This window comes from Pseudomonas sp. (assembly GCF_051660785.1).
GTDB lineage: Bacteria > Pseudomonadota > Gammaproteobacteria > Pseudomonadales > Pseudomonadaceae > Aquipseudomonas.
In genome coordinates this window covers 1-56,247 of sequence record NZ_JBOFQE010000046.1, presented here as the reverse complement: position 1 = coordinate 56,247, position 56,247 = coordinate 1, and the positions used below count along the sequence as shown (strand labels likewise).

55 protein-coding genes and 1 pseudogene (1 of these 56 only partly in view) are annotated in these 56,247 nt (G+C 60.5%); 28 read left to right on the top strand and 28 right to left on the bottom strand.

What is annotated here, in order from left to right; genetic code table 11:
* The 6 genes from paaK to paaF all read right to left on the bottom strand — a co-directional run.
* On the bottom strand, positions 1-503 hold the 5' end (the start) of the coding sequence (paaK, locus tag ACRC4F_RS11455; RefSeq protein WP_438659419.1) for a phenylacetate--CoA ligase PaaK. It extends 823 nt beyond the left edge of the window; only the first 503 of its 1,326 coding nucleotides appear in the window; its start codon is at positions 501-503; its stop codon lies off the left edge, out of view.
* A 99-nt stretch (positions 504-602) separates the two neighbouring features.
* A complete protein-coding gene (gene pcaF, locus ACRC4F_RS11450) occupies positions 603-1,814 on the bottom strand; it encodes a 3-oxoadipyl-CoA thiolase (RefSeq protein ID WP_438659418.1) in 1,212 nt (403 codons plus the stop codon).
* Positions 1,807-2,256: a hydroxyphenylacetyl-CoA thioesterase PaaI gene (gene paaI, locus ACRC4F_RS11445; RefSeq protein ID WP_438659417.1), complete on the bottom strand. Its 450-nt coding sequence runs from the start codon at positions 2,254-2,256 to the stop codon at positions 1,807-1,809. Before paaI ends, pcaF begins: the two co-directional genes overlap by 8 nt.
* On the bottom strand, positions 2,249-3,766 hold the full coding sequence (gene paaH / locus ACRC4F_RS11440) for a 3-hydroxyacyl-CoA dehydrogenase PaaH (protein ID WP_438659416.1): 1,518 nt from the start codon (positions 3,764-3,766) through the stop codon (positions 2,249-2,251). The genes paaI and paaH overlap by 8 nt, the downstream gene beginning before the upstream one ends.
* 3 nt (positions 3,767-3,769) lie before the next feature.
* Positions 3,770-4,561 (bottom strand): 2-(1,2-epoxy-1,2-dihydrophenyl)acetyl-CoA isomerase PaaG, encoded by a 792-nt coding sequence (gene paaG / locus ACRC4F_RS11435; RefSeq protein WP_438659442.1) that lies wholly within the window; start codon positions 4,559-4,561, stop codon positions 3,770-3,772.
* Between the two features lie 34 nt (positions 4,562-4,595).
* Positions 4,596-5,369, bottom strand: coding sequence for a 2,3-dehydroadipyl-CoA hydratase PaaF (gene paaF, locus ACRC4F_RS11430; RefSeq protein ID WP_438659415.1), 774 nt, complete (start codon positions 5,367-5,369; stop codon positions 4,596-4,598).
* A gap of 361 nt (positions 5,370-5,730) precedes the next feature.
* Between paaF and paaY the strand changes: the two genes are divergently transcribed.
* From paaY to feaR (ACRC4F_RS11415), 3 genes are all read left to right on the top strand, one after another.
* Complete coding sequence (paaY, locus tag ACRC4F_RS11425) at positions 5,731-6,327, top strand: phenylacetic acid degradation protein PaaY (protein ID WP_438659414.1); 597 nt, start codon at positions 5,731-5,733, stop codon at positions 6,325-6,327.
* 203 nt (positions 6,328-6,530) lie between these two features.
* A complete protein-coding gene (gene paaX / locus ACRC4F_RS11420; RefSeq protein WP_285436084.1) occupies positions 6,531-7,454 on the top strand; it encodes a phenylacetic acid degradation operon negative regulatory protein PaaX in 924 nt (307 codons plus the stop codon).
* A gap of 85 nt (positions 7,455-7,539) precedes the next feature.
* Positions 7,540-8,454, top strand: a complete 915-nt coding sequence (feaR, locus tag ACRC4F_RS11415; RefSeq protein WP_438659413.1) for a transcriptional regulator FeaR — start codon at positions 7,540-7,542, stop codon at positions 8,452-8,454.
* 231 nt (positions 8,455-8,685) lie between these two features.
* On the opposite strand, the gene tynA is transcribed toward feaR (ACRC4F_RS11415), so the two are convergent.
* Together tynA and ACRC4F_RS11405 are read right to left on the bottom strand one after the other, a co-directional pair.
* On the bottom strand, positions 8,686-10,962 hold the full coding sequence (gene tynA / locus ACRC4F_RS11410) for a primary-amine oxidase (RefSeq protein WP_438659412.1): 2,277 nt from the start codon (positions 10,960-10,962) through the stop codon (positions 8,686-8,688).
* Between the two features lie 129 nt (positions 10,963-11,091).
* Positions 11,092-11,652 carry a hypothetical protein gene (locus ACRC4F_RS11405; protein ID WP_438659411.1) on the bottom strand — a complete coding sequence of 187 codons (561 nt, stop codon included), beginning with the start codon at positions 11,650-11,652 and terminating at the stop codon, positions 11,092-11,094.
* Positions 11,653-11,731: 79 nt separating this feature from the next.
* Between ACRC4F_RS11405 and ACRC4F_RS11400 the strand changes: the two genes are divergently transcribed.
* Complete coding sequence (locus ACRC4F_RS11400) at positions 11,732-12,043, top strand: hypothetical protein (protein WP_438659410.1); 312 nt, start codon at positions 11,732-11,734, stop codon at positions 12,041-12,043.
* A 16-nt stretch (positions 12,044-12,059) separates the two neighbouring features.
* Here the strand turns inward: ACRC4F_RS11400 and ACRC4F_RS11395 are convergent, their stop codons facing one another.
* The 6 genes from ACRC4F_RS11395 to ACRC4F_RS11370 form a co-directional block, all read right to left on the bottom strand.
* Positions 12,060-12,581, bottom strand: a complete 522-nt coding sequence (locus ACRC4F_RS11395; protein WP_438659409.1) for a cytochrome C — start codon at positions 12,579-12,581, stop codon at positions 12,060-12,062.
* A 226-nt stretch (positions 12,582-12,807) separates the two neighbouring features.
* Positions 12,808-13,329 carry a methylamine dehydrogenase light chain gene (locus ACRC4F_RS11390; protein ID WP_109633321.1) on the bottom strand — a complete coding sequence of 174 codons (522 nt, stop codon included), beginning with the start codon at positions 13,327-13,329 and terminating at the stop codon, positions 12,808-12,810.
* 19 nt (positions 13,330-13,348) lie between these two features.
* The gene (gene mauD, locus ACRC4F_RS11385) at positions 13,349-13,969 is read right to left on the bottom strand and encodes a methylamine dehydrogenase accessory protein MauD (protein ID WP_438659408.1); all 621 of its coding nucleotides are present in this window, start codon (positions 13,967-13,969) and stop codon (positions 13,349-13,351) included.
* Between the two features lie 3 nt (positions 13,970-13,972).
* A complete protein-coding gene (locus tag ACRC4F_RS11380; RefSeq protein WP_438659407.1) occupies positions 13,973-14,512 on the bottom strand; it encodes a MauE/DoxX family redox-associated membrane protein in 540 nt (179 codons plus the stop codon).
* 13 nt (positions 14,513-14,525) lie between these two features.
* A complete protein-coding gene (locus tag ACRC4F_RS11375; protein WP_438659406.1) occupies positions 14,526-15,674 on the bottom strand; it encodes an amine dehydrogenase large subunit in 1,149 nt (382 codons plus the stop codon).
* 345 nt (positions 15,675-16,019) lie between these two features.
* Positions 16,020-17,501, bottom strand: coding sequence for an ATP-binding protein (locus tag ACRC4F_RS11370; protein ID WP_438659405.1), 1,482 nt, complete (start codon positions 17,499-17,501; stop codon positions 16,020-16,022).
* 362 nt (positions 17,502-17,863) lie between these two features.
* On the opposite strand from ACRC4F_RS11370, the gene ACRC4F_RS11365 reads away from it, so the two are divergent.
* From ACRC4F_RS11365 to feaR (ACRC4F_RS11325), 9 genes are all read left to right on the top strand, one after another.
* Positions 17,864-19,027: an acyl-CoA dehydrogenase family protein gene (locus ACRC4F_RS11365; protein ID WP_438659404.1), complete on the top strand. Its 1,164-nt coding sequence runs from the start codon at positions 17,864-17,866 to the stop codon at positions 19,025-19,027.
* 26 nt (positions 19,028-19,053) lie between these two features.
* Positions 19,054-19,425, top strand: coding sequence for a hypothetical protein (locus tag ACRC4F_RS11360; protein ID WP_262167117.1), 372 nt, complete (start codon positions 19,054-19,056; stop codon positions 19,423-19,425).
* A gap of 3 nt (positions 19,426-19,428) precedes the next feature.
* A complete protein-coding gene (locus ACRC4F_RS11355) occupies positions 19,429-19,899 on the top strand; it encodes a nuclear transport factor 2 family protein (protein ID WP_438659403.1) in 471 nt (156 codons plus the stop codon).
* Positions 19,896-21,020, top strand: coding sequence for an amidase (locus tag ACRC4F_RS11350; RefSeq protein WP_438659402.1), 1,125 nt, complete (start codon positions 19,896-19,898; stop codon positions 21,018-21,020). The genes ACRC4F_RS11355 and ACRC4F_RS11350 overlap by 4 nt, the downstream gene beginning before the upstream one ends.
* A 23-nt stretch (positions 21,021-21,043) precedes the next feature.
* Positions 21,044-22,327, top strand: coding sequence for an aromatic ring-hydroxylating oxygenase subunit alpha (locus tag ACRC4F_RS11345; protein ID WP_438659401.1), 1,284 nt, complete (start codon positions 21,044-21,046; stop codon positions 22,325-22,327).
* Positions 22,324-22,824: an aromatic-ring-hydroxylating dioxygenase subunit beta gene (locus ACRC4F_RS11340; RefSeq protein WP_438659400.1), complete on the top strand. Its 501-nt coding sequence runs from the start codon at positions 22,324-22,326 to the stop codon at positions 22,822-22,824. Before ACRC4F_RS11345 ends, ACRC4F_RS11340 begins: the two co-directional genes overlap by 4 nt.
* Before the next feature lie 11 nt (positions 22,825-22,835).
* Positions 22,836-23,576, top strand: a complete 741-nt coding sequence (locus ACRC4F_RS11335; protein ID WP_438659399.1) for an SDR family NAD(P)-dependent oxidoreductase — start codon at positions 22,836-22,838, stop codon at positions 23,574-23,576.
* 234 nt (positions 23,577-23,810) lie between these two features.
* Positions 23,811-24,761: a PDR/VanB family oxidoreductase gene (locus tag ACRC4F_RS11330; protein ID WP_438659398.1), complete on the top strand. Its 951-nt coding sequence runs from the start codon at positions 23,811-23,813 to the stop codon at positions 24,759-24,761.
* 152 nt (positions 24,762-24,913) lie between these two features.
* Entirely contained in the window at positions 24,914-25,831 is a 918-nt protein-coding gene (feaR, locus tag ACRC4F_RS11325) for a transcriptional regulator FeaR (RefSeq protein WP_438659397.1), read from the top strand.
* A gap of 182 nt (positions 25,832-26,013) precedes the next feature.
* Here feaR (ACRC4F_RS11325) and ACRC4F_RS11320 read toward each other — a convergent pair whose 3' ends face one another.
* Positions 26,014-26,643 (bottom strand): response regulator transcription factor, encoded by a 630-nt coding sequence (locus tag ACRC4F_RS11320; RefSeq protein WP_438659396.1) that lies wholly within the window; start codon positions 26,641-26,643, stop codon positions 26,014-26,016.
* A 260-nt stretch (positions 26,644-26,903) separates the two neighbouring features.
* Between ACRC4F_RS11320 and hpaC the strand changes: the two genes are divergently transcribed.
* Together hpaC and ACRC4F_RS11310 are read left to right on the top strand one after the other, a co-directional pair.
* Positions 26,904-27,416, top strand: coding sequence for a 4-hydroxyphenylacetate 3-monooxygenase, reductase component (hpaC, locus tag ACRC4F_RS11315; RefSeq protein ID WP_438659395.1), 513 nt, complete (start codon positions 26,904-26,906; stop codon positions 27,414-27,416).
* Between the two features lie 469 nt (positions 27,417-27,885).
* Positions 27,886-28,248 carry a DUF6124 family protein gene (locus ACRC4F_RS11310; RefSeq protein WP_438659394.1) on the top strand — a complete coding sequence of 121 codons (363 nt, stop codon included), beginning with the start codon at positions 27,886-27,888 and terminating at the stop codon, positions 28,246-28,248.
* 192 nt (positions 28,249-28,440) lie between these two features.
* Here ACRC4F_RS11310 and ACRC4F_RS11305 read toward each other — a convergent pair whose 3' ends face one another.
* Entirely contained in the window at positions 28,441-29,364 is a 924-nt protein-coding gene (locus ACRC4F_RS11305; protein ID WP_438659441.1) for a hypothetical protein, read from the bottom strand.
* Between the two features lie 454 nt (positions 29,365-29,818).
* Here ACRC4F_RS11305 and srmL point away from each other — a divergent pair, with 454 nt between their 5' ends.
* Positions 29,819-30,967: a PheS-related mystery ligase SrmL gene (gene srmL, locus ACRC4F_RS11300; RefSeq protein ID WP_438659393.1), complete on the top strand. Its 1,149-nt coding sequence runs from the start codon at positions 29,819-29,821 to the stop codon at positions 30,965-30,967.
* Between the two features lie 133 nt (positions 30,968-31,100).
* On the opposite strand, the gene ACRC4F_RS11295 is transcribed toward srmL, so the two are convergent.
* The 3 genes and pseudogenes from ACRC4F_RS11295 to ACRC4F_RS11285 form a co-directional block, all read right to left on the bottom strand.
* Positions 31,101-32,354 carry a methyl-accepting chemotaxis protein gene (locus ACRC4F_RS11295; protein ID WP_438659440.1) on the bottom strand — a complete coding sequence of 418 codons (1,254 nt, stop codon included), beginning with the start codon at positions 32,352-32,354 and terminating at the stop codon, positions 31,101-31,103.
* Positions 32,355-32,498: 144 nt separating this feature from the next.
* Positions 32,499-33,008 (bottom strand): annotated as a pseudogene (locus ACRC4F_RS11290) (cache domain-containing protein); the annotation flags it as partial.
* 442 nt (positions 33,009-33,450) lie between these two features.
* Positions 33,451-34,773, bottom strand: coding sequence for a hypothetical protein (locus ACRC4F_RS11285; protein WP_438659392.1), 1,323 nt, complete (start codon positions 34,771-34,773; stop codon positions 33,451-33,453).
* Positions 34,774-35,005: 232 nt separating this feature from the next.
* On the opposite strand from ACRC4F_RS11285, the gene ACRC4F_RS11280 reads away from it, so the two are divergent.
* From ACRC4F_RS11280 to ACRC4F_RS11260, 5 genes are all read left to right on the top strand, one after another.
* The gene (locus ACRC4F_RS11280) at positions 35,006-35,395 is read left to right on the top strand and encodes a c-type cytochrome (protein ID WP_438659391.1); all 390 of its coding nucleotides are present in this window, start codon (positions 35,006-35,008) and stop codon (positions 35,393-35,395) included.
* A gap of 49 nt (positions 35,396-35,444) precedes the next feature.
* A complete protein-coding gene (locus ACRC4F_RS11275; RefSeq protein WP_438659390.1) occupies positions 35,445-36,935 on the top strand; it encodes an aldehyde dehydrogenase family protein in 1,491 nt (496 codons plus the stop codon).
* Between the two features lie 137 nt (positions 36,936-37,072).
* On the top strand, positions 37,073-37,573 hold the full coding sequence (locus ACRC4F_RS11270; RefSeq protein ID WP_438659389.1) for a sigma-70 family RNA polymerase sigma factor: 501 nt from the start codon (positions 37,073-37,075) through the stop codon (positions 37,571-37,573).
* Positions 37,574-37,613: 40 nt separating this feature from the next.
* Complete coding sequence (locus ACRC4F_RS11265; protein ID WP_438659388.1) at positions 37,614-38,588, top strand: FecR family protein; 975 nt, start codon at positions 37,614-37,616, stop codon at positions 38,586-38,588.
* A gap of 119 nt (positions 38,589-38,707) precedes the next feature.
* Positions 38,708-41,131: a TonB-dependent siderophore receptor gene (locus tag ACRC4F_RS11260; protein WP_438659387.1), complete on the top strand. Its 2,424-nt coding sequence runs from the start codon at positions 38,708-38,710 to the stop codon at positions 41,129-41,131.
* Positions 41,132-41,514: 383 nt separating this feature from the next.
* On the opposite strand, the gene ACRC4F_RS11255 is transcribed toward ACRC4F_RS11260, so the two are convergent.
* The gene (locus ACRC4F_RS11255) at positions 41,515-42,666 is read right to left on the bottom strand and encodes an MFS transporter (protein WP_438659386.1); all 1,152 of its coding nucleotides are present in this window, start codon (positions 42,664-42,666) and stop codon (positions 41,515-41,517) included.
* 275 nt (positions 42,667-42,941) lie between these two features.
* Between ACRC4F_RS11255 and ACRC4F_RS11250 the strand changes: the two genes are divergently transcribed.
* Positions 42,942-44,093, top strand: a complete 1,152-nt coding sequence (locus tag ACRC4F_RS11250; protein ID WP_438659385.1) for an aromatic ring-hydroxylating oxygenase subunit alpha — start codon at positions 42,942-42,944, stop codon at positions 44,091-44,093.
* Here ACRC4F_RS11250 and ACRC4F_RS11245 read toward each other — a convergent pair.
* The 3 genes from ACRC4F_RS11245 to ACRC4F_RS11235 form a co-directional block, all read right to left on the bottom strand.
* Entirely contained in the window at positions 44,080-44,736 is a 657-nt protein-coding gene (locus ACRC4F_RS11245) for a carboxymuconolactone decarboxylase family protein (protein ID WP_438659384.1), read from the bottom strand. The two genes, ACRC4F_RS11250 and ACRC4F_RS11245, sit on opposite strands and share 14 nt — an antisense overlap.
* A gap of 172 nt (positions 44,737-44,908) precedes the next feature.
* On the bottom strand, positions 44,909-45,403 hold the full coding sequence (locus ACRC4F_RS11240; RefSeq protein WP_438659383.1) for a hypothetical protein: 495 nt from the start codon (positions 45,401-45,403) through the stop codon (positions 44,909-44,911).
* A gap of 112 nt (positions 45,404-45,515) precedes the next feature.
* Complete coding sequence (locus tag ACRC4F_RS11235) at positions 45,516-45,794, bottom strand: hypothetical protein (RefSeq protein ID WP_438659382.1); 279 nt, start codon at positions 45,792-45,794, stop codon at positions 45,516-45,518.
* 91 nt (positions 45,795-45,885) lie between these two features.
* Here ACRC4F_RS11235 and ACRC4F_RS11230 point away from each other — a divergent pair, with 91 nt between their 5' ends.
* Positions 45,886-46,665, top strand: coding sequence for an AraC family transcriptional regulator (locus tag ACRC4F_RS11230; RefSeq protein WP_438659439.1), 780 nt, complete (start codon positions 45,886-45,888; stop codon positions 46,663-46,665).
* A 45-nt stretch (positions 46,666-46,710) separates the two neighbouring features.
* Positions 46,711-47,703: a diaminopimelate epimerase gene (locus ACRC4F_RS11225; protein ID WP_438659381.1), complete on the top strand. Its 993-nt coding sequence runs from the start codon at positions 46,711-46,713 to the stop codon at positions 47,701-47,703.
* Between the two features lie 102 nt (positions 47,704-47,805).
* Here ACRC4F_RS11225 and codA read toward each other — a convergent pair whose 3' ends face one another.
* From codA to ACRC4F_RS11200, 5 genes are all read right to left on the bottom strand, one after another.
* Positions 47,806-49,050: a cytosine deaminase gene (gene codA / locus ACRC4F_RS11220; protein WP_438659380.1), complete on the bottom strand. Its 1,245-nt coding sequence runs from the start codon at positions 49,048-49,050 to the stop codon at positions 47,806-47,808.
* A 13-nt stretch (positions 49,051-49,063) separates the two neighbouring features.
* Positions 49,064-50,335 carry a cytosine permease gene (gene codB / locus ACRC4F_RS11215; protein ID WP_438659379.1) on the bottom strand — a complete coding sequence of 424 codons (1,272 nt, stop codon included), beginning with the start codon at positions 50,333-50,335 and terminating at the stop codon, positions 49,064-49,066.
* 296 nt (positions 50,336-50,631) lie between these two features.
* Positions 50,632-51,465 carry an alpha/beta fold hydrolase gene (locus tag ACRC4F_RS11210; RefSeq protein WP_438659378.1) on the bottom strand — a complete coding sequence of 278 codons (834 nt, stop codon included), beginning with the start codon at positions 51,463-51,465 and terminating at the stop codon, positions 50,632-50,634.
* Positions 51,466-51,720: 255 nt separating this feature from the next.
* Entirely contained in the window at positions 51,721-52,077 is a 357-nt protein-coding gene (queD, locus tag ACRC4F_RS11205; protein WP_008152165.1) for a 6-carboxytetrahydropterin synthase QueD, read from the bottom strand.
* Positions 52,078-52,162: 85 nt separating this feature from the next.
* A complete protein-coding gene (locus ACRC4F_RS11200) occupies positions 52,163-53,242 on the bottom strand; it encodes a patatin-like phospholipase family protein (RefSeq protein ID WP_438659377.1) in 1,080 nt (359 codons plus the stop codon).
* 307 nt (positions 53,243-53,549) lie between these two features.
* On the opposite strand from ACRC4F_RS11200, the gene ACRC4F_RS11195 reads away from it, so the two are divergent.
* Genes ACRC4F_RS11195 through ACRC4F_RS11180 form a run of 4 tightly spaced genes read left to right on the top strand, consistent with a single transcriptional unit; the run spans position 53,550 to position 56,148 of the window.
* A complete protein-coding gene (locus ACRC4F_RS11195) occupies positions 53,550-53,858 on the top strand; it encodes a PepSY domain-containing protein (RefSeq protein WP_438659376.1) in 309 nt (102 codons plus the stop codon).
* Entirely contained in the window at positions 53,858-54,166 is a 309-nt protein-coding gene (locus ACRC4F_RS11190; protein WP_438659375.1) for a PepSY domain-containing protein, read from the top strand. The genes ACRC4F_RS11195 and ACRC4F_RS11190 overlap by 1 nt, the downstream gene beginning before the upstream one ends.
* 3 nt (positions 54,167-54,169) lie before the next feature.
* On the top strand, positions 54,170-54,838 hold the full coding sequence (locus tag ACRC4F_RS11185; protein ID WP_438659374.1) for a response regulator transcription factor: 669 nt from the start codon (positions 54,170-54,172) through the stop codon (positions 54,836-54,838).
* Positions 54,835-56,148 carry a sensor histidine kinase gene (locus tag ACRC4F_RS11180; RefSeq protein ID WP_438659373.1) on the top strand — a complete coding sequence of 438 codons (1,314 nt, stop codon included), beginning with the start codon at positions 54,835-54,837 and terminating at the stop codon, positions 56,146-56,148. Before ACRC4F_RS11185 ends, ACRC4F_RS11180 begins: the two co-directional genes overlap by 4 nt.
* Positions 56,149-56,247: the final 99 nt, after the last annotated feature.

Below are 56,247 nucleotides of genomic sequence, written 5' to 3'. Positions count from 1 at the left end.
ATCGGAATCACCGTGCACCCCAGGCGTTCGGCACCGTAGTGCGCGCCAAGGCCTCCGGTAAACAGGCCGTAGCCATAGGAAATATGCACTTTGTCGCCACGCCGGCCACCCGCCGCGCGGATCGAGCGTGCGACGACGTTGGCCCAGGTGTCGATGTCGTTCTGCGTGTAACCGACGACCGTCGGTTTGCCGGTGGTGCCGCTGGACGCGTGCAGGCGCACGATGTCGTGCATCGGTACGGCGAACATGCCATACGGATAGTTATCGCGCAGGTCGGTTTTGGTGGTGAACGGAAACTTCGCCAGGTCTTCCAGGGACTTGATGTCGTCCGGGTGCACGCCCAACGCATCGAAGCGTTGGCGGTACAGCGGCACATTGTTGTAGGCGTGATTAAGGCTCCAGCGCAGACGTTCCAGCTGATGCTGGCGCAGTTCGTCAATGCTGGCGGTTTCCAGCGGGTCCAGCACGGGATCAAGCACGGATTTGGCAATTGGCATGTTCATGACTTCACTCGAATTATTTTTGTGTTTCGGCCCTTCTACACAAGGGCTTTGAGTGCATGCCCCAAGGATACCTCTCGGCTCCTCGGGAATCGCGGTTCTTTAGTCGGACAGTCGCTCGATGATCAGCGCGATGCCCTGGCCGACGCCGATGCACATGGTGCACAAGGCGTAGCGACCCTGACGTTCTTCCAGTTCATGCAGGGCGGTGGTCACCAGCCGCGCGCCGCTCATGCCCAGCGGATGGCCGAGGGCAATCGCGCCACCGTTGGGGTTGACCCGCGCATCGGTGTCGCTCAGGCCCAGCTCGCGCAACACCGCCAGACCTTGCGCGGCAAAGGCTTCGTTGAGTTCGATCACGTCCATGTCGGCGAGGCTCAGCCTGGCCAGTTCCAGCACCTTGCGCGTTGCCGGCACCGGGCCGATGCCCATGATCCGTGGTTCTACACCGGCAGTGGCCATCGCCACGACCTGCCCGCGCGCCTTCAAACCATGGCGTCTGGCAACTTCCGGGCTGGCGAGCAATAGCGCACAGGCGCCGTCATTGACCCCGGACGCATTGCCGGCGGTGACACTGCCGCCTTCGCGAAACGGCGTACCGAGTTTCTGCAACTGCTCAAGCGTGGTGTCACCGCGCGGGTGCTCGTCATGCTCGACGACTTTAGCCGGGCCTTTACGCTGAGGGATTTCTACCGCGACGATTTCCTTGGCCAGGCGCCCGCTGGCCTGGGCGGCGCCGGCACGTTGCTGGCTGCGCAGGGCAAAGGCGTCCTGATCGGCTCGAGAGATGTTGAACTGCTCGGCGACGTTCTCGGCGGTCTCCGGCATGGAGTCGATGCCGTAGGCTTTTTTCATCAGCGGATTGACGAAGCGCCAGCCGATGGTGGTGTCGTAGACCTGTGCATCGCGAGAAAACGCCTGCTCGGCCTTGCCCATCACCAACGGTGCACGGGACATCGACTCGACGCCTCCGACCAGCATCAAACCGGCCTCGCCACAACGAATCGCCCGCGCTGCCGTGCCAATAGCATCCAGCCCGGAACCGCACAAACGGTTGAGCGTGGTGCCGGGTACGCTGACCGGCAACCCGGCCAACAGCGCCGACATGCGCGCGACGTTGCGGTTGTCTTCGCCGGCCTGGTTGGCGCAGCCGTAGATCACGTCATCCACGGCATTCCAGTCGACTTGCGGGTGACGGCGCAGCAGTTCGCGCAGCGGCACCGCGCCGAGGTCGTCGGCGCGCACGCTGCTCAAGGCTCCGGCGTAGCGGCCGATCGGGGTCCGCACCGCGTCGATGATCAAGGCGTCATTCATTCGGATTCTCCTGCGTCAGCACAGCGCCGCGCACTTTGTAGGATTTGCCATGGAACAGCGCGATCAGCTGGCCCAGTTGGTTTTCAATGCGTACGTCGTAGTTGCCGGTGCGACCGGAACGGCTTTGCTCGGTGCAGTCGGCATTCAAGGTGTCGCCCAGGCGTACCGGGGCGATGTAGTCGATGCTGCAACCGATGGCCACGGTGGCTTCGTTGTAGCTGTTGCAGGCCAGGGCAAACGCCGAGTCGGCGAGGGCGAACAGGTAGCCGCCGTGGCAGGTGCCGTGGCCCTGGATCATGTCGGCGCGCACGCTCATGCCGACGCGGGCGCAGCCTGGCGCGACGGAGAGCAGGCGCATGCCCATGGCCTGGCTGGCGGTGTCGCGCTTGAACAACGCTTGTGCGCAGTCGCTCGCCAGGTTCATGGCTTCATGGTTAGTCATGGAACGTTCTCCCTTCAGCGACCCGGCGGCGCAACAGCAGCGACGGCCGATAACGTTCTTCGCCGTAAATCGCTTGCAGGTTTTCCAGCACGTTGAGGATGTGCGAAAGGCCAATGGCATCGGCCCAGGCCAGCGGGCCTTGCGGATAATTGACCCCGGCACGCATCGCCAGGTCGATGTCGGCGGCCGAGGCCACGCCTTGCAACACGGCGTCGGCGGCTTCGTTGGCGAGCATTGCGACAGTGCGCAGGACCGCGAGGGCCGGGCTGTCGCTGAGCGCGCTGAGGGTGAATCCGGCCCGTTGCAGCAATGCGACACCGTGTTCGAGGGCGACGGGGTCGATATCTGCCACGTAGCTGATGGCGAGGCGGCTGGCCTTGCCGTAGTCGAAAGCCAGGTCCAGCAGGATCAGGTTGCGCAGGCCATCTTCCCTGGCACGCTGACAGGCCATGCGCCCGTCGCTCAACGCCAGCACCGCGTCGCCGACCCGCAACAGGCCTTGGCCATCGCGCTGAATGATCTCGATGTTGTGTTCACGCAGGCGTGGGATCAGCGCGTTGGCGATACCCAGATCACCTTCTACAACGCAGGTTTCAACGGCGTGTTCGCTGCTGATGGACGTTGGTTGCGCACGCTCGGTGCCTTCGCCATAGCGATAGAAGCCATGTCCACTTTTCCGACCCAGACGCCCGGCATCCACCAATTCTTTCTGGATCAGCGAAGGCAAGAAGCGGGTGTCGCCGTAAAAGGCGTCGAACACCGAGCAGGTGACGGCGTAGTTGACGTCGTGGCCGATCAAATCGGTCAGTTCAAACGCGCCCATGGCAAAACCACCGGCCTCGCGCATCAGTGCATCCAGCGTCGGGCAATCTGCCGCGCCTTCCTGGAGCAAACGCAAGCTCTCGGCGTAGAACGGGCGCGCGACACGGTTGACGATAAAACCCGGCGTCGAGCGGGTGTGCACCGGTTTTTTGCCCCAGGCTTTGGCGGTGTCGTACAGGCATTCAGCCAACGCAGGATCGCTGGCCAGGCCGGAAACGATTTCCACCAGCGCCATGACCGGCGCCGGGTTGAAGAAATGCAGGCCAAGCAGACGGTGCGGGTGATTCAGTTGCGCAGCGGTGCTGGTGATCGACAGCGAAGAAGTGTTGCTGGCGAGAATGCAGTGCTCGCTGCAGATCTCTTCCAGCTTACGGAAGAGGGCGCGCTTGACCTCAAGTTTCTCGACGATGGCTTCGATGATCAGCTCGCAGTCGGCCAGCGCTTCGATGGCTTCAACCGCTTGCAGGCGCGCAATCGTTGCGCTGCGTGACTCGGCGGACAGTTTGCCGTTCTCGACCCGTTTGCCCAGTTGCCGGTCAATGCCGTCGATGGCTTGCGCCGCCGCGCCCGGCCGATTGTCCAGCAGCAGCACCGGATGGCCGGCCTGTGCGGCGACCTGTGCAATGCCGGCGCCCATGGCCCCGGCGCCGATCACCGCGACGCGTGCGTTGGAATTCAGTGCGGTCATGGCTCAGCGTCCCTTGAAGCTTGGGCTGCGTTTTTCCATGAAAGCGCTGACGCCCTCACGGTAATCTTCGCTGCGCCCGGCGAGACGTTGCAGGTCTTTTTCCAGTTCGAGCTGTTCGTCGAAGGTATTGCTCAGGCTGGCATTGAGGCTGCGCTTGATCAGCGCCAGGCCGTAAGTCGGTTGAGTGGCCAAATGGCGCGCGAGCGTCAGGGCTTCATTGCGCAATTCGGCGTCGTCCACCACGCGGTAGATCAAACCCCATTGCTCGGCTTGCTCGGCGCTCAGGCGATTGCCGAGCAACGCCAGCGCTTTGGCGCGAGCCATGCCAACCAGGCGCGGCAAGGTCCAGGTGCCGCCGGAGTCGGGGATCAAACCGATTTTGCAGAAGGCCTGAATGAAGCTCGCCGAACGCGCGGCCAGCACTAGATCGCAGGCCAGCGGGATATTGGCGCCAGCCCCGGCGGCCACGCCATTGACCGCGCAGATCACCGGCAACGGCAGGTCGCGCAACTGGCGGATCAGCGGGTTGTAGAACTTCTCGATCGATTCGCCCAGGTCCGGCACGGCACTGCCCGGCGCGACATTGCGGTCGCTGAGGTCTTGTCCGGCGCAGAAGCCGCGACCTTCACCGGTCAGCAGCAACACGCGCACGTCGGGGTTCTGCCGGACCTGTTTCAGCGCTTCCTTCACTTCACCATGCATCTGCGCGTTGAAGCTGTTGAGCTGGTCCGGGCGATTGAGGCTGAGCAGGGCGACGCCGGCCTCGATGGAAAACAGGATGTGTTCGAAGTTCATGGTCATGGCGCTCTCTGAGAAGTCGTTCGAAGGGTTATTGCCCGGTGAAGGTCGGCGTGCGCTTTTCCTGAAAAGCGGCAATGCCTTCGTCGCGGTCACGTGTACCGGCCAGCACGGTGAAGGCGTGGCGCTCGAAACGCAGGCCGCTGGCGAGGTCGGTGTCCATCGCCTTGAGCAGTGCCTCCTTGGCCAGGCGCACCGCCAACGGCGCTTTGCCGGCAATGCTGCGGGCGATGTGCAGGGCGCGTTCGACGGTGAATTCCGGTTGGGTCACTTCGCTGACCAGGCCGGCACGCTGGGCCTGGCGGGCGTCGATCGGCTCGCCGGTCAGGACCATTTGCATGGCCATGGATTTGCCGACGGCGCGCAGCAGACGCTGGGTACCACCGGCGCCGGGCATGATCCCGAGGTTGATTTCCGGCTGGCCGAAGCAGGCGTCTTCCCCGGCGATGATGATGTCGGCGTGCATCGCCAATTCGCAGCCACCGCCGAGGGCGAAGCCGTTGACGGCGGCGATCAGTGGTTTGCTGAAACGGGTGATGGTCTGCCATGACGCCTGGCGCGGGTCGTCGAGGATGCCGACCAGAGTGCGCTCGGCCATTTCCTTGATGTCGGCTCCGGCCGCAAAGGCTTTGCGGCTGCCAGTCAGGACCACAACACGGGTGGCGGGATCGGCTTGCGCGGCGTTCAGTTCTTCCGCCAGTTCACCGAGCAATTGGGTGGTCAGGGCGTTCAGCGCTTGCGGGCGTTGCAAGGTAATCAAACGAACGCCCGGCTCGATGATCTCGACAGCAAGGGTTAGAGGCATGGCGGATGCCCTCACGGTGCACGCTCGGCTGTGATGCCGGCTCATTATTGGATCGGCGCGGTAGGCCGGTTTTGCCGGAGTATACCTATAACGTGATACGCAAATACAATAGTAAAATTGATTTAATGTGTCTTATCGGTGTTGTTTTGGTTTTAAGATGCTGGCCAGGATCGTGGTCGTTGCGTGCTTAGAGTCCCGTTTTTACTGGGTTTTATCGGGGTTTTTCGTGAAAGGAACTCGCGGTTTCCGGTGGACTTCATAAGTGATACGGTTTTTGTGCTTTGTGATTGTAAAAGCGATGTGATACAAAATGACCCTGCATCGGCATCGCTTTGTGAATGCCCTATAAAGGGAACGCCCCATGACTTGCTACAGCCTTGATGGCTTGACCCCGGTGGTTGATCCCACTGCCTATGTTCATCCGTCTGCCGTGCTGATCGGCGACGTGATCATCGGCCCCCATTGCTACGTCGGGCCGCTGGCGAGTTTGCGCGGGGATTTCGGGCGGATCGTGCTGGAGGAGGGCGCTAACCTGCAGGACACCTGCGTGATGCACGGTTTCCCGGACAGCGACACCGTGGTCGAACGCAACGGCCACATTGGGCATGGTGCGGTGTTGCACGGTTGCCGGGTCGGCGCCGATGTACTGGTGGGGATGAACGCAGTGGTGATGGACAACGCGCACATTGGCGCACGCTCATTCGTCTCGGCGGCTGCGTTCGTCAAAGCCGGATTCGAATGCCCCGAGCAGTCCCTGGTGATGGGCGCACCGGCCAGCGTCAAACGCAGCCTCAGCGATGAAGAAGTGTCGTGGAAGCAGGCGGGCACCCGCGAGTATCAGCAACTGGCCAAGCGCTGCCTTGAACAGATGCAGGTTTGCGAGCCGCTGAGCGAGCCGGAACCTGACCGACCGCGTATCAGCGACAGCGGATTGCGGCCCAAGAACAGCACCCTGTGAACACCATTCCCTGTGGGAGCGCCTGTGGCGAGGGGATTTATCCCCGTTGGGCTGCGAAGCGGCCCTGAAGATTTCAGCTGCAACGTAGATTTTTACGACTGCTTCGCAGCCGAACGGGGATAAATCCCCTCGCCACAGGCGCTCCCACAGGGGATCGCGATAATTCGGTATATTCCTTTTCTTTTTTTCAACCCGGTACGCCCATGTCGTCCCTGACACCCTTGAACCACCTGATCACCCGATTCCAGGAACAGACGCCGATCCGCGCCAGCTCCCTGATCATCACGCTGTATGGCGATGCCATTGAACCCCATGGCGGCACGGTGTGGCTGGGCAGTCTAATTCAGTTGCTCGAGCCCATCGGCATCAACGAACGCCTGATCCGCACCTCGATTTTCCGTCTGACCAAAGAAGGCTGGCTGACCGCCGAGAAAGTCGGGCGCCGCAGCTACTACAGCCTGACCGGCACCGGTCGCCGGCGGTTCGACAAGGCCTTCAAGCGGGTCTACAGCTCCACCGTGCCGGCGTGGGATGGTTCCTGGAGCCTGGTGATGCTGACGCAACTGACCCAGGACAAGCGCAAACAAGTGCGCGAAGAGCTGGAGTGGCAAGGTTTTGGTGCGATCTCGCCGGCGGTGCTGGCCTGTCCGCGCAGTGACCGTGCCGACCTCAACGCGACCTTGCTCGATCTCGGCGCCCAGGAAGACACCATCGTTTTCGAAACCACCGCGCAAGATGTACTGGCCTCCAAAGCCCTGCGCTTGCAGGTGCGCGAGAGCTGGAACATCGAAGAGCTGGCAACCCATTACAGCGAGTTCATCCAACTGTTCCGACCGCTCTGGCAAGCGCTTCGCGAGCAGGAAAACCTGCAACCTTCCGACTGCTTCCTGGCACGCGTCCTGCTTATTCACGAGTACCGCAAGCTGCTGCTGCGCGACCCGCAATTGCCGGACGAATTATTGCCCGGCGACTGGGAAGGCCGTGCCGCTCGCCAGTTGTGCCGCAACATTTACCGGTTGATCTACGCCAAGGCCGAGGAATGGCTCAACAGCGCACTGGAAACCGCCGACGGACCGTTGCCAGACGTGGGCGAGAGTTTTTATCGACGCTTTGGCGGGCTGAAATAACCCGTCATCGGTCAAGGAGCGGTGCTGTTCAGGAGAACCTGTGGATTGGCGTAGATAATAAAAATAAGCCTGCGTGAGGCCTGACATGATTTCTTCAATTGCACAGCGCCGTGATGGATTTGATCAGTGGATCCATCAGATCAATCAGATCTGTGGCGCCTTCGACGCGCAAACCCTGGGCGCCGGGTTTTCCGGGCAGATCCGCGAACACCAGAGCGGCGCCCTGAAACTCAGTTTTGTCGACGCCTGCCAGGCGCGGCTTTACCGCACGCCGGCGCAAGTCGCGGCGGGTGAGGGCGGCAAATACTTTGCCGTGTTCCAGCTCGACGGCACGGCCGGCATGGCCCAAGGCGACAACAAGGTCTTGCTGTCGGCCGGGGACATCACGCTGATCGACGCCGCGCGCCCCAGCGACTTCACCTACAGTGAAAACTCGCGGCAGTTGTCGCTGATTCTGCCCTCGCATCTGGTGGAGCAAACCCTGCGTTTCAATCAGGTCAAGTGCGGGCACCGGATCGCCGCCACGTCACCGTTGGCGATGCTGTCGCACCGACTGATTCTCGATGCCACGCGTCAGGACAACCTGAGCCTGCAAGAAAGCGAGGCGACGCTGGAGGCGATTGTCAGCCTGCTGCGCCCGGCCATCAGCCAGACCGACGAGTGCAGTGATGTGCATGAGCGGGTCTTCCGCAAGACCCTGGATTGCATCGACGAACACATCCGCTCCGAAGAGCTGTGTCCGGAATGGCTGGCACGGGAAGTGGGAATGTCGGTGCGTGGCCTCTATCGGATCTTCGCGAAGAAGGGCCTGGTGGTTGCGCGCTACATCAAGAATCGGCGCCTGGATTTGTGTGCTGAATCCCTGCGCCAATCGGGCACCGAGCAGAAGCTGTCGGTATTGGGTTACTCGTGGGGGTTTTCCGATTCGAGCCACTTCTCCACAGCGTTCAAGACACGCTTCGGCATAGCACCCGGCGAGTACCGCAAAAAACACGCCTGAGATCCCCTGAATACACACATTCTCCTGTGGAAGTGAGCCTTTGTGGCGAGGGGATTTAGCGAAACGTCGCACCGCCCCGTTGGGTCGCGTAGCGGCCCCAAACCTGTAATCGCGATGCGTCAGATAGAACGCATTCACCGGGTTTGCGACTGCTCCGCAGCCGAACGGGGCGGTGCGACGGTTCGCTAAATCCCCTCGCCACAAAGGCTCACTTCTACAGGGGAGATGTGTTTACTTGGGGACGTTGAGGTTCAGCGTCGGCGTCTCGTCAAAGAAATTCCACGGCTTGAGCAGCACATGCACCCACTCGGTCGGCATGATCGGCCACTCCTCAGCCCGCGCAATGTGCGTAGTGCCTGTGGTCAACCACACCACATCGTCGGTGTTTTCAATCGACTGATTATCGTGGGTGAACTGCCCCAGCCCCGAATCCTTGTCCGACCGGTTCGGGTATTTGCCTTCCGGGTATTTCTCTTGCGGGTCGTAGCGCGTCACCCACAGCTGTTTGTCCATGAAGCTCAAGCGGTGATAAAGCCATTCGTCCTTGGCGAAATTGGCGCCCTTGGCCACCGGGTGCGTGCCGCCAGCGTACGGAATCAGCTGATAGGAAACCGGGTTGCCGACTTTGTTTTCCTTGCTGAAATTGGTCAGCAGGCGCACGGTCGACGGGTCGAATTTTTGCGCGGCGTGCTGTTCAGTACCGACCACGTGTTGCTCGGTTTGCATCGTGCTGGTGCGCGGTCCGCCACGGTCATTCGGTGCAACCACCGGGTTCACTTCCACCAGCGAGTTGTTTTCGCCGTCCACGTCCATGTCGAGGCGGAAGTTGTAGATGTGCTGGTGCGTGGTGCCGACGATGTTGTGGTCCAGCAGCGTGCCGTAGCGGGTGTCTTCCTTGGCCGTGGCTTCGTGCATGGTTTTCGATTTCACGCCTTTGACCGCTTCGATCCCCGTGGCGCCAGCATCGATACCGAGGGTGCCGTTCTGCTGGAAGACCCAGTCGAAGATGTAATCGTAGTTGCCGACGGTACTGATCCAGCGCACCACCAGTTCACGGCGCTCGGTGCTGAGGTTGGGCTGGCCCATTTCCTGGTGTTTGTATTCCGGGCCGGCGTAACGCTCGAACACCGCCATGGCGCGGGGGATCGAGGTCGGCGCGCCGGTGTAGTCGGCAATCGTGGCGTCCAGCAGCACGGCGTTATCCGGCGCGTCCTTGCCGCGTGCAATCGGCGAGGTCAAGGTGCCCATGCCGTAATCGCCCGAGTCGAGGTAAGCCTTGAAGTACCAGCCGCCGTCGGGGTCGCCGTAGGGCACGATCATTCCGCCCAGCGAGCCTTCGTACATGATTTTGCGTTTCTTGCCCTTGTCGTCGTAGGTCACCGTGGACAGGATCGGCCCGACCCGCGAATCGAGGCGGACGTGGAAGTCCCAGTTCTGCCAATGAATGCTGTTGCCGGTGATGGTGTAGTTTTTACCTTCCGGCTCAATGATCTCCAGCGGCTTGACCGACGTGCCGTTACGCCCGCGCCCGTCATACGGCGTGGGTTTCATCGGCACCGGGATCAGCGCGTCGTCCTCGATCTTGATCAGCTTCTTCTGCTCAAGGTCGACAATCGCCACCAGCCCTTCGATCGGATGCGCCCAGTAATTGCCGTCACCGGTGTTGAGGTAACTGACGATTTTCAGCAGCCGCTTGTCCTGCGCGAGACCGTCCTTGCCGTCGAAGTAACCCACCGTCAACGGCGTGGCCACGACCTTCTTCACATCGCTGATACCACGCTTGGCCAGTGCTTGCGCGTATTCGGGGCTTGCTTCAACGGCCGATTGCACGGTGACGAAGTCGTCCAGCAGCACCATGCCATGGGCGCCTTCAACGGGTTTCCACGACATGAGTGTCTTGCTGTCGAGATCGACCAGCGCCTCGATCACATGCTTGCCGTCGAGCACCACGATGCTGGCCTGGCGCGGCTGTGTAACGTTCTGGCCGGTGTAGACGAAATTCCACACCTGATCCTTCGGCGGCTCATTGACCGACACTTCGGTGAAGCGAAAACCGGGTTTGTAGTGCTCCGATTGCTTGACGATGTCCACCGCGCTCTTGATTTCACCGGCACTCAACGGGTTGAGCGGGTTAGGGCGGGTCTCGACGACAAAGGTCTTGTCCAGGCCGGACTGGAACACCTGGTTGATGAAGTCCTTGGACATGAACGCCGTCTTGTCCTTAAACACCACCGGCACCGACAGCTCCATGCGTTTGCCATTGAGCACGGCGACTTTGCTGCCGGGTTTGACCTTGAGGTAGACACCGTCCTTGGCAATCACGAACAGGTCGGCGTAGTCGTCCCACTTGACCGTGGCACCGAACGCCTCGAGGGTCGATTGCAGCGGCACCATTTCGGCGGCCCCGCCATGAGCCTGGGCGTTGGGCATCCAGCATGGCAATGCAAGGGTGCCCAAGGTGATGGCCAGCGCGAGGCGGGCCAGCGGTTTTCTTTTTAGAAGCAACATGGGCTTGAACATTTCCGGATTCCAGGGGAAAGCAGGTGGCTGGCACACCTGCACTTTGCTACAGCCGGAGGATGACTGCTTTTTGATTTCTGCCAAAACGTTTTGGTTGTGTGCCTGAATCAGCTTTCGTCACAAGCAGCAGTAAACGACTGTGACGGCAGCGGCGACAGCAAAGGCTACCAACGCTTTTGCTGGAAGTAATCCGGTCAATCGCTGCATGGGCAAGTCCGAAAACACTGCGTAGTCGTGGCGCTGGCGCAAGATGGCCCGGCGGGTGTACCGAAGGCCAATCAACAAACACAGAACGATCAGGCTCAGGGCCAATCCGCGAGTAATCGCCGGTTTCACCAAAGGCGCAGGATTTTCCTCTTCACATGCAGTGCTGTCGACTTCAACGACCGTAATTCGTCCGTAATCCGTGGAGGGCTGCTTTTCGCCTTTGAGGATTGCCGCCTGTTGCTCGAGATCCAGGGCCTGATACTTCCAGAGCGTCGATGATCCTTCCCGGCAGTAGGTGAACGCTGCGGGGTGGGAGGCGGCAACAATACACGCGTCTTCGATCCCCAGTTTTTTCAGGGTCTCGGCAGCCGATCTTGTGAAGTCCAGGTCGAGTACCGGAATAACCCCGTTGGCAGACGCCGCAGTCGATACCAACAGGCTCCCGGTAGCGCAGAGGGTTGAAATTTTCAAGGTTGGATGCCCCTTGTTGTGCACTATTTTTGTTGTTTGAACACGGCTGCAACTCGCCTGCCGAAGTCTAGAATTCTAGTTGAACCTCAAGGACCGGCTACGAATCAATCTCAATAATGGCCGAAAAAAACTGATTTGCACTGATGCGAGCGTCTGCGACTACTTTCAGAGTGCATGGATGACGATCGAGAAATTCAACGAAGACTTGCGCCAGGCCCGCCTGGAACTGACCGCCGCGACGGCTGCGGTCATGGAGCTGGTCCGTTCGGGAAAGGCGTTCGGGGATGAATGGGACGCTGCGGTTTCGCGAGAGCGCAAGGCTTACCAGAAAATGCTGTGGGTGCTGGATAGCCCCTTGGCTCCCTGGGTAGATAAAAAGTCAGATCCGTAGCCGTTCGGTACCCGGCTCAGTCACTCATGCCGTCTTCTATCGCGATGCCTTGCGCACGCATGGCCTTGATCAACTCCGCCCGGGTGCCCGGCAGGTTGAGCATGGCTTTCTGGCGCAGTTGTGCCACTTCGTCGGCACTGTAGGGCTGATAGTTGGCCGGTGTGCTCTTACCCGCCAGGCCGTCTTCACGCATCAGCCAGTTGAGCAAGTCCGCCAGTTGCGCATTGTTCAGCGCCGACTGCGACATGCCGGGCACTCGCACCAGGAACTCACGACCGCCCGGCACTTTCAGAAAGTTGCCGACAAATCCGGTCATGCGCGGCGTGTCGTTGGCTGCAGAGCCCATGCCATTGCCCAAGTGACAACCGGCGCATTGCAGCTGGTAATTCACGCCGACGCTGTAACCCGCCTGGGCGATGGGTGTTTGCAGCGCTTCGTTACCCGGTGCATGGCGCTGCGCCGGGTCGGGAATGGCTCGGGCGTGGGCGAGCGGGGCGCTCAGGGAGCAGGCAAGACCGAGGAGCAGCAACTTACGCATGACAAAAGCACCTCTACGGTAAAACACACTTTATGTAGACGCCGGCGAACCCTGTGGGAGCGAGCTTGCTCGCGATAGCGGAGTGTCAGTCGACATATATGTAACCTGATACACCGCTATCGCGAGCAAGCTCGCTCCCACAGGTTTCGTCGGCGTCTACAAAGGATCGCTTTTTTCGCACCAAAAAAAACCGCCGATTGCCTGAGCAACCGACGGCCAACGCGCGTTAGACCGCGACGCCGCGGATGATCGAAACGGTGCAGTGATAGATGTGCGATTTGGCGGCCAGGCACCAGTTCACGTCGTTGTTGTTGAACGGGCGATAGGCCGGTTCTTCACTGTCGTTACGGGTGCAGGCGCACTGGGCGCAGCTTTGCTTACCGCAGCAGTCGTTATACGAAATGATGTAATCCTTGCCATCGGCCGGGTTGCGGCAGGTGCCGATCCAGGTCACTTGCGAGGCTTCGGTGCCCGGTGGGCAGGACGTCACCGAACCGCCGCAGCAGCTGCACAAGAAGCCGTCGATGGAGCAGTAGCGCCAGTAGTCGCAGGTGTTCGGATCACCCGGATCGCCAGCCTTCGGGTTGTCGGCGGCCAGGGCCTTGCTGGTGCGGTCCAGCGGCAACAGCAGCGGCAGTGCGGCGCCGGCGACCATCAAGGAACCCATGCGCGCCAACAGTTTGCGGCGTGAGGTGGTGTCGGCGACTCGACGGGTCGAGCGCTCGAACAACAGATCCAGCAGTTTCATAAAAGTCTCCCTGCCTTAATCAGTGGCTATGGCCGTGGCTGTGGTCATGTTCGTGCGGCTGGCTGTTGAGGTATTCCTGCAACGTGGCCTTTTTCAGGTGCTCGACTTCGAACAGGCTGTCCAGGTGCTCACGGGAATTGACCAGGCCTTTGGCGCGCAGCGTGCCGGTTTTATCGATCAGGGCGGCGTACGGCAGCTTGCCGATCTGGTAGGTCATGCCGACTTCCGGGCCAACCACGTAAGTGGCGTCGTCCAGCTTGTGTTCGCGGATCAGCTTTTGCTGGGCGTCCATGTCGCCATCGCTGATGAACACCACGTCGAGGCGATCGGCCTGTTCCTTGGCGATGGATTTGATCGCCGGCAGCAACGACTTGCAGATCGGGCAGGTCGGCGAGAGGAAGAACAGCAGTTGCGATTTTTCCCCGGCGTAGCCGAAGTTCACCGGGCGACCGTGACGGTCGGACGCAGTGACTTGCGGCGCGGCTTCGTTGACCGCCACGCCCTTGTCCATCATCAACGCACCGGCTGGAGCGAGACGACCGTGCAACACACCAATCTGCCGGACCAGGCCCATGACGGCAAACGCCACGGCCACCAGCAGTACCCAGAGCAGAACGTTGGAAACGATTAAGCCTTCCATTGATCACCTACCAATCAGTTTGAGCAGAAGAGGGGAGTTCGCCAGCAAGCCATCGGCTGCGGCGTAAATCAGCAGCGCAACGGCGCTGGCGGCGACGGTGACGAAACCGTCGAAAAATCCAAGTTCACGAACCACCGGCGAGACGCTGGCCAGCAACGCCAGGCCCACCAACACGCTGTTGCGCAGCAGTAGCACCGGACGCAGCGGTTGCGCCTGGTCCGGACCGGCGCAACCACAGTCGATATCGCGACGACCGCGCCACAGGTTGATGCCAATCGCGGCGGCATACAGCGCGATCAGGCTGGCAGCCGCCAACGCTGCCCAATACCGGCTGACCGGCACCAGCAGCGCAAACGCAATCGCCAGCTCTACCACCGGGATCACACGGGCGACGGGGCGCACTAACGCGTCAGGCAGCAGTTGGTAGTCCGCCAACTGTTTTGCGAAGCGTGCCGGGGCGCGCACCTTGTGCGTCGCGGCGCTGGCCAGCAACACTGCCGTGGCGAGGGCGCTGGCGATGATGAAGATCGGATCTAAGTGCATGGCCGAACCTCGCTTAGTAGCTCATGACCTGAGTCGCGGTCTTCGCGACTTTCGGCATGCTGCCCGTGAGCTTGTTGGTGGTGAGGTCGAAGATCTGCAAACCGCCCGCGACGTCGGCACCCAGCAACAGCGGCTTGTCATCGCCGGTAGCCTGCATGCTCCACACCGGCACCGGTGCTTCGAGCGTCGCTACTTTCTTGTGGGTTTTCAGGTCAAACGCCCAGATCAGCGGGCTTGGGTCTTCCCACTTCATCGGTTCGTGCGCGTCGTGCATCAGCACGTACAAACGGTTCAGCTTCGGCGCCACGGCCATCAGCTGCCAGCCACCCGGTGCCCAGCCGGCTTTCTTTTCCTCGTCGGTGGTCAACGACCACGACGGCAGGATTTTCGGTGCGTCGCCGGCGAAATCCACCGGGCGAACGGTGCCCGTGGTGGTGGTGAAGTAATAGGTGTCACCGACGTTCACCGCGCGCTCAACGAGCTTCTCGGCATTCGGGTCGAAGAACGGCGTGCGGCTGCGCGCGGTTTCCTGGCCCTGATCGTTGAGCGTGATCACCTGCAAGCTGCCGTCGCCGCACAGTGAGGCGAAGCGGCGGTTGCCGACCGGGTAGGTGAGCACGCAGCCCGGAATCGCCAGTTCAGCGGTCACGGCCTTGGCCTGGGTATCGACCACGGTCACCGAGGTCGATGGCGTGAAGTTGTAGACGTAGACGAAGCGGTCATCGCCGCTGGTTTTCAGGCCGTAGCGCTGGGTCAGGGATTCGGCGCGCTTGGTCGGAATCAACAGCTCCCAGGCCGGCGAAAGGGTCGAACTGTCCCACGCGGTCAGCACATCGGTGCGGGTGCCACGCGTGCCGCGCGAATAAAAGATGTCGGCGCTGTAGAGGGTTTTCTGATCATGGCTGAGGGTCGACGGCGCGGCAAAACCGGTCGGCACCATGCCGAGCACGCGTTTTTTGTCGGGGTCTACCACGGTCACGCGGCCCGCCACGAAGTTTTCGAATTCGACGTCGACGATGAACGCACGGTGGGCTTCCGGCGGAAACGCCAGGACGGTCTGGCCGATGGTGTCGGCCGGCAGGTCAGCACGGGCGCTGGTCAAGCCGAGTACAAGCAGGCTCAGACCTAGCGCTGACTGTACGTTGATCCTGTTGGTTCGCATTAGGGGAACTCCCTGAATTGTTATTCACGCAGATCGCGGATGCTTGGGCAGATTTTTACAATTCGATTCTGCCTCGCCGTGAAAACGGGAGAATTGCTGTGGCTGCCAAGTGTTTGTGTGTCTGTGCCAGTCTCTGGAAATGCATTCCGAAATCGTCGGAAGGGCGGGTTAACGCACGTCGAATGTCGGGTGGATACCCTGTGGCGAGGGAGCTTGCTCCCGCTGGACTGCGCAGCAGGCCCCTTCTTTTTGGGTGAAAAAGGGGCCGCTTCGCGACCCAGCGGGAGCAAGCTCCCTCGCCACAGGGTTGTGGTGCTTAAGTTTTTTTAGCCTGAAACCAAAAGGTCAGGCGGGAGTAGCGAGGGGAAGGGAGAAGGTGAACACAGCGCCGCAAGGCTCCAGGTTTTGCGCCCAGATATCGCCGTGATGGCGGCCGATGATGTTTTTGCACAGCGCCAGGCCAATGCCGTTGCCGCTGACCTTGGAAGAGAAGAAACCGTCGAACAGCTTGTCTTGCTCCAGCGCCGCAATGCCGCGACCGCAATCCTCCACCCGAACCAGCGCGACCTGTTCATCACGGCTGGCCTGAATGCGCAGCACACGCCGTTCGGGTGACAAGTCGCTCATTTCTTCGATCGCATTAAAAGCCAGGTTGAGGATGACCTGGCCAATCAGCACCTTCTCGCAACTGATCAGCAGCGGCTCGGGGCTGGTGACGATCTCGACCTTGATCAGGCTCGGGTCGGCGCGCAGGCGAATGAAGTATTGGGTTTCGCGCAGCACCTCGTTGAGGTCGATCAGTTCTGCGGATTGCTCCAGCTTGACCACGTATTCGCGCACGCTTTTGATGATCACCGACGCGTGCTCGATTTGCCGCACCGCATTCTGCAAACCCCAGGCCACGCCTTGATCGTCGCCCTGATCCTTACCCAAACGAATCACCGCGCCTTCGATGAAATTGCGCGTGGCCGCCAGCGGCTGACTCAGCTCATGGGCAATCGCCACGGCCATTTCGCCCATGGCGTTGTAACGCGCCAGGTATTCCAGTTTCTGCTCGCTGACACGCCGGGCCTCTTCGGCGCGCACCTGCTCGGTGACGTCGCGAAACAGCAGCAAGTGGCCGACCAGGTCGTCTTCGATCTCGATATAGCGGCACGTCGCATGGTGCCAGCGCCACTCACCGTCACGCCGTTGCAGGTGATAGTGAACGCTGAACGGCGCGTGTTCCGGCTGCTCGCAGGACAACTGTTGCAACAGGCGCTGGCGTGAGGCCTCGTCGCACCAGTCGAGGAAGTTTTCGCCGATCAGCGGGTGATCCTCGCTGTTGAGCAGTTGCGCGGCGGACTCACTGATAAAACGGATATCACCCTGCGGCCCCAGCACCGCAACGCCCTCGGCCAGGTCCTGCATAAAGGCCTTGAGCCGGCTTTCGAAACGCTTGAGGTCGCGCTTGACCTTGTCTTCCCTGGAGATGTCGCGGAACTGCACCATTAGCACATCGCGACCCTCCAGATGCACCAGCGTCGCCACCGCTTCCGAGAGAATTTCCACCCCTTGCTTGGAGCGATAACACCACTCGATGGCGCGCTGGCCGGTGCGCGCCGCACCTTCCAGCCAACGCAAACCCACCGAGCGCTGGTACTGCGGCGCATCGCGGGTCATGTCCGGGGCTTTGAGCGGCGTCAGTTCTTCGAGGGTAAAACCCAGCGCCGACAAGGCCGCGGCGTTGGCCCACAGAATCTCCTTGCTGTGGGCGTCGTGAAGAATGATGCACAACGGCATGGCTTCGATGAGGGCGTAGAAATCGTTCGGTTTTGGCAGATACATCACGCAGCCCTTGGCGGCAGAGAGGTCGACTCCGGGTGAAGTCGAAGTATGGCGTTTTATACCGTCTTGCGCGCAGGGATGCGCTCAGAGGTAACCGGGGGCGGGCTAGGGGTTTTCTTTAGCCGGGGGGCTACACGCCCCAATAGTGGCGAGCGGATGCGGTTTTTACACTGGACCTCAATGCACGGATCACCACGGCACGCCTCTGTAGGAGCCGGCTTGCTGGCGAATCAGGCGCCGCGGTGATTCAGACGCACCGGGTAACGGCTATCGCCAGCAAGCCGGCTCCTACAGGGCGCGGCGTCTGATCAAGGTGTGTGGTTACCCATACCGGCTAATAACAAATAAACGGAGAGAAGCCCATGTTGCGTTCAGCTGTCGCGGAGAAAGACCCTCTGCCAGTCGTCGACGACACCACCGTCCACAGCCAGGCCTTTGAGCAAGTGCTGGAGGAAGTGCGCCAACGTCGCGATGAATTCGACGCCGGCTCCCACGTGCCGCGGGACATGATCGAACGCTTTAAGCAGGTGGGCATCTACCGCGCCGCCACGCCCAAATGCTTCGGTGGTGACGCCCTGGCACCGGCGCTTTTTCTGAAGATGATCGAACGCATCTCCGAAGCCGACGGTTCCGCCGGCTGGGTTGCCAGCTTCGGCAGCGCCGGCGTTTATCTCGCCGCGTTACCGCCAGAAACCCTCGCTGAAATCTACGCCGACAGCCCGGACCTGGTGTTCGCCGGGGGCCTGTTCCCGTTGCAACCCGCTGAAGCGGTCGATGGCGGCTGGCAGGTCAACGGCACCTGGAAATTCGCCAGCGGCTGCAAAGGCGCGGACCTGCTCGGCGTCGGAATCGGCGCGGCCGGTGGCAAGCCGCGCACCGCCGTCTTCCGGGCGGATCAGGTCGACATCATCGAGAACTGGGACGTGGTCGGGCTCAAAGGCACCGGCAGCCACGACCTGCGCGTCACCGACAAACGCGTTGATGAGCGCTGGACCTTTATTCGCGGCGGAGCTTCAACCATCGACGAGCCGCTGTTCCGCTACCCGTCGATTGCCTACGCCGCGCAGGTGTTGGCGGTGGTCAACCTCGGCCTGGCCCGCGCGGCCCTCGACGAAGTCAGTCGCATGGCCGCCGGCAGCGGCATCACCGGTGCACCGAAAATGGCCGACCGCGCTTACGTGCGTATCGAGATTGCCAAGGCCGAAGCGCAACTGGCCGCCGCACGGGGTTTCTTCTACAGCGCCACCGAGCAAGTGTGGAGCTCGATCCTCGCCGGCCACCCGGTCACCGCCGAACAGACCAGCCTGTTGCGCCTCTCTGCCATCCACGTGTCCCAGGCCGGAGCGGCGGTGGTGCAGAGCGCTTACAGCCTCGCCGGCACCACCGCGATTTATCTGCGCCATCCGTTGCAGCGTTACTTGCGCGACTCGATGGTGGTGACCCAGCACGCATTCCTCAGCGAAGGCCTGTACGACGGCGCCGGTTCGGTGTTCCTCGGCGTGCCGCCATTCCCTGGCTACATCTGAACCCACTATTTCAAGGATCAACACCCATGTCCCAGACCACCCAAGAACCCCTGCGCGTCGTCTTTTGCATCGGCATCACCCAGAACTTTTTCGACCTGCCCACCGGCGAAGGCTTGAGCGTATGGAAAGGCTTCAGCCAGATGATGGGCTCGCTCGGCGCCATGCCCGGCATCACCGTGCTCGGCGCGATGGACGATGACCGGCTGATGGTCGGCCCGTCGACCACGTCGCCGTGGACCGTCTACATCATGGCCGACGTCGACTGCCATCAATCGGTGATCGACGCCTGCAACCTGTTCCGTACCACGCCGGTGAACGAATACAGCCTGTGGCGCTACGCCAAGGTCGAGGCGCGCATCGGCCGTCCGCTGACCATCCCCGATGCGGCCAAGGTGTAAGCCATGAACGAGGCCTTGCTGCAGCGTCTCGCGACGCTCGAAGGGGAGAGCCAGGTGCGGCGCTTGATGGCGCGCTACATGGACCTCTGCGATGTGCCGCGGGCACCGACCTATGTCCGTGAATTGGCTGAGTTGTTCAGTGAAGACGCGATCTGGGAAGGCGTCGGCAGCCAGACCGCGCAGACTTTCGGCCAGCACCGTGGGCGCGATGCGGTGGCGGCGTTCGTCGGTGGTTACTTGCCGCCGTCGGATCACTTTCAGCTGAACCTGCATTACCTCACCAGCGAATCGATTGTGGTCGACGGCGGCACGGCCCGGGGGCAGTGGATCATGCAGCAGATATCCACTTACGCCGATGGCCGCAGCGAACTGTTCGGCACGCGCTTGAACATCGATTTCCGCTGCGTCGACGGTGTCTGGCTGATCGCGCATTTCCGTACGCAACGCTTGTTCAACACAGGACTGGGCGCATGAGCACATTTATCAGCGAATTCCTGCTCGGTGGCAGCGGCAAGCGGGTTGCGATCAAAGACTCGATCGACATTGCCGGGCATCCGACCCGCTCGGGCAGCCGCGCATTTGCCGATGCTGAACCGGCGAGCCGCAATGCCGAAGTGGTGGACGCGATCCTCGACGCCGGCTGGCAAATCGTCGGCAAAACCAACCTGCACGAACTGGCCTTTGGCGTCACCGGCATCAATGACTGGACCGGTACGCCGATCAACCCGCAAGCCCCGGACCGGGTGCCGGGCGGTTCCTCCAGCGGTTCTGCCGCTGCGGTGGCGGCCGGTCTGGCGGACATTGCCATCGGCACCGACACCGGCGGTTCGGTGCGAGTGCCGGCGGCGTGCTGCGGCGTTGCCGGGTTGAAGCCGACTTACGGGCGAGTCAGCCGGGTCGGCGCGCATCCGGCGGCGTCCAGCCTCGATTGCGTCGGACCGTTCGCGGCTGACATGGACAATTTGATCGCGGCGATGCAAGTGATTTGCCCTGGTTTTCAGGCGCAGGGTTTGCCATCGAGCAATGCGTCAGTCGGTTTCCTCGACGTCGCCTGCGACCCGCATTTGCAAGCGAGTCTCGGCGCCGCCGCCGACCGCGCTGGCTGGCGCCGCAGCAACCTGCACCTGAGCGAATTCGAAGCCGCCTTCGCCGCCGGCCTCACCGTGATCAATTTTGAAAACTGGGCCGCGTTCGGCCACCTCACAGGCCTTGGCCTGATCGGTGCGGACGTCGAGCAACGCCTGCTGGCCGCCAGTCGCACCAGCGCCGCTGAGCTGGCGCAGGCCGAAAAAGTCCGCGCGCGTTTCACTCAGCAAGTGGACGCCGCGTTGGAAGAGTTTGCGGTGCTGCTGTTGCCGACGATGCCCAGCCTGCCGCCGACGCTGATCGAAGCCCGCAGCGCCAGCAAGGCCGTGGCCGGCATGACGCCGCTGGTGCGGCCGTTCAACCTCAGCGGCCATCCGGCGCTGACGGTGCCGGTGGAACTGGACTGCGGCGGGCTGAAAGTCGGCCTGCAGATTGTCGGCCGTAAAGGTCAGGACGAGCTGGTCTGCGCCTTCGGTGCGCAACTGCAAGCCTCTACAAACCAATCATAAAAAGAAGCCATGAGGAGAACCGCATGAGCACTCATGAATACCGGCTGATCGCATCATCGAAAAGCCCCGACGAGCTGGTCAGTCACGACCGTGTCGACGTCTCGCTGTACAACGACCCGGCGCTGTTCGAAGCCGAGCTGGAAAAGATTTTCTACCGCACCTGGGTGTGGGTCGCCCACGAAAGCGAAGTGCGCAACAGCGGCGACTTCAAGACCGCGACCATCGGCCGTCGCCCGGTGATCGTTGTTCGCGACAAGAAGAACAACATCAACGTCCTCGAAAACCGCTGCCGGCACCGTGGCGCCACCGTGTGCGAAAAACACAAAGGCAACGCCACTGGTTTTACCTGTCCGTACCACAGCTGGTCCTATGGACTGGATGGCAAGTTGCGCGCGCTGCCGTATCCGGACGGCTACGAAGGCATTCTGGAAAAGTCCGAACTGCCGCTCACCAGCCTGCGTGTCGAGAGCTACGCCGGCATGGTCTTCGCCAGCTATAACGACGAGATCGAACCTCTGGTGGATTTCCTCGGCGGTGCGAAACACTGGATGGACCTGTTCATGAAACAGGGCGCCGGCTACCCGATCAAGACCCAGGGCGAACACAAGTTCAGCTTCAAGGGCAACTGGAAGATCCAGCTGGAAAACACCACCGACGGTTACCACTTCCCGATCGTGCACAAGTCGTTCATGTCGTCGGTGGATGAAGAAACCTCGGAAATGCTTTCGTTCATGACCGACGAGCAAGCGGTCACCCACTCGTTGGGCAACGGCCACAGCGTGATGGTGATGGTGCCCGAGCACGTCGACCTCGATCACGACGACGGCACCGAACAGTTGCAGGAGCGCTTCGCCCATGTGACCGCCGAGCTGTCGAAAACCATGGAGCCCGCGCAGGTGCGCCGCATCGTGCGTTCGCTGCACGGTGCCGGTTTCAACCTGAATCTGTTCCCCAACGTGGCGATGTCGATGTCGTTCTTCCGTGTGTTGCGCCCGGTCTCGGTCACCGAAACCGAAATCCGCCACGTCGCCCTCGGCATGGACGGCGGCCCGGAGATCGCCAACCGCGAACGCATGCGCATTCACGAACACTTCCAGGGCCCGTTCGGTTTCGGCAGCCCGGACGACGCCGAGGCCTGGGACCGTGTGCAACGCGGCTCATACGCCGGCGTCGACGCGCCGATCCTGGTCAACCGTGGCCTCAATCGGGAAATCGTTGCCGAGAACGGCGACAAGGTCAGCCACGCCACCGACGAAGGCGGCATGCGCGGTGCCTATGACATGTGGAAAAGGATGATGAGCCAATGAGCAATCACGACACCCTGAACGGTTTTTCCGGCCCGTTGGCCCAAGCCATCGAATTCATTTGGCGCGAAGCCGAACTGCTCGACCACAAAAACTACGCCGAGTGGGCGACCTTGTGGAGCGACAGCGGCCTGTACATCGTGCCGATCGACCCGGACACCGAAGACTTTGAAGCGACGCTGAATTACGCCTACGACGATGCGCGCATGCGGGATTTGCGCATCGAACGCCTGACCGCCGGCTATTCGCCGTCGGCGGTGGACGCGGCAAAAACCATCCGCAGCGTTTCGCGTTTTCGCTTGGTAGAAGCGGCGGGCGACCTGGTTGAAGTCAACTCCGCGCAGTTGCTGTACGCCTACAAACGCGGTGTGCACACGCCGTTCGTGGCCGACCTGAACCACCGCATTCGTTTCACCGACGGCGTGGCGAAGCTCGAACGCAAGGTCGTGCGCCTGATCAATTCCACCGACAGCCTGAGCGCGCTCGGCTTCCTGCTGTGAGGGGCAACACCATGAATCGAGTAGCCCTGGTAACCGGTGCTTCGCGCGGTCTTGGCGAATGCATCGCCCGTCGCTTGCACGCGGCGGGGTATCGCGTGGGCCTGGCGGATGTGCGCCTCGACGGTGCGCAACGTCTGGCTGCTGAGCTTGATGGCAGCGGCGAAAGTGCCGTCGCCATCGAACTGGATGTGCGCAACAAAGCGGATTTTGTCCGGGCTCGTGACCTGCTCGCCGAGCGTTGGGGCGGCACTGACATTCTGGTGAACAACGCCGGCCAGTCGAAAGTCGCGGCGTTGATGGACATCACCCCGGAAGAATTCGACGAGTCGATGGCAATCAACCTGCGCGGCACCTTTGTCGCGTGCCAGGTGTTCGGCGCGCACTTTGCCGAGCGGGGCTTTGGCCGCATCGTCAACATCGCTTCGCTCGCCGGGCAGAACGGCGGCACCGCCACCGGCGCGCACTACGCGGCGGCCAAGGGTGGCGTGGCGACACTGACCAAAGTCTTCGCCCGCGAACTGGCCCCGCAAGGGGTGACGGTCAACAGCATTTCGCCGGGGCCACTGGACTTGCCGATCGTGCGCGAAAGCGTAGCGCCGGAGCGACTTGAACAGATCCTGAAAATGATCCCGGCCGGCACCCTTGGCGACCCCGAGTACATCGCCGACAGCGTGTTGCTGTTGATCGCCGACAACGCCGCCTCGGTAACGGGCGCGTGCTGGGACATCAACGGCGGCCTGTTCATGCGCTGAAACGCGATCAGCTGTGGCGAGGGAGCTTTTGTGGCGAGGGGATTTATCCCCGTTGGGCTGCGTAGCGGCCCTGAAAATTTCGGCTGCAACATAGATTTTTACGACTGCTGCGCAGCCGAACGGGGATAAATCCCCTCACCACAAAAGCCCCCTCACCAACTAAGCATCCAGCCACAGATCCGTGATCGACTTAAAAAGCCATACAACAAAAACAACCGAATTTCAGGTGACGCAATGATGAAAGTGAGGATCGAAAGGATCGTCGACGAAGCGCTGGATATCCGTTCCTTTCGCCTCGTGCGCAGTGACGGCCAGCCGCTCGACAGTTATGAACCGGGGGCGCATGTCGACCTGACCGGGCCGACCGGGGTGACGCGTCAGTATTCGCTGTGCAGCCCGCCGCAGGATCGCCGCGCGTATCTGGTGGCGGTGAAGAAAGAAGCGCAGTCTCGCGGAGGTTCACTGGCACTGCATGAACAAGTGGAAGAGGGCATGGAGCTGGAAATGGGTGCGCCACGCAACCTGTTCCGCCTCGACCCGACGGCCACCGAACATGTGCTGTTCGCCGCCGGGATCGGCGTCACGCCACTGCTGAGCATGGCCTATCGATTGGCGGAAAGCGGTCAGCCGTATCGCCTGCATTACTTCGCTCGTTCGCCGGAGTACGCTGCATTTTCCAAGTTATTGGCCGACACCTTTGCCGATCGTGTGCAATTCCACTACGGCGTCGAGCCGGGTGATATGGACGCGGCATTGACTGAGAGCCTGAGTCAGGCGGGCAGCGCTGCGCATGTGTACACCTGCGGCCCGGCGCCGTTCATGAACAAAGTGGTGGAAGTGGCGGCGCGCAGCCGTAGCGATGATTTCATTCACCTGGAACATTTCCAGGCCGATCCCGCTACCAACGCCGGTCCGGTTGGTGCTTTTGAAGTGGAATTGGCCAGCTCCGGCGTGGTGCTGCACGTACCCGCCGATGCCAGTCTGGTCGACGTGTTGCAGGCCCATGGTTGCGACATCGACACCGAGTGCCGTGAAGGCATTTGCGGCACTTGTATCGTCGAGGTGCTGGACGGCTTGCCGGAGCATCGTGACAACTGTTTGTCGAACAAGGAAAAGGCAGGCAACAAGCAGATTTGCGCCTGCGTTTCGCGAGCGCTTTCCGCTCGTCTGGTATTGGACCTGTAACCCGTTAAACCCCTGGAAACATTGCGTGGGAGTCGATTAAATCGGCGGCCCACGACCGTCAAGGAGGCGACGGTCACGACACCGGTATTCATCGAACCGCTCGGCGAAGCGGTCGAAAAATAACAATAAAACTGACGTGAGGCCTTGCGGTCATGATTACTTCTTCGGCAGTGCGCAATGATGCATTCGAAAGTTGGTTAAGCCAGGTCAATCAGGCCTGTGGGCGCTTCGATGCCCGCGCACTGGACGCGAATTTCTACGGTGATCTGGCGGAGTTCCGCAGCGGCGCGATCAACCTGAGCGTGGTCGACATGGCCCACGTGCATTTGTATCGCACCAGCAAAGATGTGAGCACCAGCAGCGACGGCCACTACTACGCGGTGTTTCAACTGAACGGCAGTTCGCAACTTGAACAGGGTGACAACCGCGCCCAATTGGGTTGCGGCGACATCGCCCTGATCGACGCCTGCCGCCCCAGTGACATGACCTACAACGAAGACTCCCGGCAACTGTCGCTGATTTTGCCGCGACAGGTGGTGGAGCGCGGTTCGCACTTCAACGCGGTCAACTGCGCTACGCGGATCCCGGCCAACACGCCATTGGCGGCGCTGGCCAACCGCATGGTCCTGGAAACCCGGCAGCAACACAGTCTGGACATGCAGGAAAGCGAAGCGGTGCTCGACGCGCTGGTCAGTCTGCTTTTGCCGGGCATCAGCGCCCGGGACGTCAGCGTAGATGCCCACGAGCGGCAATTTCGCAAAACCATCGCCTACATCGACGAGCACATCAGCAGCGAGGAACTGTGCCCCGAGTTGATTGCTCGCGAGGTGGGGATTTCGGTGCGCGGGCTGTACCGGATGTTCTCCAAGCGCGGGCTGGTGGTGGCGCAATACATCAAGCATCGACGCCTGGATTTCTGCGCCGAAAACCTGCGCCGCTCGGATGTCGAGCAGAAGCTTTCGGCCCTTTGCTACGCCTGGGGCTTCTCGGATTCCAGCTACTTTTCGTCGGCGTTCAAGTCACGCTTCGGCGTGTCGCCGGGGGAGTATCGCAAGCGCTACAGCCACTGATCGCGTGTGGGAGCGAGCCTGCTCGCGATGGCGGAGTGTCAGGCGCCTCGATGTTGAATGTGCTGGCCTCATCGCGAGCAGGCTCGCTCCCACAGTTGACCGAGTTGTCCGGGCGGACGCGGTCAAAATGTGGGAGCGAGCTTGCTCGCGATAGCGATCTGAAGTTCGCCGAAGATTAAGGATCAATGCCGCGCAGGCTCATCCACCGGCAAATGCAGCACTTCGCGCACCAGCATCGCAATGCTGCTCACGCCCATCTTTTCCTTGATCTTGGTCCGGTGAACATCCACGGTTTTCACGCTGATGTTCAGCTCCCGGGCAATGACTTTGCTGGCCTTGCCATCGATCACCAGCATCAACACTTCCCGTTCCCGACTGGTCAGCAGCGCGAGTTTGCCTTGCAGGTGCTGACGCTGTTGCTGCTCGGCCTGGGCCTGTACGGCGGTCTTCAGCGCCGCCTGTATGCGGTCGATCATCTGCTGCGGGTTGTAGGGCTTCTCGACGAAATCCAGCGCACCCTTCTTCATCGCCATGACCGACATCGGAATGTCGCCATGGGCCGAGACGAAAATGGTCGGCAAGGTGCTGCCACGCTGGTTGAGGATTTCCTGCAGTTGAAAGCCGCTGGTTTCCGGCATGCGCACATCCAGCACCAGACACGCCGGTTGTTTCGGGTCGTACTGGCTCAGGAACTCTTCAGCGCCGGCAAAGCATTGCGCCTGCACGCTGACCGACTCCAGCAACCAGGCGAGCGAGGTGCGCAGGTCTTTATCGTCATCGACGATGTAAACAATCGGTTTGCGGATTTCCATCAGGGACTGCCACGGGATTTTCTCATTATTGTTTTCGCACGCGGGAACGCTGCGGCGGACGTCGACGCCTATGTTGGCGCCTCAGAGCAGAATACCCATTGCGACGGGCCCTGACGATAAAGAAACCACCTAGTCGACTAGCGGAAAGCCCACCTCGCCATGGGGATCGTCAGAATGGTTGCGGGCCGCGCCGGGCCTTAGTCTTGTTCCATCACTTGGGGCCGCGCAACGACGGTCCTCCTGAAGGAAGGGGCACCGACATGGCCGACCTGAGCCAGCAGCAAATCGACTTTCGCAACGCCATGGCGCAGCTGCCTGCTGCGGTGAACATCATCACCACCAACGGCCCCGGCGGACGCTGCGGCATCACCGCCAGCGCTGTCTGTTCGGTGACCGACTCGCCGCCGACCGTGCTGGTCTGCGTCAACCGCAACAGCGCCACCCACGATGTGTTCCGCACCAACGGCCACCTGTGCGTCAACGTACTGTGCAGCGAACAGGAAGAGCTGGCCCGACACTTCGCCGGCATGACCCAGGTTCCGATGGCCGAACGATTTGCCTGGGACTTGTGGGACGACGGCGCCGCCGATGTACCGGTGCTGCGCGATGCCCTGGTGCAACTGGAAGGACGGATTACCGAGTGCAAGGAAGTGGGTTCGCACTCGGTGATGTTTGTCGAATTGTCGAAGGTTGGCGTGCGTGGGGCAGGGGATAGTCTGGTGTATTTCAATCGGTTATTTCATCGGGTTGAGCATGCGGGGGCGCATTGCTGAGAGACCGCGTTATCGTTCTTCGCGGGCAAGCCTCGCTCCTACAAAGGCGAGGCGAACTCACAATGTATGAACGACATAAACCTGTAGGAGCGAGGCTTGCCCGCGAAGGCGGTGCCTTTTCGGAGTACTTGTTTAAAGGTGTTTAAGGTTACTTCCTGAAAGCTACAACGCCTTGCGCCATTGCCTACGACTACGCCAGAATCCGCCGGCTTGTGCGCTTTGGACCTCCTCGGTAACTTGATCCCCGTCACTGATTCCCAGTGATCGGGTTTAGTAGCCCGAGGATTGATGAGAGCGACAGGCGTCTGTCAGACAGGTATTTCCATGCCTGTATTTGATGGTGGCTGTGCGCAGGGCGCCCTCGGGCGCGCCGGCTTTCTCATCTTTCCCCGGTCTACTAACCTGCGTACAGCCGCCACCCCTCGTATTAGTAGCGAGGCGTGGCAGCCCATAAAGGTTAAAGATGAATATGTTCAAGGCAACACCAAATCCGCCAGACACAGATCCGGCATCCCCCTACGAATCACTCGATTCCAAAAAGCTCCACGAAGCCGCCGAGCGCGCCCTCGACCACTACCTCAACCCCGACGCCCTCAAAACCCCGGTCGCCCGCAAACCGAGCACCATGTTCATGATCGCGCCGGACATCAAAGACGAAGACCTGCTGGCACACACCTGCGAATCACTGGCCTCGGCCAGCGTCATGACCAGCGATTTCGCCGCGCACCTGGAAGGGCCGCATCGGAATACGGCGATGGGGATTCAGCAGATCATCATGCAGGCGGAATTGGCGGTGAACCGGATGATGGATAACGTCGAAGTGCCGAAATAACCACCTGGAAACCGCGTCATCGTTCATCGCGGGCAAGCTCGCTCCCACATTAAACCGCGTCCGGCCGGACAACTCGGTCAACTGTGGGAGTGAGCCTGCTCGCGAAGACGATGTATGAGTCGACGCATCTTAGGCACTTGTTACAATAGGAGAAATAGAGCGAGATTTTTAATTGAGCGTGTTACTAAATTACTAGTGTTCTGGATGCACGCTTACCGCTGGACTAAGGAAGTCGATGTGATAACCGGACGACCCATCACCAATAGCTAAATGAACTCCGCTGATGCCTTCATTCATTTGTGAATTGATTTTGTAATCAATATTTGAAGCAATAACCTCGTTGACCCCGATTGCAAACTCCGTCAGCTTCAGCCCGCGGGAACCAGCCGCAAGATCCAGAAGCTTTACGTAGTCCTCGTTGTTTATTTGAAGTGAGGTGATGGTGTTGTCTTTAACTGATAAGAGTGCTCCTTCTTCCGATATTCGATCGCTCAGCCATTTAAGTGAGATTTTCAAACCCTCGGGGAGTATCGGGTTAGCCTTTCTAAGTACGGTCAGAATTCCCGCGATTTTTAATGTTCCGGTAAAAGAAAACGGACAGGGCTCTTGTGGGTTCATGTGTGCGTAATGAACTTCAAAGAACTCTGCTACGGACTGAACAAAATCGTGGGATACGTCTTCAGCAAGTAGTGCGTAAGGCTGGGCGTGTGAAAAAATTGAGACTTGCGCTTCGGCGTCGTTACCAGACAGAAAAAATTTGTCATTTGAATTGAGCATATGTAACACAGAACGCTGCGTGCTCAAGGCATGTTCAAAATTGCTGCTCAGCAAAAGCTTCAAGCTATAGAGAGCATTAGCTACGGTGGGCTCGAACACTTGAGCCGCGCAGAATACACTTTTCTTGCTTTCTGTGTTTTTTGCTAGCTCGAAAGTTTTTTTTGCAGCGTCGTTGCTAAAAGAAAACACAATACTATTTTTTGGTAATTTCTGTAGCCCAGAAATATTGGCCGTGTTGAATCCTAAGAGCGCACATTCTCTGAGGAAGTCCTCAGAGTCCGCGATGATGGATGGCTTCTCATGGCCGAAGAGTGTCGATATCTTATTCGGTGGTGGCATATAATCCTCCTGATTTTTTAATGCACGGCAAGAAAGCTTGCCGTGCATTAGAGCTATTTACTCTTCAGTGTGAGCCCAAGCCAACGGCGCCCACCCGAAATTCTCCGGGCCAGAAGTGATCCGGTTCAGCTTCTCTTTGACGATTTTTTTATTTTTCATTTGATCATCCTTTTTCATTGTTTTTGTTTTTTCTCCCCTAACCGCTAGGAGAGGACTAATTAATACAGATTATTTTGATGTGATAAATAGTTTGTTTGGGGTTTTTTAGAATCATTTTTGCTATGAGTGTTCCTGGGGTGTTCAAAGCGGTTATTTGTGTAAGTCCGGTCTGTAGTCTTGTTCTGAAAGTTTGGAATATTGCTTTTTTTAGTTGTGGTCAGTGATCTTGTGTCGTTAGGTTTATTTATGGGCTTGGTTTTTTAGCTCGATATTCAATTGTAGAGAGGGTTATATAGTGCATGCATCAAAGAAATATCTGACAGAGACGTCTGTTCATCAAGCCCTATTAATGGTTGATCTAACCGAATCAAACAATCCCGACCACTCTGTCCGGCTCCTGCTAACTGAAATCCTCCAAGGACTCGTTGAAAAAGGCTGGCCCCTACCGCAACTACAGACGGGGCCGCGGATTGTGTCCGCCGAAGAAAATTACGGATTACTCGGCTATGACTCGGCCGAGGTCACGCTCGGGAGTGAACACACCCGTTGGGTCGATGAGTACTCGCTGTTGAGAACACAAACCACCAGCCAGATTCCGGCAGCGCTTCAGCGAGCGGCTCAAGTGCGGCAAACGGGGCAAACGATCTTGCTGGCCGCGCCGGGTATCACTTTCCGTCGCGATAGTCGGGATCGTTGGCATTGCGCGGAACCGCATCAGATGGATATCTGGGTGCTGGGTGACCCGGAGCTGTCGACGCATGAACATCTGTTGCGTCTGGTCGGCGACATCCTCAAGTCCGCTGTTCCCGAAAAATCCTGGGTCTACAGCGACAGTCCGCATCACTACACAGAGGGCGGAATCGAAGTGAATGTATTGAATGACGGTGTTCCGGTTGAAGTGCTGGAGTGCGGTCGTATTGCTAGGTCTTTGCTGGAGCGCTTGAAAATTGATCCGTTGCGTCATGGAGGGCTGGCGTTAGGGATGGGGCTGGATCGCCTGACGATGTTGCGCAAAGGTATTCCGGATATTCGCTTGCTGCGTGATCAGAACGTGCGAGTGCAGGCGCAGATGCATGATCTGAATCCATGGTCCCCAGTATCACGTTTGCCGTCGATTGCTCGTGATATTTCGCTGGCAGTAACACCTGGGCTGAGCGAAGAGGTGCTGACCGAGAGAATGTTGCAGGCCGCTGGTGACTGTTCTGACTGGATCGAGGAGATGCAGGTCAAAGGGCGTTGGGAGTTATCGGATTTACCCGCGCAGGCAATTGACCGGTTAGGACTGCTGCCGGGCCAGGAGAATGTGCTTTTGCGCGTGGTGCTGCGTGATTGTTCCCGATCAATCACTACCGCTGAGGCGAACGCTTTGTATGCCGACATTCAGGCGGCGATGCATGAAGGGGCGCCGGGGGCGGGTTATCGAATGGATCTGCCAAAAGCCTGAAACTGACCTGCTCGTGTATTCATTGATGCACCGCGTCATCGTTCATCGCGAGCAAGCTCGCTCCCACAGTGGAATGCGGTTAACTGTGGGAGCGAGCTTGCTCGCGAAGGCGATCGATCAAGCAACACTCATCTCAAATCCTGAAACTCCCCACCAACTGATTCAACCGATCCGCCTGCCTTTCCAGCTCCGTACACGCCTGCAACGTCGACTGCAGATTCTCCACCCCTTGCTGATTCAGGGTGTTGATCTCGGTAATGTCGACATTCAACGCTTCCACCACCGTCGTCTGTTCCTCTGTCGCCGCCGCCACAGACTGGTTGACGTTATCAATCTCGCCAATGCGCGCCGTCACGCTGCTCAGCCGTTTACCGGCGAGGTTGGCGATGCTGACGCTTTCCTCGCTGTGCTGCTGGCTTTCGGTCATGGTGGTCACCGATTCGCGCGCGCCGATTTGCAGCTCTTCAATCATCTGCTGGATCTCGGCTGCCGATGTTTGCGTGCGCCCGGCGAGGCTGCGTACTTCATCGGCGACCACCGCAAATCCACGGCCTGCTTCACCCGCGCGAGCGGCTTCGATGGCGGCGTTGAGCGCCAGCAAGTTGGTCTGCTGCGAGATGCCTTTGATGACTTCGAGGATCTGCCCGATGTTCACGGTTTTGCTGTTGAGCACTTCGATGTTGACGCACGAGGTGCTGATTTTGCCGGACAGTTCGTGCATCACCTGGATCGTGCGCTCCACCACCTGACGCCCGTCTTCGGCTTGTTGCCGCGCGGCAGACGCCTGTTGTGACGCGTCGGAGGCATTGTTTGCGATCTCTTGTGCGGCGGCGCCCAGTTGGTTGATCGCGGCGGCGACGCTGTTGGTGCGGGTCGATTGCTCGTCGAAGTTGCTCAGCGACGCGTTGGAGGCGAGCAGCACGCGCTTGGCCCCTTCATTGACGCCGAGCGCTGCCGACGACACTTCGCGGATCGAGTGATGGATGCGCTCGACGAAGCGGTTGAACGCAGTCGCCAGTTGGCCGATTTCATCCCGCGATTGCACGGCCAAGCGTCGGGTCAAATCGCCTTCGCCGAGGGAAATATCTTCCATGACCCGCGTCAGCACTTGCAGCGGCCGAGTGATGCGAAACGCCGTGTACCAGATCAGCAGCAAACCGAGCAGGGCCGAGCCACCGCCCAACAACAATTCGAGCGCGGTGCTTTGCACACCTTGCGCATCGAGCTCTTTTTGCAGCGTGGTCACTGGCGCGAGCAACACGTCTTGCGGCACGCCGACCAATACGCCCCAGGGTGCCGCGCCGGCAATCGGGGCCAGCGGTTCGAGGACTTTGATCTGTTGCTGATCGACGAACACTTTGGGTTGGCCCTGGCGCAAGGTGTCCATGACCTCGGCATTCTCCAGCGGTTGACCGAGGCGGCTGACGTCCTGGCTGTTGGCGGAAATCACCCCGCGCGGGCTGACGATGCTGATCTGGCCATGACCGTCGAACAGTTGGCGGGCGCTGGCTTCGCTGTTCTGTTGCAGGGCAGCGAGATTGATGTCGAGGCCGACCACGGCAATGACTTTGCCGTTGTCCATCAGCGGGAAGGCGATGCTGGTCACCAGTTTGCGGCTACCGGAAGCTTCGTCGAAATATGGCTCCAGTACGCAAGCCTGACGGGTATCGCGGGCGCAGGTGTAGAAGGCGTTATACGGCGCGCCGCTGGGACCGGGCGAGGTGTTGGCCAGCAGCGCTTCGTCGCCGATCACCGCTTGCAGTTCGCCGGGTTTGCTCTGCACCCAATACAGGGAAAAGCGTCCGGTTTCGTTGCTGCCCACAACGGCTTGGTCGACAAAACTGGCGTCGGCACCGTCGAGGGCGTCGGGTTCGAAAATGACGTAAAGCCCGAGCAGGTCGGGCTTGTCGATCAGGGCTTGATGAAGCTGGGTGCTCAGCTCCTGGCGCAATTGTGGGCGGGTCAATTTGCCCTGCTGTTGCAGCTGCCTCAGGTACAGCAAATAGCGCGACAACCCTTGGCCATATTCGTGAGTCTGCATGAAGGTGCGCTGCACCTGCATCGCCTGTACTTTGCCCAGCGCCTGCATGTGTTCCTTGGCCGCGTTGGCGAGCATCTCGCTGCTGGCGTGAGCCACTTGTTGGCTGCTTTGATGGGTCTGATAAAGCGACAAGCCCATCAGCAAACCCACTACCAGCAACAGGCAGAGGCCGGCGAGCAGGGCGATCTTGCTCTGGATCGTCAGGAATTTTGAGTGCATTGGAAACTCCGTTTCCGTTGAAAGGCAATGTCTGCCAAAACGCGATCCCTGTAGCAGCTAACGAAACCCTGTGGGAGAGAACCTCTGTGGCGAGGGGATTTATCCCCGTTGGGTCGCGGAGCGGCCCCCGAAAATGGGACTGCTGCGCAGTCCAACGGGGATAAATCCCCTCGCCACAGAGGCTCACTCCCACAGCGGCTACAAGGACCGCGTCGGACAAAACTCAGAACGTGGTGGCAAACACCACTTGGCTGTAGAGGTTTTTGTCGTTGTTGCCCAGTTGGGTGCCACCCTGATCGGCGCTCTTGTCCGGCTGGTACAGGCCGATCAGCGGCATCACCGTCAGGTGCTCGTTGACGTGCCATTCGGCGTACAGGTCGACCTCGTGGCCATCGGTGTTGCCGAGGTTGCGGTCGATGGTGTCGAAGTTGAAATACATCGCGCCGACGCTGAGGTTTTCCAGTGGCGAGACTTTCAGCGTGACGTTCTGGATGCGCGAGTTGTTGTTGAACGGGCCGGCGTAGTTGCCCGCCACTTCACCTTGGAACCAGGTGCCAAAACCACGACTGAAACCGTAGAACAGCGTGTCGTAACCTTCCGAGAAGCGGCTGTAGCGGTAGCTGACATACGGCGTCCAGGGCACGTCGGCGAAGGTCCAGCCGGCTTCCAGGTACCAGGCGTCTTCGGTGGAGGTGTGCGGTTTGTCTTGCGTGGCGTATTCACCCGAGAGGAACAGGTTTTTCACCCCGGCATTGCCCGTCGCGCGCAGGCTGTAGGTCTTCATGCCGTCGCGTTCGAGCTGAATCGGCGAGGCGTATTGTTCATCGACATCTTTGGTGTCGATGTAGGTCAGGCCGACCGTGCCTGCTTCGGCCACGTGTTCGAGGGTGCCGACGTACATTTCGGTTTTCGCTTGCGCGCGGTTGTTCGACTTCAGCCACATCAGGTCGCTGCGCCAGCCTTCCTTGCCACCGAGGCGCAACACAGCGGTCTCGTCGAACGCTTTGCGCGCGGCCAGCCAGTAGGCGCCGCCACGGTTGAACTCGCCGTCGGCCAGGCCTTTGCCCAGGTTGAGCGCGTCGCCATTAATCAGGAAACCGTCGCCGACCACGATGTTCTGGCGGCCGAAGGACAGGTCGACGCCGTCCTCACCCAGCACGTCAAACAGCTTGCCCGAGCGCCAGCCGAGGTAGGCGTCTTCGAACTTGGTGGTGCGTTCCGAACCATCGCTGAAACCGGCGGCATCGCCGTCGCCCCAGGTGCCGGAACTGAGCAGGTTTGCCGCACCGTAAGCGGTGCCGACACCGGCCAGGCCTTTGTCGAAGCTCAGGCCGTATTTGATGTAGCCCTCGCGCCACGACGAAGAACCCTCGTCGAGACGGCCGGACAACGCATAGTTTTCCTGACTGTGGAAAATGCCGAATACCGCTTCCAGCGTGGCGTTCAGGTGACTGTCGTCATCGGCATAGAGTTCGTAGGCATTGGCCTGGGCGGCACTGATCAGCAGCGCGAGCGTCGAGAGACGAAGCAAGGGGGACTTGAGCATGGTGTGGCATCCATTCTTGTTCATGACCACAGGGTTGAGGTCTTTTTCGATACTACGGCCCGGAACTTTTTCGGCCTTTTGTGTGGTTGCCAAAGAGTTGCCTGTGCTTGCCAAAATGGACAGTTTGGCAGCCTTGCCAATACGACTGGCACGCAGGGCAAAACCTGCAGGGCACTGACCGCTGACAATCCGTATCAACGCTGGTCCATACGGATTTTCAAGGTCGTCTTCTATGTTCACTTCGCAGAAATTCTCCCTCATCGGTTTGATGTCACTGGCGTTGGCGCAAACCGTAGTCGCCGCCGACTGCGCGCCGGATCAGGGCCACGGCGCCCAGGTGTTCGCCAATGAATGCGGGGTTTGTCACTCGGTGAGCAAAGGTATGGCCGGCCTGATGGGGCCGAACCTGGCGGGCGTGGTCGGGCGCAAGTCCGGCTCGCTGGACGGCTTCAGCTATTCGCAGGCGATGCGCAGCAAAGACGTGACCTGGCAGGCCGAAACCATCACCCAGCTGATCACCCAACCCCAGGCCTATGTGCCCGGAACCTACATGCCCTACATGGGCATGGCCTCCGCAGATGATCGCCAGGCGGTCGTGTGCTTCCTCAAAGAACAACGCTAATCAGCCGGATTTTTCGGGCTGAACCACTCGTTTGAACGACAGGTGAATTATGAGCAACGTTGAAATTCTGCCGCAGGTCGCTGCCTTCCTCGACCGCCGCCATGGCTGCTTCATTGACGGCCAATGGGTACTGGCCGACGGCCCGACCATTGCCGTGGTCAACCCGGCCACCGGGCAAACCCTGTGCGAAACCCTGGACGCGCCGCTGGACGTGGTCGAACGCGCCGTGCAGTCGTCCCATAAAGCCTTCAAATCCGGCGTCTGGTCGGGTTTACGTCCGGCGGATCGCGAACGCATCCTCCTGAATTTCACTGCACTGGTTGAGGCGCATGCCGAAGAACTGGCGCAGTTGGAAACCCTGAGCCAGGGCAAGTCGATCAACATGGCCCGCGCGCTGGATCTGAACGCCACGGTGGAGTTCATGCGCTACATGTCTGGCTGGGCGACCAAGATCGAAGGGCAGACCTTTGACGTGTCGATCCCGCTGCCGCCGGGCGCCAAGTTCACCGCGTTCACCAAGCGTGAGCCGGTGGGTGTGGTGGTCGGCATCGTGCCGTGGAACTTCCCGCTGCTGATCGCTGCCTGGAAACTGATGCCGGCGCTGGCCACCGGTTGCACGGTGATCATCAAACCGGCGATGGAAACCCCGCTGACCGCCATGCGGCTGGCTGAGCTAGCCCTCGAAGCCGGCATTCCGGCGGGCGTGTTCAACGTCGTCACCGGTGGCGGCGCTTCAGTCGGCGGCGTGCTGACCGCGCATCCGCTGGTGAGCAAGGTGTCGTTCACCGGCTCCACCGCCGTGGGCAAAAGTGTCGGCGTGGCGTGCATGGAAAACATGACGCGCTTCTCGCTGGAGCTGGGCGGCAAAAACCCGATGATCGTGCTGGCCGATGCTGACATCAAAAAAGCGGTGCAGGGCGCAATCCTCGGTGGCCTGTTGAACAACGGCCAGGTCTGCGCGGCAGCGTCGCGCTTCTATGTGCATCGCTCGATCCACGATCAGTTCGTTGAAGCGCTGGCGGCGGCCGTCTCGGCGATGCCGATTGGCGCAGGCATGAATTGCGATGCGGCGATCAATCCGCTGGTGTCGCGCAAGCAACAACAAAGCGTCCTCAAACACATCGAACTGGCTCGCCGCGAAGGCGCTCGGGTGGTGTCGGGCGGTGAGTTGCTGGAAGGCGAGGGCTTCTATGTGCAGCCGACGATTCTGGCCGACATCGACCACAGCATGGCCGTGGCCCGCGAAGAAGTGTTCGGCCCGGTGCTGGGCGTGATGCCGTTCGACGACGAAGACGCGGTGATCGCCCTGGCCAACGACAATCGCTACGGCCTGGCCGCCAGCCTGTGGACCAATGACCTCGGCAAAGCGATGAACCTGGTGCCGCGCATCGAAGCCGGCACCGTGTGGGTCAACGCCCACGTGCTGCTTGACCCGGCCATGCCGTTTGGCGGCGTCAAGCAATCGGGCATGGGCCGCGAGTTTGGTCGCGCGGTGATCGAGGCGTATACCGAGTTGAAATCGGTGTGTATTGCGCACTGATCCAGAGGTTTACGACGGCCCCTGCAACGGGGGCCGTTGGCTTGACTGACTAACGGCGACGCGGGCGACGTGGAATGCATTGCTTCCGGTTAATAGGAAGCATTACTATTCACGCCCCGTCCCCACAGCACACCGCAATGACCCCCAAGTTGCCCCGCAGACACGGCTTTTTCGAGCATTACGAAGAGTTGGTTGGCACCTGGACCCGTCGCCTGAGAAATCGTCAGCAGGCCGAGGACCTGGCCCACGACACCTTCGTGCGGGTGCTTGAGTCCGATTCGTCGGCGGTGGAGCAACCTCGGGCGTATTTGCACCAGACCGCGCGCAACATCGCGGTGGATGGTTATCGGCGTGAGGACCGGCGGGGCGTCATGGAGTCGGAGGCGGTTGATCACAGTGCGTCGTCGTCCGGCGACCCGGAGCATTTCATGCATGCGATCCAGTTGGCTGATTCCATCGAACGGGCGCTCACCGAGCTGCCGGTCAACTGCCGCAAGGTGTTCGTCTGGCAGAAGATCGAAGGCCTGACGCAGGCGGAAATCGCCGAACGCCTGGGACTGTCCAAGAACATGGTGGAAAAGTATATGATCCGCACCTTGCGGCATCTGCGCGACCGCCTCGACGGACTGCACCCATGATCGGCCGCGCCTTCTCACCCCCAGCCAAACAGGAACTTCCATGATGGATACTCGTGATTGTGCGTGCGGGCAAACAACGGTTCGCGACGACGCGGCGCGGTGGTTTGTGCGTTTGCAGGAACCGGCCGTGGACGTCGGAGAGTACCGGCGTTTCGAAGACTGGCTGGCTGCACATCCTCAGCATCGCGACGAATTTCAACTGCTCCAGGGCCTGTGGTCGGCGGCTGATCTGCTGCCTGCCAAGCGTCTGCAAGCCCTGTGCGAAACCCCGCCGACCCAGCGTAAACGTCAGCCGCTGGTGCGTTACGCAGTGGCGGCCAGTGTGTTGGCCGTGGCGCTCGGGTTGGGATTGTTCAGCGGTTTGAATCACCCGGCGATCTACACGGCTGAATATTCCACGGCATTGGGCGAGCGTCGTCATGTGGCGTTGCCCGACGGTTCGGTGATCGACCTGAACAGCCGCAGCCGCGTTCAGGTGCGCTATGAAAAAGATCGTCGCGGCATCGAGCTGACTGAAGGCGAAGCGATGTTCAGCGTCGAGCACGACACAAGCCGGCCGTTTGTAGTCGAGGCGGGCAGCGGCAAGGTGACGGTCACCGGCACGCGCTTCGATGTGCGCCGCGACCTGACCGAAACCCGGGTGGCGGTGGAGCAGGGCACGGTCAAGGTTCAGGGGCAGGGGCCTGATGTCGTCAGCCTCACCGCCGGCCTCGGCACTCGTGTCGATGCCAAGGGCGCTGTTGCCGCCGCTTACGCGGTCAATCTGGCAGAACTGACCGCGTGGCGCAGCGGCAAACTGGTGTTCAACAACGCCAGCCTCAGCGAGGTCGCCGCCGAAGTCTCGCGCTACCGCGAGAAGCCGCTGACGGTCGGCAGCGACAAAGTGGGCAATCTGCGCCTGACCAGCGTGTTCAAATCCGATAACACCGACGCGCTGCTCAAGGCCTTGCCGAGCATCCTGCCGGTGGCCGTGCGGACCCTCGATGACGGCAGCCAGCAAATAATTTCCAATTAATTTCCTATTAATTTCCAAACCGATTCAGGTTTTTTTTGAGTTCTTCGTCTTCTTGTCCAACTGCAACTGGTTTGCATTAACAGCCGCACACTCTTGCGATCTACAGGACAATGTTCGACGTGAAGAAAACCACCGCTAAAAACAACAATTCCCCTTGGTTGCGGCTCGCGCTCGCCCTGGCTGTCAGTGCTGCGTTACCGCAGGCGTTCGCCGCCGACGGCATCCATATTCCCGCGCAGCCGTTGGGCCAGGCCTTGAGTGAGCTGGGTCAGCAAACGTCGCTGCAGGTTTTCTTCAGTCCTGAACTGGTGGCCGGCAAGCAAGCGCCAGCCGTCGACGGCGACCTCTCGCCGGAACAGGCCTTGCGCCAATTGCTGCAAGGCAGCGGCCTGCAATACCAGATTGATGAAGGCTCGGTGACTCTGACGCCGGCGCCGACTTCCGCCGGCGCCGGCCCGATCGAACTGGGCGTGACCGACATCAAGGTTGTCGGCGACTGGCTCGGCGATGCCGACGCGGCGGTGGTGCAGAACCATCCCGGCGCACGGACGGTGATCCGCCGTGAAGCCATGGTCGAGCAGGGCGCCATGAACGTCGGTGACGTGTTGAAGCGCGTACCCGGCGTGCAAGTGCAGGACGCCAACGGCACCGGCGGCAGCGACATTTCCCTGAACGTCGGCGTGCGCGGCCTGACCTCACGCCTGTCGCCACGCTCCACGGTGTTGATCGACGGCGTGCCGGCAGCCTTCGCGCCGTACGGTCAGCCACAGCTGTCCATGGCGCCGATTTCCTCCGGCAATCTGGACAGCATCGACGTGGTGCGCGGCGCCGGTTCCGTGCGTTATGGGCCGCAGAACGTCGGTGGCGTGATCAACTTCGTGACGCGCGCGATCCCGGAGAAAGCCACCGGTGAAATCGGCACCACCCTGGAGACTTCCCAGCACGGCGGCTGGAAGCACATCGACACGGCATTCCTCGGCGGCACCGCCGACAACGGCATCGGCGTGGCGCTGTTGTACTCGGGGGTGAACGGCAACGGTTACCGCGAGCGCAACAACGGCAATGACATCGACGATGTGATGCTCAAGACGCACTGGGCGCCGACCGATGTCGACGATTTCAGCCTCAACTTTCACTACTACGACGCCAGCGCCGACATGCCCGGCGGCCTGACACAGGCGCAGTACGACGCCAATCCGTTTCAGTCCGACCGCAACAACGACAACTTCACCGGGCGCCGCAAGGATGTCTCGTTCAAGTGGACGCGGCAGCTCGATGACCGCACCCAGGCCGAAGTGCTGACGTACTACACCGACAGCTTCCGTGGCAGCAACATCGCTGCCCGCGATCAGAAAACCCTGGGCTCGTTCCCGCGCACTTACTACACCGTCGGCATTGAGCCGCGGGTGTCCCGTGTGTTCGACGTCGGCCCGACCACCCAGGAAGTCAGCGTCGGTTATCGCTACCTCAAGGAAGCCATGCACGAGCAGGCAAGCCGCCTGGCGCTGGTCAACAACGAGCCGGTGATTCGTCCCGGTTCGGACGGGCATGTGTACCAGGACCGTACCGGTGGCACTGAAGCCAACTCGGTCTACATCGACAACAAAATCGATGTCGGTAACTGGACCATCACCCCTGGCATCCGCTTCGAACACATCAGCACCGACTGGCACGACCGCGCCGTGCTCGACACCGCCGGCAGACGCGTACCGGAGAAGAACCGCAGCATCGAAAGCAACGAGCCGCTGCCGGCCCTGAGCGTGATGTATCACCTGTCGGAAGAGTGGAAGCTGTTCGCCAACTACGAAACCTCGTTTGGCAGCCTGCAATATTTCCAACTGGGACAGGGCGGCGCGGGGGACGAACCGGCCAATGGCCTGGAACCGGAAAAGGCCAAGACCTATGAGGTGGGCACGCGCTACAACAATGAGGTGTGGGGCGGCGAGTTGACGGCGTTCTACATCGACTTCGATAAAGAGTTGCAGTACATCAGCAACGACGCGGGCTGGACCAACCTCGGCGCGACCACGCACCAGGGCATCGAGGCCTCGGTGCACTACAACATGGCGGCACTCGATCCACGACTCGACGGCCTGACCGCCAACGCCGGGTTCACTTACACCCGCGCCGTTTATGAGGGTGAAATTCCAGGCTTCAAGGGCCGTGACCTGCCGTTCTACTCGCGCCAGGTAGCGACCGCCGGCCTGCGCTACGACATCAACCGCTGGACCTACAACCTCGACGCGTTTGCCCAGTCCAAGCAGCGCTCACCGGGCGTTGCGGTCAACGCCGACGGCAGCTTCACCAACAACTACATCACCGAAGGCACCGCCGATGGTCAGTACGGCGACATTCCGGGATACGTGACCTGGAACGTTCGCGGTGGTTACGACTTTGGTTCGCAATTGTCGAACCTGAAAGTCGGCGCCGGGGTGAAAAACATCTTCGACAAGCAGTACTTCACCCGTTCCAGCGACAACAACTCGGGGATGTACGTCGGTGCGCCGCGCACGTTCTTTGTGCAGGCCAGCGTCGGGTTCTGATAGACCGGGGTGACCCCATCGCCAGCAGGCTGGCTCCCACATTGATCTCTGCCAAACACAGAATTTGTGTTCACTGAAGATCCCCCGTGGGAGCCAGCCTGCTGGCGATGACGGCTTCACAGTCGACAATGCTGGTGCCTGACACAGCGCTATCGCCGGCAGGCTGGCTCCCACATTGATCTCTGCCAAACACAAAATTTGTGTTCATTGAAGACCCCTGTGGGAGCCAGCCTGCTGGCGATGACGGCTTCACAGTCGACAATGCTGGTGCCTGACACAGCGCTATCGCCAGCAGGCTGGCTCCCACATTGATCTCTGCCAAACACAAAATTTGTGTTCACTGAAGATCCCCTGTGGGAGCCAGCCTGCTGGCGATAGCTTTATCAGACTTTCAACACCTTGCCGCCAATGGCCACCGCCACCAGCAACAGCGCCATCAACCCGAACGCAAAACTCAGACTGCTGCCATGGGCGATAAACCCGATCACCGCCGGGCCCGCGAGTATCCCTGCGTAGCCCAGAGTGGTGATGGCCGGCACCGCAATGTGCTCAGGCATGACCGTCTGTTTACCGACCGCGGTATACAGCACCGGTACGATATTCGAGCAACCCGCCCCCAGTAACGCATAACCGACGAGCGCCGCTCCCCAGGCTGGTGCGAACGTCGCCAGCGCCAAACCCGCCGCCGCTGTCACGCCACCGAATACCATCACCCGCGTCGCGCCCAGACGCCGGACAATCCGGTCCCCGGTCAGCCGCCCGGCGGTCATGGTCAGCGCAAACGCCGCATAACCCAACCCCGCATACGCCGTGTCGATCCCGCGTTCCTGCACCAGGAACACCGCGCTCCAGTCAAGCGCCGCGCCCTCGGCCAGGAACACGATGAAACACATGCCGCCGATAAACAGCACGATGCCATGGGGCACGGCAAACGCCGGTCCCGAGCTTTCGCTGCCGTAAGGCAACAGATGCGGCGCCGCTTTGAGCAAGGCCAGCACCAGCACGACAACCACCACCGCCATCGCCCCCAGCGGTGACAGACCCAGGCCGAGCAGGGCGCTGACACCCGCCGCGCCGACAATCCCGCCGAGGCTGAACATCCCGTGGAACCCCGACATCATGTTCTTGCCGCTGGCGCGCTCGACGATTACCGCTTGCAGGTTCACCGTTGAATCCACCGTGCCCAGGCCCGCACCGAACAGGAACAGCGTGGCGATCAATGCCGGCACTGACGATACCGTCGCCAGTAACGGCAACGCCACGCAGATCAATAACGTTCCCCCGGTCGCCACTCGACGACAGCCGAAACGCGTGGACAAGAGGCCTGCCATCGGCATCGCCAGAATCGAGCCCACCCCCAGGCACAACAGCAACAACCCGAGCGTCCCTTCGTCGAGCCCGGCCCGTGCCTTGGCGTACGGCACCAGCGGCGCCCACGCGGCGATGCCAAGACCTGCGATAAAAAAGGCGATGCGGGTGGACATCTGCTCCAGGCGTCCGGGAACAAAGGTGGTTTGGGTATTAAGGCTGGTCATATCGATCCTTGGCAAAAAACGTCGCGTTTCCAAGGGACAGTGATCGACCGGTGAGGGTTCGATCAACACGTCCACGAGGATTTGCAGTCGGGCAGGGCACCATCGTTGCACAGCGTGACCCTTTGTCGCGAGCGCAGGTGCGGCTTTCCTCCGACCGGTATGCGCGGCCTACCTGTAAGTTCTGACAGTTTACAGCCCCCGTTTTTGCGAATAGAACGAAGCCTGTCGTTCAAGAGTCGTCAACGACTTTGCAATCAGGGCAGATTGGAGGCGATATGGACCATCCCACTCAGGTTTTACTCTTGAAGTCGCTGCTGACAATGATTGAGCAGCGTCAGACCAGCATGGCTGAGGCCATTTACTTGAACCCTGTCGAGTCGTACACCAGTCACGATCAACTGCAACGGGAACAACGGCACCTGTTTGACTCGCTACCGTTGATGATGGGGCTCGGCTCGCAATTGCCTTGCCCGGGTGACTACCTGACCGACGATTCAAGCGGTGTGCCGGTGCTGGTCGTGCGCGACGACGGGGGTTCGTTGAACGCGTTTATCAATGTTTGCCGGCATCGCGGCGCGCGGCTGCTGGACGGGGCTGGCAACATCGCGGGTGCGATGATCTGCCCGTATCACGGCTGGGCTTATGGCCTGGACGGGCGGTTGCAACGGCTGAACCCGCCCGGCAGTTTTGAAGGTTTGAGTTGCACCGAGCGCAACCTGACTCGCCTGAGTGTCGTGGAACAGCAGGGTCTGATCTGGGTGCACCCGACCCCGGGCGGGCAGATCAATGCAGCTGAATTACTCGGCCCGTTGGCCAGCGAGATCGGGGATTTCGGCTTTGAGCATTACTCACACTACGAAACGCGACGATTACGAAGGCGCTTCAACTGGAAAGTCGTGATTGATACGTTTCTGGAGAACTGGCACTTTTCCACCCTGCATCGGCAAACGGTGCTCCCGATCTTTATACCGGGCATCAGTCATTTCGAAGGTTGCGGAACGCACTTGCGGCTGATCATGCCGCGTCGCTCCATTGTCGAACTGTTCGATCAGCCGGAAGAACACTGGGACCTGCTGCGGCATTCAGCCATTATCTACGTGCTGTTTCCTAATACGCTGCTGGTCTGGCAGGGCGATCATCTGGAAGTGTGGCGGGTGTTTCCCGCGGGCCCGGGTCGCGTCGATCAATGCCTGATCGACGTGTCGCTGCATGTGCCTGCAGCACCCGCGTCGGCAAAAGAGAAAGCCTATTGGGACAAAAACATGACGCTGCTCATGGAGACCGTCGATGGCGAAGATTTTCGATTGGCCAGACAGTTGCAGAAAGGTTATGCCTCCAGCGCGCAACGCCACCTGACATTCGGAAAAAATGAGCCGGCACTGCACCATTTTCATCGTGCGATCCAGACTTCGATCAATGAGCAATAAAACGTGTCACCGAGACGACCTGCGTCCCTTCCACCTGAATGTGCAGAAGTGCCGCAGGAAGAGATTGCTCATCGTCGAAACATTCGACAATGACCGTGTTGGCCGTTGTCGCCTGAACCGAAAGGCGCAGTGAGCGACGCAACAGGCGTCTGATGGCGGCACTCAGGGGAATGGGCGATTTTCCCATGCGCACTTGCTCGCAAAACGCCAGTGCCACCTCGCGCGGTGCGGGTGGGGGCGGCGAAACCATTGCGGCTTCGTCAAACAGTCGGTTGAGCTGGTCGGCTGTGGCCACGGCCCTCGGGAACCCGGCGAAGGCTGAAGCTTGCAGTAGTATTCCCGTCAGCTCTGCCGGTGCGAGCCCCGAGGCCAGCCCCGTCTTGAAATGCACACTCAAGGGAGGCCCTACCATGCCTGCCGCGACAATTGCGGCAAACGACACCGCTTCACGCAGGCGAGGGTCCAGGTCAGTGCGATCATGCAAATGACCGTAAACCACACCGACCGCCAGCTCACCCAGGGCCGGAACCGTTCGGAAGAGTGCATCCAGACGGGCGCCTCCATCTGGCACCAGGTCGATAAAGGTTTTACGGCCTTCACGGTACAGCGTGGACATGGGCGATGTCGGGGGCTTGGTGTGCATGTCGTGTCCTCCTTTCATGCCTGAAATTCCCTGGTTGTTCATGACCTATTCAGAACGTGCCCCGCGTCACGACATCGGTATCGCTGGCAAAGCTGACGTTGGGGCCCGGCTGCCAACGCACGCCACCCGACGAATCGTTGTTGCGCTCGATGCATTTCCACTGCGGGGGGGCTTATGGGTCAATGCCACGGCATGCCGAGGATCCCGCGCCCCCAGTTCCAGCGACGAGCCCACCCGGGTATCCACTGGGGCCTTTCCACCGTTCACCGACACAGAATTGCTGATCACCGAAGGTGCGCATCCAGCGATCAACGTACTCCGGCGCATAACCCCTGACGAAGTCGAAGCGCAAGCCTTGGGCGCCGTAATCGTCGCGCAGCGTGATGAACTCGGCGTTGAAGGTTTCGAACACACGCGGATTGTCGGTATTAAGATCGACTTTGCCATCAAGGAAGGCGTCGCCTTTTTCGCAGGTTCGGCAATCGTGACGCCATTCGTTTCGGCCTCTGAGAAACAGCGGTTCGGCGTTGCGACTGGAGTTCCAGTAAAAGCCTTGCAGCAGGATGTCTTCTCCTGAGCCATTGCGAACGGCCACCCTTGGATCGTCGATGACCACTGCGCCCACTACCAGAGTAACCAGCAGGGCCAGCAGGTAAATCCGTTTCATGACCTTCTTCCGATCGTGAATCATGAGCTTCACTCTGACCCGCCGGCGAAGGCTTGTCTGCTGTCATAACTGACAGGTCTGGCAGACTTGTTCGAAATAAGCGGCGATGGATTTATAACTGAGTGGCTGAGGGGACGCCCTGCTCGTGCTCGCACAATTCCCTAAGTACCTGGTCTCGCACCTCCATCAGTTCGAACAGCCCCAGTGCTCGTAGCGCCGGCAACGCCTGGAGAATATCTTTCGTCGCGGCAGTGCGTTGATCGTCGGGTGTCTGGGGATTGATCAGCAGTCGGGCATTGATCAGAAAGGCCCCGACGGTGCCTTTGCGAACGGTAATTCCATTGAACAGGCCTTGGTTCAGATCATCGGGAAGCAGGTCTTCGGCGCGCATGGTTGAGGCTCCAGTGAGTGAGCGCTCAGACTGAACCGTTGTTCATGGCTAAACTGCGCTATCCGGGTCATTTGATAACGTGAAACTGCCAATGGTTAAACCGCTGATATCTATTGAACAGGCGCAATCCTCCACGGGGCCGATAGTGCTTGCCTCGGTCCTGAACAGCCCGATCGAGCGAACCAGCGCTCCTCACCGCCATGCACGCGGGCAAATGCTGGGGGCACGGCGCGGGCTGTTGACGGTGGAGGCGGCTGACCACCACTGGGTGGTGCCGGCGACCCATGCGGTGTGGATACCGCCTGACTGTGTGCATGGCTTGCGCTCCCATGGCCCGTTCCACGGCTGGAGTGTCTACGTGACTGCGCCGGCCTGTGCAGACTTGCCTGGGCAGCCCTGCATCATCGCGACCTCGGGGTTGCTGCGTGAGGCCGTCGACCGGGCGGCAACCTGGGGCGAAGGGCCGCTGGATCTGCGGCAGGAGCGGATCGCTCAATTGATGCTTGATGAAATCGCCGCGCTGCCCATCGAACCTTTCGGTCTGCCGCTGCCGCTCGATCCGCGTCTGCGGCGGATCAGTCAGGCGCTGGCCGACGACCTCGCCGACAATCGCTCGCTTGCGGCGTGGGCGCAATGGGCTGGCTTGTCAGCCCGGACCCTGGCACGACGCTTTGTCAGTGAAACCGGCTTCAGTTTCAGCCAATGGCGCCAGCGCGCACGCTTGTTGCGGGCGCTGGAACTGCTCGCCGCAGATATACCGGTGACAACTATTGCGCTGGAGCTGGGCTATGACAATGTCAGCGCGTTCATTGCCATGTTCCGGCGTGCGTTTGGCGTGACGCCGGGACGGTATTTCATCGCAGGACATTGACGCCTAAAGTACAGGCTCTTTCCAAGCTGACTTCGGGACCGATTCATGACGGCGTTCTACGATGCTCGAGGCAATATCTACGCGGTTGTGGCGCCCGATGAGGTGCGCGGTAGCGGTATCGAATTGTCGGACGAGGCCAGCCACGCTGCGCAAATCCGCGAGCGCTGGGCATTGGCGGCCATCGAGGCGTTCTGCAGTTGGGCGCCCGGTACCCAGCCGGCGGGCAGCAAAGACCATCGCTGCGACGGGTTGTTGGTGGGGCCGTTTCAATCGTCGCCACCCTTTGATCTGTTGATCGTCAATACCGACTGCACCCTCGCCGAGCGCAGTGGCAATGGGCTGACGATTTTCTCGCAGTCGCTCAGCGAGCAAGGATTAATGCCGAAGGAGGGGGCATGCCTGCTGCGGGTTCATCACGACAAACGCGATGCGGTTTCACCGGTGGACACCTCGGTGAAACCCGCTGAGGTCGACACCGTGCAAGGGTTCTGGCTGGATTTGGGAAAACCATCATTCGGACCGGAAGCGGTGGACGCGCACGGGGTAGAACGCGTGACGTTGAATGATCGCGAAGTCAGTCATGCGCGACCGTTGTCGGCGCTTGATCCGGCCTGGAACCGCAGCCAGTTTGTGCGCATCGGCAATCCGCATTGCGTGACGTTATTGGCGAATGCCGAGGCGTTGCCGAGTAATGAGCAGATGCGTGAACCACCCTTGGCCCAAGGCTTGATGCGCATTGCCTACGCTGCGCCGGCCGGGGCAGGGCAGCCGTGTGCGGCGGGGGTGAATCTGCAATGGGCAATGCTTGAATCCGAGGGGCGAGTGGTGGCGCGGGTGTTTGAGCGTGGGGAAGGGCCGACGGCGTCGTCGGGCACCAGCGCCAGTGCGGTGGCGTGTGCGGCCTGGCGGGTGGGTTGGGTGTCGGCGGGTGAGGTGAAAGTGGTGATGCCGGGCGGCACGGCGCCGATTTTGCTGGAGGAGTCGGGGGGCGAATTGAGTCGGGTCAGGCTATTTGGCACGGCTCGGTTGATGGGTTGATTATTAGATAGCTATCGCGAGCAGGCTCGCTCCCACATTTGAAATGCATTCCCCTGTGGGAGCGAGCCTGCTCGCGATGAGGCCCGCCCAGTCAGTGAAAATTCAGAGCTGATCCGCCCATTCCACCACCGGCATCGTCCGCTTCATCAACACCTTGCCATCGCGCACCGAATACAACGGCAAGCCCTGACTGCGAATCACCTCATAATCGCTGTCCGCCGACAGGATCAACAGATTTGCCGGCCGACCCTGTTCCAGCCCATACCGATCACCCAGGTTCATGGCCTTGGCGCTGTTATCGGTGACCAGGTCCAGCGCACTTTGCAGGTTGCGATACCCGAGCATGTGGCAGATATGCAGGCCGGCTTCCAGCACCCGCAGAATGTTGCCGTTGCCCAGCGGATACCACGGGTCAACGATCGAGTCCTGGCCGAAACACACGTTCATCCCCGCTTCCAGCAACTCATTCACCCGGGTCACGCCGCGGCGTTTGGGGAAATTGTCGAAGCGGCCTTGCAGGTGAATGCTTTCGGTGGGGCAGGAGACAAAACTGATCCCTGAATGCCCGAGCAGGCGGAAGAGTTTGGCGCAGTAGGCGTTGTCATAAGAACCCATGGCGGTGGTGTGGCTGGCGGTGACCCGCGAACCCATGTCACGGCTGCGGGCTTCTTCGGCCAGCACTTCCAGGAAGCGCGAGTGCGGGTCGTCGGTTTCGTCGCAATGCACGTCCACCAGGCAACCGGTACGTTCGGCCAGGTCCATCAGAAACTTCACCGAACTGACGCCCTGATCGCGGGTGTATTCGAAGTGCGGAATACCGCCGACCACATCGGCGCCCATGCTGATCGCTTCTTCCATCAACTCGCGTCCGTTGCGGTAGGACTCGATGCCTTCCTGGGGGAACGCGACGATTTGCATGTCGATCAGGTGACGGCTTTCCTCGCGCACTTCGAGCATCGCCTTGAGCGCGGTCAGTTGCGGGTCGGTGACGTCGACGTGAGTGCGCACGTGCTGGATGCCGTGGGCGGCGAGGGTCTGGATGGTTTTCTTGGCGCGGGTCTTGGTGTCTTCTTCGGTGATGGTCACCTTGCGTTCACCCCAGCACTCGATGCCTTCGAACAACGTGCCGCTCATGTTCCAGCGCGGTTCGCCGGCGGTGAGGGTGGCGTCGAGGTGAATGTGCGGTTCGACGAAGGGCGGCACCACCAGATTGCCGCCGGCGTCGAGGTCGTCGGGGCCCAGGGTCGGGGCTTCGGTCTGACGGGCGATGGTGCGGATCAGGCCGTTTTCCAGGTGCAATTCATGCAGGCCTTCTTGGTTGCGCAGGCGGGCGTTGATGATGTGCATCAGGCGAATCCTTTTATAGATCTTGTAATGGAGCTTCAGCAGCACGGGCACCCAGTACGCTGGTCAGTAACACATACGTTAGCGCGGCAGCGGCAATCCCTACCAGTGGCGCGACCCACGGCGAACTGAACGCGGCGACGGTTCCGACGGCATAGGCAGTCAAACCGGGCCAGTTGAACGCCGGCAATCGAGCATCGGCCAGACGAGGATATTGACCACGATAGCGGAAGAAGAAATCCGCCATGATCACGCCGCCTATCGGCGGAATCACCGTGCCGAGCAAAATCAGATACGGCACCAGCAGGTCGTACATGCCCAGCAACGCGAGCAATGTGCCGATGACCGCGCCGGCCAGGGTCACGGTTTTGCGACGACCGGTGCGCAACAGGTTGCAGCCGGCGACGGCGAAGTTGTAAATGGTGTTGTCCTGGGTGCTCCAGATATTGAGCAGCAACATGGCCATCGCGGCCATGGCGAAACCTTGCAACAGCAGTACTTCGACCACGTCCGGTTGCTGGTAGACGATAGCCCCGTAGGCACCGATCAACACCATCAGGCCGTTGCCGATGAAAAAGCCGATCAGGCTCGCCAGCACTGCGACCCGGGCGGAACGGGAGAAGCGCGTCCAGTTGGTCGCCTGGGTGGCACCGCTGACGAAGGTGCCGAACACCAGCGTAATCGCGGTCGACCAATCCAGCGTGCCTGTCGGGACCACCGCGAGCAGCCCGTCGATTCCACCGACTTTCACCGTGGCGACCCACATTGACAGCATCAGCAGCAACATCATGGCCGGCACCGCGATGTACGAGAGGATTTCCAGTCCGCGATAACCGACATACGCGGTGGCACAAAACACCAGGCCAAACAGCACCATCAGGCCCAGAACGGTGCCTTCGCTCAGTTCGAAATACTTGCCCAGCACCACGGCGGCCGTGGCTGTGCCCCAGGCGTACCAGCCGATCTGGGTGAAACCGAGGATCAGGTCGCTGAGCTTGCTGCCCACTTCACCGAAGCAGAAGCGCCCCATCAGCACCGAATTCAGGCCGCTTTTGAAGGCGATGTAACCCAGGCTTGCGGCGTAGATACCCAGGAGCAGATTGCCGACGATGATCACCGCCATCATCTCGCCAAAACTGAACGCCACGCCGAGCTTGCCACCGGCGAACATGGTGGCGGTGAAGAAGGTAAAACCCAACAGGACCATGGCGGTGGAGGCGAGGCCCTTGCGCGCATGCATCGGCACTTCGCTGAGGGGGTAATCGTTGCCCGGATCTTTTTGCGTCATGTGGCGTTCCTTGCTGAATGGGGGACGCGGGAAGGGTTGCAGTGGTCGTGCCAAGCGGGGATGGCTTAGTTATGTATAGCCGAGCCGGCGGGATTGACGCGGGGGAGGGCACAAAAGCGGTGCACTTGAAGGAATACGAAACCCATGTGGGAGCGACCTGTGGCGAGGGGATTTAGCGAGACGTCGCACCGCCCCGTTGAACTGCGCAGCAGTCCTCGCGATTTTGGGGCCGCTGCGCGACCCAACGGGGATAAATCCCCTCGCCACAGGTCGCTCCCACAGGGGATTGGGTTTCTTCAGGGGGATTGGATTAACGGCAAGAACCGTAGCAACGCCGCGACGATGGCTTCAGGCGCATCTTCCTGAACCAGATGCCCGGCATTGGGGACCGGGTGAAACTGCGACCCGGCAATCATTTGATGCAGCGCTCGCCCACGCTCGATGGGAATCCACTGATCATCCTCGCCCCACAGAATCTGCACCGGGCAACGCACCGTCGGGTACAACCCTTCGGCCTCACGGGTATAGCGCTCGTCCATCTGCGCAATCTGCCGATAGAACGCCGCCTGGCCGGGATCGCCCAGCCACGGTTGCACATACGGGTCGAGTTCTTCATCGGGGATGTCGCGCTTGATCGCCCCGCGAATATAGGCCGGCACGATCGCTCGCTGAATGTAATCGGGCAGGCCGCTGAACGCCGCTTCATGTTGACGCACATGCTGGACGAACGGCGAACCCCAAGGCGTTAGCGCCACCGGATCGATCAGGGTCAGGCTGCGGTAATCCTTGCCGTTAAGCAGGTGCGTGCGCAGGGAGGTGGCACCGCCGAAGTCGTGAGCCACTACGTCCGGCCGTTCAAGGCCCCAGTGCTCGAGCAAGTTCGCCAGCAGGTCGTTTTGCACACCCAGCGATACGTCGCCGGCGATTTTTTCGGATTGCCCATAGCCCAGCAGGTCGAAGTAATACACCCGGTGCGTGGTGATGAAGTGCGGGGCGATGCGGTGCCACACGTAAGACGAAAAGGGTGTGCCGTGTACAAACACCAGCGGCGGTCCGTCGCCGCGCATGGCGTAGCGAACGGAGTGCCCGTTGAAGCGATAGGTCTGAGCCAGCGGCCAGTCAGTCCTCATGCGGATGTCCTTTTGGCGTGTTCGAGCCAAAAAGCATAGGCATAAAAAAACAGCCAATGAAGGCTGTTTTTTGTATCACTGACGAAACGCATTCCGCAATTCAACTGTGGGAACAGGCTTTGTGGCGAGGGGATTTATCCCCGTTGGACTGCGCAGCAGTCCCATTTTTGGGGCCGCTTCGCGACCCAACGGGGATAAATCCCCTCGCCACAAAGGCTCGCTCCTACAGAGATTCATGGGGTTCTTTAGATGGGCTTACTCGCCGTGATAGATGCAACCGCTGGTGCACGTCTCGTGGATACGGATTGCGCTGAGTTCGGGCAGCAGCGGCTTCAATTCCTTCCAGATGAACTTGGCCAGCACTTCGCTGGTCGGGTTTTCCAGGCCGGGGATGTCGTTCAGGTAGTTGTGGTCCAGACGCTCGTAGAGCGGCTTGAAGATCGCCTTGATTTCCGAGAAGTCGCGGATCCAGCCGGTGTGCGGATCGAGGTCACCGCTCAAGTGAATCGCCACTTTGAATGAGTGACCGTGCAGGCGGCCGCACTTGTGGCCTTCCGGGACGTGAGGCAGGCGGTGGGCGGATTCGAACGTAAACTCTTTGAAGATTTCCACAGTGATTTTCAGCTCTGTCAGGTGGCGATCGCCGCGGCGATGTGGGCAGGCGGCGAGTTTACCAGAGCGCCGGGCAAAACACTGACTAAAGGGTCAACAGGCGCTCGCCCAAGCGACCATTGGCAGCCAGTTCGAGGAACTCGTCACCCAGGCGACGGCTTTCGTCCATCGTCGCACGCCAGTATTTCTGCCGGCTCGGGGCATCGCCCATGAAGCGTTTGAAGTCGTTGCGGTCCGGCAGCTTGCCGTAAGGCAGGCGCGCCAGATAATCCTTCGACGGCGCCAGCAGCAGCACATCCTGCAACCGTTCAGGGCAGGCGCGGCGCCACGGCAGGGTTTTGTCGAACCAGCCGGGAATCACCCGGTCGGTGAAGTGCGGATACAGCACAATGTCGTTGCCGCTGTAGGGCAGGTCGAGGTGATAGTCGAGCAGACCGCCGTCGCGAAAGGTTCCCACGCCGGCCCCCGGCAGATCCCGCACGCCTTCCATCACCATCGGGATCGAGCCCGAGGCCAGCAGGGCCTGACGCAGGTTGCCGGCATTCAGCGTGACAAAGCGCGATGGGAAATCGTTGAGTGCATGGACCGGCGGCGCCAGGCGCGGGTCGTGGATGATCAGCCGTTCGAAGTGCCGCGACAGTCGCGCCCGGCCGCGCAGGTTGTCGGCGATCACCGACGACAGGCCCAGCCCGAGGCGTCCTCGGTGATCGTCCGCGAGCAGGCCGTGGCTTTTGACCACCATGATGTTGAGGCGGTAATGGGCGTTGTCCAGAATCGAAGCATCGCGGCCGTCGAGCAGTTCATCGAGCATGCGCCGGGAGCTCTGGCTGATCTGCGCCATGGTCACGCCCTTGGCGAAGTTCTGCTCGGTGTAGAGGTGACCGAGGCGCCGGATGCCTTCGGCGGCATCCGGCAGGCAGGCGCTGGCAAAGCGCCAGGAACCCACCGAGGCGCCGATCAGCGCGCGCTCGCGAGGCGCGGCCGGCAGCCATTCGCCGAACAGCGCCAAGTCCAGACCTTGAATCCCCAAGGCTTTCGGCCCACCGGCGGCGCCCGGCAGCGTGCCGACATCGGCGGCGCTCAAACCGTGCTCACGGATGCGCGCCAAGGCACGCGGGCCGGCCTTGAGGGTCAGGGAAGGAAACTTGATGTGGATGGCGGTCATACCGGTCTCGATGTCTGGCAAGCGGGGGATTATAAACAGGTCAGGCAACGCAAAAAATCCACTGTAGGAGTGACCTGTGGCGAGGGGATTTATCCCCGTTGGACTGCGCAGCAGTCCTCGCGATTTTGGGGCCGCTGCGCGACCCAACGGGGATAAATCCCCTCGCCACAAAAGCTCAGTCCTACAGGTTTTGTGCAGGTCTTTGATGTCGAGGTGCCACTCCTGATGATGGCAATTCAGTTTCAGTTAAGTTCAGCCCGCTAAGGTGCCCCCCGTACGCAACACATAAAAATACGGAGACACCCCCATGAAAACCCTGACTGCCCTGTTCACCGCATCCATCATCGCCATGACCGCCAGCCTCGCCCACGCCCGTGACCTGGGCCCCGATGAAGCCCTGCGGCTGCGCGACGCTGGTACCATTGTGTCTTTCGAGAAGCTCAACGCCACCGCTGTGGCCAAACATCCCGGTTCCGATATCACTGGAACCGAGCTGGAAGAGGAGTACGGCAAGTACATCTACCAGGTTGAGCTGCGCGACCCACAAGGCATCGAGTGGGATCTGGAATTAGACGCGGTCAGCGGCCAGGTTCTCAAGGATCATCAGGATACGTAATGAAGGTGTTTTCGTTTTCACGCATGACGCTGCTGCTGCTGCTGGCGTTCTGCTCGGTCGTCATGGCCCGCGACCTGGACCAGGATGAAGCCCTGCGTTTGCGCCAGCAAGGCGTGATCCTGCCGCTGGAGCAGCTCCTGCAGCAGGCGTTGGACCTGTATCCCGGGTCCAAACTGCTGGAAGCCGAGCTTGAAGAGAAACACGACGTCTACATTTATGAAGTCGAGTTGCTGACCACCGAAGGTGTGGTCCGTGAACTGGACCTCGACGCCGCCACTGGCCAGTTACTGAAAGACAAGGAAGATTGATCGATGCGATTGCTGCTGGTGGAAGACCACGTACCCCTGGCCGATGAATTGATGGCCGGCCTCAACCGCCAGGGTTACGCCGTTGACTGGCTGGCCGATGGCCGTGACGCGGTATATCAGGGCAGCAGCGAGCCGTATGACCTGATCATCCTCGACCTCGGCCTGCCGGGTCTGTCGGGGCTCGAGGTGCTGGCGCAATGGCGGGCCGGTGGATTGGCGACACCGGTGCTGATCCTCACCGCGCGCGGTTCCTGGGCCGAGCGCATCGAGGGCCTCAAGGCCGGTGCCGACGATTACCTGACCAAACCGTTCCACCCAGAAGAGTTGCACCTGCGGGTTCAGGCGTTGTTGCGTCGTTCCCACGGCCAGGCCAACCAGCCGACGCTCAAGGCTGCCGGACTGCACCTGGATGAAGGTCGTCAGTGTGTGACGCGTGACGGCGCCGACATCCAGTTGACCGCTGCCGAGTTTCGCCTGCTGCGCTATTTCATGCTGCACCCCGAGCAGATCCTTTCCAAAAGCCACCTCGCCGAACACCTCTACGACGGGGAAACCGAGCGCGATTCCAATGTACTCGAAGTTCACGTCAACCATCTGCGGCGCAAGCTTGGGCGCAGCGTGATCGAAACCCGTCGCGGTCAGGGTTACCTGTTCGGCGGGCAAGCCCGGTGAGGTCGATTCAGCGCCGCTTGAGTCTGGGGCTGATCAGCGTAATGGTGGTCGTCGGCCTGGTGCTGGCGCAAACCAGCCTGTGGTTGTTCGAAATGGGGTTGCAGCGCTACCTCGAAGACGGTTTGCGCAATGACAGCGAAAACCTGCTGGTGGCACTGGTGCGCGGGCCGCAGGGGCTGCAACTGGATGAGCGGCATCTGTCGCCGGCCTATCAACGGCCGTTTTCCGGGCATTACTTCCGTATCGATTTTGCCGACAAGCATTGGCGTTCCCGCTCGTTGTGGGATCAGGAACTGCCGCCTCTCGACCATCCCGGCCTCCACAGCAACCTGCAACTCGGTCCGGAAGGCCAGCAATTGCTGGTGCTGCGTTCGGATTATCGGCGGCTCGGGCAGTCAATCTCGATCAGCGTGGCGCAGGACTACACACCGGTGCGCGAAAGCTTCCGGCGCATGCAACAAATCGGTCTGGGTCTCGGGCTGGCGGGGCTGCTGCTGATTCTGCTGCTGCAACGCATCACCGTGCGCCGCGCGTTGCGTCCACTGGAAAAGGCCCGTGAACAGATCGCCCAGCTGCAGCAGGGACAGCGCTCGCAACTCGATGATCAGGTGCCGGTGGAGCTGGAGCCGCTGGTGGCGCAGATCAACCATTTGCTCGCTCACACCGAAGACAGCCTAAAACGATCGCGCAACGCCTTGGGCAATCTTGGGCATGCGCTGAAAACGCCGTTGGCGGTGTTGTTGAGTGTGGCTTCAAGCGAGAAGCTCGACGCTCATCCCGAGCTGCGCAAGCTCCTCAAGGCGCAACTGGAACAGGTGCAGCAGCGACTCAATCGCGAACTCAACCGTGCCCGCTTGTCCGGCGATGCGCTGCCGGGGGCATTGTTTGATTGCGATGCTGAATTGCCGGGGTTGTTGGCGACGTTGAACATGATTCACGGCGAACACCTGGACCTGAGCTATCGCGCACCCACCGGTTTGCAGCTGCCGTGGGATCGCGAGGACTTGCTCGAATTGCTGGGCAATCTGCTGGACAACGCCTGCAAATGGGCGGATGCCGAAGTTCGTTTGAGCGTGGACGAGACGGCTGAACGGTTTGAGCTAAGCGTGGAAGATGACGGGCCGGGGATTCCCGAGGCGCAGCGCGATCAGGTGCTGAACCGGGGAACACGGCTGGACGAGCAGACGGATGGGCACGGGTTGGGGCTGGGGATTGTGCGCGACATCGTCGACACGTGGGGTGGGGTGATGAGATTGGAGGAGAGCGAGTGGGGCGGCCTGAAAGTCGTCATCCAACTCCCCAAACGCTGACACCGCTCTCAAAAACACCGCGTTACTGTAGGAGCCGGCTTGCTGGCGATGGCGGCGATACATTCAACACATGTGTTGGCTGTGAGAACGCCATCGCCA

Bases quoted from the DNA above. Each gene is read 5' to 3' on its own strand.
- pcaF (WP_438659418.1), bottom strand. From the start codon at position 1,814: ATGAATGACGCCTTGATCATCGACGCGGTGCGGACCCCGATCGGCCGC.
- paaI (WP_438659417.1), bottom strand. From the start codon at position 2,256: ATGACTAACCATGAAGCCATGAACCTGGCGAGCGACTGCGCACAAGCG.
- paaH (WP_438659416.1), bottom strand. From the start codon at position 3,766: ATGACCGCACTGAATTCCAACGCACGCGTCGCGGTGATCGGCGCCGGG.
- paaG (WP_438659442.1), bottom strand. From the start codon at position 4,561: ATGAACTTCGAACACATCCTGTTTTCCATCGAGGCCGGCGTCGCCCTG.
- paaF (WP_438659415.1), bottom strand. From the start codon at position 5,369: ATGCCTCTAACCCTTGCTGTCGAGATCATCGAGCCGGGCGTTCGTTTG.
- paaY (WP_438659414.1), top strand. From the start codon at position 5,731: ATGACTTGCTACAGCCTTGATGGCTTGACCCCGGTGGTTGATCCCACT.
- paaX (WP_285436084.1), top strand. From the start codon at position 6,531: ATGTCGTCCCTGACACCCTTGAACCACCTGATCACCCGATTCCAGGAA.
- feaR (WP_438659413.1), top strand. From the start codon at position 7,540: ATGATTTCTTCAATTGCACAGCGCCGTGATGGATTTGATCAGTGGATC.
- tynA (WP_438659412.1), bottom strand. From the start codon at position 10,962: ATGTTGCTTCTAAAAAGAAAACCGCTGGCCCGCCTCGCGCTGGCCATC.
- ACRC4F_RS11395 (WP_438659409.1), bottom strand. From the start codon at position 12,581: ATGCGTAAGTTGCTGCTCCTCGGTCTTGCCTGCTCCCTGAGCGCCCCG.
- ACRC4F_RS11390 (WP_109633321.1), bottom strand. From the start codon at position 13,329: ATGAAACTGCTGGATCTGTTGTTCGAGCGCTCGACCCGTCGAGTCGCC.
- mauD (WP_438659408.1), bottom strand. From the start codon at position 13,969: ATGGAAGGCTTAATCGTTTCCAACGTTCTGCTCTGGGTACTGCTGGTG.
- ACRC4F_RS11380 (WP_438659407.1), bottom strand. From the start codon at position 14,512: ATGCACTTAGATCCGATCTTCATCATCGCCAGCGCCCTCGCCACGGCA.
- ACRC4F_RS11375 (WP_438659406.1), bottom strand. From the start codon at position 15,674: ATGCGAACCAACAGGATCAACGTACAGTCAGCGCTAGGTCTGAGCCTG.
- ACRC4F_RS11370 (WP_438659405.1), bottom strand. From the start codon at position 17,501: ATGTATCTGCCAAAACCGAACGATTTCTACGCCCTCATCGAAGCCATG.
- ACRC4F_RS11365 (WP_438659404.1), top strand. From the start codon at position 17,864: ATGTTGCGTTCAGCTGTCGCGGAGAAAGACCCTCTGCCAGTCGTCGAC.
- ACRC4F_RS11360 (WP_262167117.1), top strand. From the start codon at position 19,054: ATGTCCCAGACCACCCAAGAACCCCTGCGCGTCGTCTTTTGCATCGGC.
- ACRC4F_RS11355 (WP_438659403.1), top strand. From the start codon at position 19,429: ATGAACGAGGCCTTGCTGCAGCGTCTCGCGACGCTCGAAGGGGAGAGC.
- ACRC4F_RS11350 (WP_438659402.1), top strand. From the start codon at position 19,896: ATGAGCACATTTATCAGCGAATTCCTGCTCGGTGGCAGCGGCAAGCGG.
- ACRC4F_RS11345 (WP_438659401.1), top strand. From the start codon at position 21,044: ATGAGCACTCATGAATACCGGCTGATCGCATCATCGAAAAGCCCCGAC.
- ACRC4F_RS11340 (WP_438659400.1), top strand. From the start codon at position 22,324: ATGAGCAATCACGACACCCTGAACGGTTTTTCCGGCCCGTTGGCCCAA.
- ACRC4F_RS11335 (WP_438659399.1), top strand. From the start codon at position 22,836: ATGAATCGAGTAGCCCTGGTAACCGGTGCTTCGCGCGGTCTTGGCGAA.
- ACRC4F_RS11330 (WP_438659398.1), top strand. From the start codon at position 23,811: ATGATGAAAGTGAGGATCGAAAGGATCGTCGACGAAGCGCTGGATATC.
- feaR (WP_438659397.1), top strand. From the start codon at position 24,914: ATGATTACTTCTTCGGCAGTGCGCAATGATGCATTCGAAAGTTGGTTA.
- ACRC4F_RS11320 (WP_438659396.1), bottom strand. From the start codon at position 26,643: ATGGAAATCCGCAAACCGATTGTTTACATCGTCGATGACGATAAAGAC.
- hpaC (WP_438659395.1), top strand. From the start codon at position 26,904: ATGGCCGACCTGAGCCAGCAGCAAATCGACTTTCGCAACGCCATGGCG.
- ACRC4F_RS11310 (WP_438659394.1), top strand. From the start codon at position 27,886: ATGTTCAAGGCAACACCAAATCCGCCAGACACAGATCCGGCATCCCCC.
- ACRC4F_RS11305 (WP_438659441.1), bottom strand. From the start codon at position 29,364: ATGCCACCACCGAATAAGATATCGACACTCTTCGGCCATGAGAAGCCA.
- ACRC4F_RS11295 (WP_438659440.1), bottom strand. From the start codon at position 32,354: ATGGACACCTTGCGCCAGGGCCAACCCAAAGTGTTCGTCGATCAGCAA.
- ACRC4F_RS11285 (WP_438659392.1), bottom strand. From the start codon at position 34,773: ATGCTCAAGTCCCCCTTGCTTCGTCTCTCGACGCTCGCGCTGCTGATC.
- ACRC4F_RS11280 (WP_438659391.1), top strand. From the start codon at position 35,006: ATGTTCACTTCGCAGAAATTCTCCCTCATCGGTTTGATGTCACTGGCG.
- ACRC4F_RS11275 (WP_438659390.1), top strand. From the start codon at position 35,445: ATGAGCAACGTTGAAATTCTGCCGCAGGTCGCTGCCTTCCTCGACCGC.
- ACRC4F_RS11270 (WP_438659389.1), top strand. From the start codon at position 37,073: ATGACCCCCAAGTTGCCCCGCAGACACGGCTTTTTCGAGCATTACGAA.
- ACRC4F_RS11265 (WP_438659388.1), top strand. From the start codon at position 37,614: ATGATGGATACTCGTGATTGTGCGTGCGGGCAAACAACGGTTCGCGAC.
- ACRC4F_RS11255 (WP_438659386.1), bottom strand. From the start codon at position 42,666: ATGACCAGCCTTAATACCCAAACCACCTTTGTTCCCGGACGCCTGGAG.
- ACRC4F_RS11250 (WP_438659385.1), top strand. From the start codon at position 42,942: ATGGACCATCCCACTCAGGTTTTACTCTTGAAGTCGCTGCTGACAATG.
- ACRC4F_RS11245 (WP_438659384.1), bottom strand. From the start codon at position 44,736: ATGCACACCAAGCCCCCGACATCGCCCATGTCCACGCTGTACCGTGAA.
- ACRC4F_RS11240 (WP_438659383.1), bottom strand. From the start codon at position 45,403: ATGAAACGGATTTACCTGCTGGCCCTGCTGGTTACTCTGGTAGTGGGC.
- ACRC4F_RS11235 (WP_438659382.1), bottom strand. From the start codon at position 45,794: ATGCGCGCCGAAGACCTGCTTCCCGATGATCTGAACCAAGGCCTGTTC.
- ACRC4F_RS11230 (WP_438659439.1), top strand. From the start codon at position 45,886: ATGGTTAAACCGCTGATATCTATTGAACAGGCGCAATCCTCCACGGGG.
- ACRC4F_RS11225 (WP_438659381.1), top strand. From the start codon at position 46,711: ATGACGGCGTTCTACGATGCTCGAGGCAATATCTACGCGGTTGTGGCG.
- codA (WP_438659380.1), bottom strand. From the start codon at position 49,050: ATGCACATCATCAACGCCCGCCTGCGCAACCAAGAAGGCCTGCATGAA.
- codB (WP_438659379.1), bottom strand. From the start codon at position 50,335: ATGACGCAAAAAGATCCGGGCAACGATTACCCCCTCAGCGAAGTGCCG.
- ACRC4F_RS11210 (WP_438659378.1), bottom strand. From the start codon at position 51,465: ATGAGGACTGACTGGCCGCTGGCTCAGACCTATCGCTTCAACGGGCAC.
- ACRC4F_RS11200 (WP_438659377.1), bottom strand. From the start codon at position 53,242: ATGACCGCCATCCACATCAAGTTTCCTTCCCTGACCCTCAAGGCCGGC.
- ACRC4F_RS11195 (WP_438659376.1), top strand. From the start codon at position 53,550: ATGAAAACCCTGACTGCCCTGTTCACCGCATCCATCATCGCCATGACC.
- ACRC4F_RS11190 (WP_438659375.1), top strand. From the start codon at position 53,858: ATGAAGGTGTTTTCGTTTTCACGCATGACGCTGCTGCTGCTGCTGGCG.
- ACRC4F_RS11185 (WP_438659374.1), top strand. From the start codon at position 54,170: ATGCGATTGCTGCTGGTGGAAGACCACGTACCCCTGGCCGATGAATTG.